The sequence below is a fragment of the Nocardia sp. A7 genome (assembly GCF_046549215.1).
Taxonomy (GTDB): domain Bacteria; phylum Actinomycetota; class Actinomycetes; order Mycobacteriales; family Mycobacteriaceae; genus Nocardia.
Window position 1 is genome coordinate 570,589 of sequence record NZ_JAJPWE010000004.1, and the last position, 56,579, is coordinate 627,167.

Sequence of the window (56,579 nt, forward strand, 5' to 3'; positions counted from 1 at the left end):
GGAAGCCGCGCTGACCGGGCGCCGTTCGGAGACCGAAAATGCCCGCCACGAAGACAACTTCTTGTCGGAGTATGACCTGTGGATGCACGGACGCTACAAGGAACTCCTGTCCGAGTATCTACCATCATTCATATACGCATCAGAAGAGGATGATCCGCAAGTCGTTGGAAGTGACTCGGAACCAGATTTGTGTGTCCTCGTGGACCCGCTGGATACGAGCGAATTGGCTGTTCGCTCCCTGCATGGCTACACCCACATCATGGTCTACTCGCGCTCTCTGAGGCGGCCTATCGTTGCGGTCGTCGGCGATATTTTTCATCATGTTCAGCTGTACGTGGCCGTGCGAGACAGGGATGGTTGTGATCGCGCCTTTATGGTCACTACTAGCGGGGACCGCCACACGCTGAATCGGACCTCGAACGCTCGACTTTCCCAAGCTCTGGTTACGAACTACTTGATGCGCCCGGATGAGCGATTTCGCCCCTTGGCAAAGCAGCAACGTTTCTTCGATGCACTGAGCGCCGTGTCGGAGGGCGGTAAACGAAGAGGGCGCATCGGCGTTGATTTCGGCTCTATCAGCTTGTGTCACGTCGCTGCCGGATTCACTGATGCCACCGTGGAATTCGCCAAGGGATTCGCCGTTTGGGATCTGTCGCCCGGGCATTACATTCTGCATGCGGCTGGGGGCGTGACGATCGATCTTGATGGTGCTCCGATCCCGCTGGATTGTGGACTCAACAGCACGCCCGAGATCAACAAGACGATGAGTACGCGCCGGAAGTTCATCGCGGCCGGCAATCGGGCCCTCGCGGAGGAGATACGCGAAGCCATTCAGCAGTGACATCGGGCGCCCAGTCGGCAGTCCAGTACGGCAGCCTGGTCGATCACGGTGTTGAGTTCAGATGTCATCCTGCTTCGACTGCCCTGCGGCTGTTCAGTCGGCGCCCTTGCCTCTCGATCCGTCCGGCAGGTCGTCCACGGCGCAGCTCGAACCTCGCGCGGCCGGATGCATCCGTACCGTGAGCGATGGCGGATGAACACATATCATTTCGGAAGCTCAAAATCTTTGCGCGCTAACAGTTTTCGATCAGATGAGACGATACATGAGTCGACACCAGTACATTCTTGTGGCGAAATCTCGTCTTTTGAGGTTTCATGTAAGAGGAAGAGTCGCTGATCGGGCCTACTTAAGGCTGGATTATGCACAACGATCAACAGCAAGACTCTCTCGATTCCGCCCGCCGCCCGTGCTGTGCGGGCTACCCACCTGATACGCCGAAGCGGTCCCGGCTGCACCGCGCCATTTCGAACGGACAGGCGCGAGGTGCGATCCAATGACCGGCGAAGAGGTCTGGCTGACCACCGACGAAGTCGCCGCGAGGCTGAAGATTCCGCCAAAGACATTGGCTACGTGGGCATCTGCCAACCGCGGACCACGATTCGCCAAGATCGGTCGGTACCGCCGCTACCTACTGCGTGATGTTCAGCGATGGGAGCAGGCGCAACTCGAGGCCACCCGGCGCGAGCAACCACCGAACACTCCTGCCTGACGGCCAACTGCCGCGCCCACAGGCACACCTCTCCGGATGGGTGTGCCGAATGCGGCTTGTCCCCGGCACCGCCATGCCCGCATTTCCGTTGAAGGGAGGACACCTCGATGCCACGCCAAGCCCTCCCCATCGGCACCTACGGCAAGATCAAATCCACCCGGCAGCGCAACGGCAGCTGGCGAGCAACGACGCGCTACCGCGACGAGGACGGCATCAGCCGGCCCGTCGACCGCTTCGGTGCCACCAAGGGGCAAGCCGAGGACGCACTCCGCCGTGCGCTGGCCGACCGAACGAACTCGCGCGGCAAGCTCATCACCCGCGACACGACACTGACCGAACTTGCTGACCTGTGGCTCGCCGAGAAGGCCGTCCAGGACGGGATCACGCCCCAGTCGCTCGACCTCTACCGTCGCGAGATCGACGTCTCGACCGACAAACGGGCCAGACCCGACGCGATCAAGATTAAATCCGCGTTGGGCGGGCTACGTGTCTGGGAAGCCTCGACATCGCGACTTGATGCCCACATCAAGCGCATCGCGCTCGACGGACATCGGGAGAAGGCGCGGCGCCAGCGCGTCATCCTGTCAGAAATGATGGGCATGGCGGTTCGTCACGACGCGATCGACCGAAACCCCGTCCGCGAGGTGGCAGACCTGCCACGCAAGCACACCAAACCGCGCGCCGCCGATATCGAGGTTCTCTACGAGTTGCGCCAGCACCTCGATGAGTGGGTGAACGGCGCCCCGCTCGACGGGTCGCCCGGGTACACCTACGGTCCCAAACGCAATCAACGAGTCCTCGATGTCGTCGATGTCGAACTCGGGACCGGCCCGCGTCCCGGAGAAGCGTTGGCGTTGATTTGGTCCGATGTCGATCTCGAGGCCATGCCACCGCGAGTCACCTTCTCGGGCACGATCGTTCGCATCAAGGGCAAAGGTCTGATCCGCCAGCCGCGAACGAAATCCGATTCGGGCTATCGCACCGTGTTGATCCCGCCGTTCGTCGTGGAGACTTTGCGCCGGGTGCAAGCCGAAGCCACTCCGAACGAGCTGGATTTGGTCTTCCCGAACCGCAACGGTGGTATCTGGGACCCGAACAACTTCAACCGCCTCTGGAAGCAGGCGAGGGGAGACAAGTTCGCCTGGATCACCGCGAAGACCTTCCGCAAGACCGTCGCCACGATGATCGCGACCGTGCACAGTCCGGAGGATGCGGCCCGCCAACTCGGCCACGCAGGCGATGCGGTGACCCGCCGCCACTACATCGATCAACCGACGCAGGCACCCGACTTCACCGCCACTTTGGAGCGACTGAAACGGTGAAAAGATGTTGTTTTCGTGTAGTGAGGGGTCAGAATAGTCAAAAACCAGGGTCAAACGCGAACGTTTGCCCTGGTAGATGCTCCCCCATCTGGACTCGAACCAGAAACCTGCCGATTAACAGTCGGCTGCTCTGCCAATTGAGCTATAGGGGATTGCCCTGAATGACTGGACTCAGGCGGTCTGCCTTGGCGGGCTGACCGAGATGAAACTTTAGCGCATCGTGTCGCGGGAACCCAAATCGGGGCGCTACCTGGGGACATGCGGTGTGTAACGATGTGCCGTCGGATGGTGGCCGGATCGACATGGGTGGGGCGGCTGGGGCAGGATGGAGCGCGCACACAGACGTGGGAGGAGCTCCAGGAGATGCTGCGGTTGATCATCGGCGTAGCGGCCGGGTATGTGCTCGGTACGAAGGCCGGGCGTGCGCGCTACGAGCAGATCAGTGCGGCGACGCGAGCTGTCACGGGGTCCCCGGTGACGAAGAAGCTGGTGTCGGTGGGTCGGCAGAGGCTGTCGGACAAGTTGAGCACGCAGCAGAAGCTGGAGCCGATGGAGCCGATCGACGAGCGCACCACGGTATTGATTCCACACAACCAGTTGCGTCGCTGAGCCGAATTCGGCTACACCACAGACACTTTCACGCTCTGTCTGAGCATTCGTCGCTAACCTTAGCTGGAACCCGCGGTCGCGAGCGCGACCCTGAAGACCGCTCCGGTGGCCTCGCGGACCTCTGCTTCGCTGACGCCCGGCGCGGTTTCGACCAGGGTCAGGCCGTCTGGGCCGATGTCGAGGACGGCCATGTCGGTGATGATGCGGTGGACGCAGCGCAGGCCGGTCAGGGGGAGGGTGCAGTGGTCGAGGATCTTGGGTTCGCCGGAGCGTGAGCGGTGTTCCATCATCACGATGACCCGTTTCGCGCCGTGGACCAGGTCCATCGCGCCGCCCATGCCCTTGACCATCTTGCCGGGAATCATCCAGTTGGCCAGGTCGCCGTCGGCGCTGACCTGCATCGCGCCGAGTACGGCGACGTCGACGCAGCCGCCGCGGATCATCCCGAACGACTGTGCGGAGTCGAAGTAGGAGGCGCCGGGCAGGACGGTGATCGTTTCCTTGCCCGCGTTGATCAGCTCGGGATCGACCTCGTCCTCGGTCGGGTACGGCCCGACGCCGAGGACGCCGTTCTCCGAGTGCAGCACGACGGTGACGTCATCGGGTAGATAGTTCGGTACCAGGGTCGGCATGCCGATGCCGAGGTTCACGTATTGGCCGTCGCTCAACTCGGCTGCCACCCGGGCGGCCAGTTCCTGTCGTGTCCAGGTCATGCCCGTACCGTCCTGTTCTCGATGCCGACCTCGACCTTGCCGACGTGCACCACTCGCTGCACGTGGATGCCGGGGGTGTGTATTTCGTCCGGGTCCAGTTCGCCCGGCTCCACCAGATGCTCGACTTGGGCGATCGTGATGCGGCCCGCCGTCGCGGCCGGCGGATTGAAATTGCGTGCGCTGCGCCGGTATACGAGGTTGCCGTGCCGGTCGCCTTTCCATGCGTGCACCAGCGCGAAGTCGGTGACGATCGCGTGCTCGAGCACGTAGGGCACCCCGTCGAAGAGGCGCGTCTCCTTCGCGGGACTGGCCAGCGCGATCCCGCCGTCGCCGTCGTAGCGCAGCGGTAGACCGCCGTCGGCGACCTGCGTGCCGACGCCCGCCGGGGTGAAGAAGGCCGGAATGCCCGCACCGCCTGCTCGCATGCGTTCCGCCAGGGTGCCCTGCGGCGTCAGTTCGACCTCGAGTTCGCCCGCGAGGAACTGGCGGGCGAACTCGGCGTTCGACCCGACATAGGAGCTGGTGGTGCGGCGGATCCGGCGGGCCTCCAGCAGTACGCCGAGGCCGACGCCCGTGGTGCCGCAGTTGTTGCTGACCACCTCGAGGTCGGTGGCGCCGTGGGCGAGCACCGCGTCGATCAGTATCTGGGGCACGCCGACCAGGCCGAACCCGCCGACCGCGAACGACGCGCCGTCATGAATATCGGCGACAGCTTCGGCGGCTGTCGCAATGACTTTGTTCATCACACCAGCGATGCTAGACGAAATGTTCGCATCGCGCACCTATGTTCGTATCACGAACACTTGCGGCTGCGAGGGTCGCGGACTTAATGTGTTCGCTATGCGGACGAAAGTGCGCAGAGCGAACGCCCACGCTGAGCTTCGAAGAGGACCGCGGCGACGTAGCCTCGGGCCCGGCCCGGTGCATCGACGTTCGCCGCGGGGCGGACGCCATCGGGTCGACAGGGAGAAGGAGTTGCGGCAGCCATGACAGAACCGTCATCGGATTACGTGCAGTCCCTCGGGCGCGGCCTCGCCGTCATCCGGTCGTTCGACGCCGAGCATCCCCGGCGCACCCTCAGCGAGGTCGCCCACGCCACCGACCTGACCCGCGCCACCGCGCGGCGCTTCCTGCTCACCCTGGTCGAACTCGGGTACATGCGCACCGACGGCAACCAGTTCTGGCTCACGCCAAGGGTTCTCGAACTCGGTTACAGCTTTCTGTCCAGCCTGAGCCTGCCCGACCTGGCAGGCCCGCATCTCGAGGCGCTGGCCGAGAAGGTCCGCGAGTCGACCTCGGTGTCGATCCTCGACGGCACTGACATCGTCTACGTGGCCCGTGTTCCGGTGAGTCGGATCATGACCGTCTCGATCAATATCGGCACCCGATTCCCCGCGTTCGCCACCTCGATGGGGCGGGTCCTGCTCGCCGATCTCAGCACCGACGCGCTCGCCGAATACCTCGCGAAGATCGACCTGACGCCGCTCACCGACGCGACGGTCACCACGAAGCGGCAACTGCGTGCCGAGCTGGCCCAGGTCCGCGCCGACGGGTTCTGCGTCGTCGATCAAGAACTCGAACACGGACTGCGGTCCATGGCCGCGCCCATCCGCGATCAGCACGGCACGGTCGTCGCCGCGGTGAACATCTCCACCCAGGCCGCCCGCTACACGCTGCGCGAGGTCCGCGATTCGCTGATCCCCGCCCTGCTCGCGACCAGCGCCGCGATCGAGCACGACCTGACCCAGATCCGATCCAACACCTGACGCCGACGAGGAAGATCCATGCCCGAAGCTGTTATCTGCGAACCCCTGCGCACCCCGGTCGGCCGATTCGGGGGTGTCTTCAAAGACCTTGCCCCGCAGGAACTCGCCGCGACCGTGATCACCGAACTGATCGCCCGCACCGGACTCGACCCCGCGACCGTCGACGACGTCATCCTCGGTCAGGCCTCACCCAACGGCGACGCGCCCGCGATCGGGCGCGTCGCCGCGCTGGACGCCGGCCTCGGCATCAGCGTGCCGGGCATCCAGGTGGACCGGCGCTGTGGATCGGGCTTGCAGGCCGTGCTGCAGGCGTGCATGCAGGTGCAATCCGGCGGTAGTGATCTGGTCCTGGCCGGTGGCGTGGAATCCATGAGCCGCACCGAGTTCTACGCCTCCGACATCCGCTGGGGCATTCGCGGCGACGGCCCGGTGCTGCACGACCGGCTCGCCCGCGCCCGAGTGACCGCCGGTGGCAAGAACTTTCGCGTCGACGGCGGCATGATCGAAACCGCGGAGAATCTGCGCGCGCAGTTCGGCATCAGCCGCGCGGATCAGGACGCGCTCGCGGTGCAGTCGCATCAGCGTGCCGTCGACGCGCAACAGAACGGCCGCTTCGAAGCGGAAATGGTGACTGTCGCTGTGCCGCAACGCAAACGGGATCCGTCGCTGGTGCGCATCGACGAGCACCCGCGCGCCGACACCGACCTCGACACACTGGCCCGGCTGCGCCCGATCCGGCTCGGCGCCGATCCTGATGCCACCGTCACCGCGGGCAACTCCAGCGGTCAGAACGACGGCGCGGCGGTCTGCATCGTCACCACCCCGCAGCGCGCACAGGCACTCGGCCTGCGCCCGATGGCCCGACTCGCGTCGTGGGCGGTCGCCGGGGTGCCACCGGCCACCATGGGCATCGGACCCGTTCCGGCCACCGAAAAGGCGCTCGCCCGACTGGGTCTCACCCTCGACGAGATGGACCTGATCGAACTCAACGAGGCCTTCGCCGCGCAGACGCTGTCGGTGCTGCGGACCTGGAAAGTCGAACCCGACGATCCGCGCGTCAACCCGAACGGTTCGGGAATCTCCCTCGGGCATCCGGTCGGTGCGACCGGCGCGAGAATCCTGGCCACCCTGCTGCACGAACTGTCCCGCCGCGAAGGTCGCTACGGTCTGGAGACGATGTGCATCGGCGGTGGGCAGGGACTGGCTGCCATCTTCGAACGCGTCTGACGGGTCCGGCGCGCCGTGGCCGTGGCCGGTTCTGGTCAGGCAGATTGCAGGATCCTGGCGACCCACGACCATGGCCGCGTGCGGATGGCGCTAGGCTCGGCGAAACTACCGCTCAGGTAAATCGATACACGGGGGACACCCATGACTGATCCGAACACCGTCGGCGCCGGACCGGTGCCGTTGTTCAGCGCCCAGATTCACACCGACGCGAGTGCGGCGCCCGCCGAGCCGGTCCCCGGCAACAAGTTTCCGACCTTCCTGACCGCGGTCGGAGACGAAGACCCCACCACCTGAGCGAATCCGACCGCCCGCGGGGGGTGCGCCGGGGCGGATAGCCTGGGCGCAGTCACGTGGGCGGTCGTGACGCGAAGGAGCGGTGATGGAGTTCGGGCCCGGAGCGGTCCTGGCGGGATACCGCATCGAACGCAAGCTCGGTGGCGGCGGGATGGGTGCGGTGTATCTGGCCCAGCATCCACGACTCCCGCGCATCGTCGCCGAGGCGCCCGCCGGATTGGACTACGCGCATCGACAGGGACTGTTGCATCACCGACGAGGTGCTGGTCACCGACTTCGGAATCGCTCGAAGATCGCCGCGGTTCCGAACAGTCCGAAGGCGGCGTCGGTCCTGCGGCCCTGGCTCGACGATGTCCTCGCCGGTGACATGAGCGCGTTGATCCGCAAGTGCTGGACCCAACCACCCGCCGAGATCCCCCGGATCTACGGCGACGTCGCACAGATCACCGACGCGGTGCGCCGCCCAGGCGTGCTCGGCCGATTCGGGCCCTTCTGGCAGAACGACCGGATCACAGTGAGCTTGCGGCCCAGCGAGTTACGGTCCGTCTACGGCTGTCCGATCGTCAGCGATCGGTCGGCGACCGGGCTCACCGACGAGCAGGCCCGCTACACCGCCGAACGCTATCTGAGCCGGGTGGTCGGCGATCCCGTGAACCCCTCACCCTCGAGCACGCCGCGAACGGGTTCTGCATCGCTCGCATCCAGTCATAGCTCGGCGACTCTGTCGTCGAGTCGGGCCAATCGTTTGTCGAGCGCGGTGGTGTGCTCGGGGGTGGCGCGGTCGCGCACCCGAAGCAGGGCGTCCCGGAGACCGGTGATGACCATCGGCGAGCGGGCGGCGTAGGTGATGTCGTCGACACCGGTCCGCAGGAATTCCTCCCATTCCGGCAGGTGAACGACAAGCCGTTCGACACCGTCGCCGTCGGTGCGGCGCAGCGGTGCCAGCGGTGCCGCGGCCGCCCATCCGAGCAGATCCTCCAACTCGTCGAGGGCCTGGACGGATGTCGCCGGGTCGTTCACCGCCGCGGACAGCGCACGGAGCGCGATATCGGCCAGCAGCCGAACCGCCAGCAGCGGATCCTGGTCGAAGGTCCGTTCATCACCGACGACGAACCCTCGCAGCACCGTCTCTTCGGACAGTTCCCCGCCGTGCACCGCTGCCACGCGACTGCCGCGATGCAGGGTGGCACCCGGACTCGCGTGCACGACGATGGTCACGTTCGCGGCCTCGGCGGCGTCGATCAGCTCGGCCATCTCGATCCGTTGCAGCACCGCGGGCGGGTGCTTCCAGACAATCGTCGTCTGTGCCGGCGGCAGCACCGGCGCGCCGGGGGCCTGCTCGGCGTACACGGAGTCGAGGATCTTTCGTCCGCGGTCGGCGATCGCGCCGAGGGCCGGCGCCAACTGAACAGCGGCGAACGCCCGCAACAGCAGTGTCCGCAATTGCGCGATCAGCACGAACAGCAGCAGCATCGCGAGGAGCGGCACGAGTGCCGGTACCTCGATACGCCTGCCGATGGCGAGCGCGGCGGTAATGCAGAACACGACCAATCCGAGGGCGAAACCGAAGGTTCGCCAGACGAGCGGGTCGTCGCGGAACAGCATCAAGCGGGGTGTGAACGTGGTGGTCACCCACTGCACCACCAGGAACAGCAGCGAGAAGATGAGTGCCACCGCGCCGAGCAGACCGATCCCGATCGAGAGCAGCGCGTCGGTCACCGGGCCGCTCGCTACGCGTGGTCCCCAGCCGACCTTCGGAACGGCCAGTCCCACGGCGAGTCCGGCGAGCATGAAGGCGAGCTGGGCCAGGCCGGCACGCAGGCGGCGGGGGCGGTGGGCTATTCGGGTGTGCACTCGGCGCGGCCCGCATCGAGGAGGTCGAGCCCCTTGGCTTCGACGGGCGTGTGGTCGGTGACCACGACGCGTCGACCAGCGCGGATCATCGTGAACCAGCCATCGACTCAGCTCCTGTCGGCACGACCAACGCGGACCCTGCGATGGTCACACATCGACCCACGGGCTCGGCTCACCCGAAAAGGGTGACTCCCACGGGCCCGGCGCGCCTGGTCCGACGCGCGAGGTGGGGTGTGGTTACAGTGGCCCGGTGCGACGGTGGCGGGGGGAGAGCGGGTCGGTTCGACCCACCTCAGGGGTAACCCCTGGGAACGTCTTGTCAGTAGGGCTCAGCGTCCGGAGCAAGGGCGCACGCTTCGCGTGCCGCGCAGAACCGCAGACGAAGGATTCTGGTCGCCCCGTCACTGTCGCACTTCGATGAGCCCGGCGATCGAGCCCGAGCTGGCCGGACGGCTGGCACGTTCGTTCGCGCTGTTCGACGACGGGTGGGGGCTCTCGACGCTGGCCGAGGCGTTCGCTGAAGTGATCGAACCTGGTCGGGCACAGGAGATCGCGGGGCGGGTGATCGACCTCATGCCGGTCGAGCCGGTCGATCCGGTGAACACGTTGCGCCGGGTGCTGGTCGACTTGCCGAAGCTGCCGACGACAGTTGTTCGTCTCGATCCCGTGGTGGCTCCGATGAGATTCGGTGCGGTCGAGATCCCGGATCTCGCCGCATTGGGTCTGCTGCTGAATGTGACGCCGACCGAGCTCGAGTGGTTCGCCGATCGGGGTGGCTGGTTGCGGCGGGCATCACAAACGCTGTCGCACTACCGCTATCGGCGGTTGCCGAAGGCTACGGGGGTGCGATTGGTCGAGGCGCCGAAGGTGCGGTTGCGCGAGATCCAGCGACGGATCCTGCGTCGGGTTCTTGCCGGCATCCCCGCTGATCCCGCGTGTCACGGCTTCGAGAAGGACTGCAACGCAACGACATTCGCCGCACCGCATGCCGGATCCGAGGTGGTGATCAGGCAGGATCTGCGCGATTTCTTTCCGACGATCGCAGTGGCGCGGGTGCGCGCGGTGTTCGCGGCTTGCGGCTACTCCGCCGTAGTCGCTCGCGTTCTCGCCGAACTGTGCACCACCGCATCCCCGGTGGTCGAGCTGCGTGGACTCGACTACTCCCAGCGCACCTTGCTCGCGGCCCGGCATCTACCGCAGGGCGCCCCGACTTCGCCACGCCTGGCCAACCTCGTCGCGCGCGGCCTCGACCGCCGCCTGACCGGCTACGCGCACCGCCACGACCTGACCTACACCCGCTACGCCGACGACCTCGCCTTCTCTGGCAAGGCCGACCTCGACACCGCCCGGCTGATCTGGACGGTGACCCGCATCGCCCGGGACGAGGGCTTCACTGTGCATACCGGCAAGACTCTGGTCCGCCGTGCTCACCAGCGCCAGGTGCTGGCCGGTCTCGTCGTCAATGACTCCCCGGCCGCGCCCCGTGACCGCTACGACGCCCTCCGTGCCCTGCTGCACAACTGTGCTCGGACAGGCGCGGCCGCACAGAATCGCCACGAACACAACGACTTCCGTGCCCACGTCTACGGCCTGATCTCCTGGGTCGGCGAGATGAGCCCGCACCGTCGCGACAAACTCCTCGCCATGGCCGACCGCGTCGACTGGACCAGCTGACCGGCGGCTAGTGGTCGACGAGGTCGTCGGCGGAAAGCTGGGCGAGTTCTTCGGCGAGCGCGGTGACGGTGGCGCGGATCTGATCTTCGGTATGGCAGGCCGTGACGAAGAAGCGGAGCCGGGCGAGGTCCTCCGGGACGGCCGGGTAGATGATCGGGTTGACGTTGATCGCGCGACCGAGCAGCGCGGTGGACAGTTTCAGCGTCTTCAGTGAGTCGCCGACGATGCACGGGATGATCGGGGTGTCGAGGCTGTCGCCGGTATCGACGCCTGCCTCGCGGGCAAGGCGTAGAAAGAGTTCCGAGTTGCGGCGCAGGCGGTCGAGCGGCTCGCGGTCGGCCCGCAACAGGCGCATGGCGGCCAGGGATGCGGCGGCGTTCATCGGTGTCATTCCGACGCTGTAGACGAAGCCGGGGGTGGTGTACTTCAGGAATCGCACCAGGTCCGCGCTGCCGGCTACGTAGCCACCGCAGCCCGCGAGCGATTTCGACATCGTGCCGGACCACAGCTCCACGTCGCCGCGGTCGACCCCGAAGTACTCGCCGATGCCACCGCCGGTCGCACCGAGCACCCCGATACTGTGCGCCTCGTCGATCATCAGCAGTGCTCGGTGCTTCTTCTTGACCGCGATGATCGCGGGCAGATCGGGGATGTCACCGTCCTGGCTGTAGACGCCTTCGATGAGGATCAGCACCCGGCGGTACTGGTGGCGGATCTCGGTCAACAACGCGTCGAGGGCGGCGTGGTCGTTGTGCGGGAACGGTCTGCGCGTCGCGCCGGACAGTTGGCAGCCCTGCAGGATGCTGTCGTGCGCCAGGCTGTCGTGAATGACCAGGTCTTGCGGTCCGACGAGATGGCCGATGATCGTCACGTTCGTCGAGTGGCCGCCGACCAGCGCGATCGCGTCCTCGGTACCGAGCAGGGCGGCCAGTTCGGCCTCGAGTTCGCGATGGATCGGCTTCTCGCCGGACAGGAGGCGGCTGGCCGAGACCGAGCTGCCGTAGCGGGCTACGGCGTCTTGAACGGCGGCGACGACCCCGGGGTGGCCCGACATCCCCAGGTAGTTGTAGCTGGAGAAGTTGACCACCTGGGTGCCGCCGATGAACGAGGTATCCCTGGTGACGCCGTCGTTGATCAAGAAGTAGGGATTGGCCAGACCGAGCGCTTCGGCGCCTGCGAGCCGGTCTGCGATGGCGCGCACCTCGGCGAACTCGGCGATCAGATATTCGGGTTCGACAGTGGTCGGCCTGGCTTCGGCTGCGGGGGAGACGGTTTCGGGCGGGTGGGGAAGCGGGTCGACAGACGTGTTCGCCGCGACGGGCGAATCGGTGAGTTGACCACTGAAGTGGGCGATGACGTCGCCCAATGTCGTTGCCCCGGTGATCAGGGTCGGGTCGATGGTCGTGCCGGGGAGTTTGCGTGCCAGGCCGGCGAACAGGTCGGTCAGCATGAGCGAATCGAAACCGAGGCCGTCACCGAGTGTTCGGTCGTCGCGCAGCCGGTCGGCAGGGAACCCGCTCACCCTGGCCAGTTCCGCTCGGACAATACCCGCGACAGCGTCCGGGGCGATATCCTCGCGCGAGGTGTCGAGGTGCGGGCCGTGTGCCTGCGCAGGTGTGGCCAGCAGACTTGCCAGCACGGCGTTCTGTTCACGGAAGAGCGCGATCAGTGGGTCGATCATGGTTGCCTCGGTCTGTGCTCGTGCCGGTGGGGATTTCGGATCGAATGCCGAGGCACCGACTTCGTTGACATCGGGTGGCTCCACCCAGAATCGGTGCGCGAGGGAGAACTCGTACACCGGTAGGCGCCGACGGACGCGCTGCGCGGGTTCGTAGAGTTCGTCCCATTCGGGGTTCAGGCCGTCGCAGTAGAGCGCGGCGACGGTGGCGGCGAGTTCGTCGCCGGTCGCGCTCGGGCCGGGGCTCGGAGACAGGTAGCGTGCGCCGAGTTCGGGATTGATCCGTCGCACCGACGCGGCGAGAACGCGGCGGGGTCCGATCTCGACGAGATGGGTCGGATCCGTGTCGAGCGCGGCGTGCGCGGCGTCGCCGAAACGAACTGTGGCGCGGACGTGTTCGGTCCAGTAATTGGCATCCAGCACCTCACCGGGGTCGAGAAGTCGGCCACGCACCGTCGAGTAGATCGGCAGGGCGGCGGCACGGTAGACGCAGGTACCGGCGACGGCCTCGAACTCGGCCAGCATCGGCGCCATCAGCGGACTGTGGAACGCGTGTGACACGGTGAGCGGCTTCGCGATCACCGAACGGGTACGCAGTGCCGAACGGATGCGGGAGATCGCCTCGGCGTCGCCGGACAGGACAAGATCCTCCGGGCCGTTGACGGCTGCGAGCACCACCGCGGGTTCAGCGGTGAGCAGGTCGGCGATCCGCTCTGTGGTCGAGCGGACGGCCAGCATCGCGCCACCCGCAGGCAGGCGTTGCATCAGCCGACCGCGCGCGGTGACCAGCTTGCAGGCGTCGTCGAGAGCGAAGACGCCAGCCACCGCGGCGGCCGCGAATTCGCCGATGCTGTGCCCGATCAGCCAGGCGGGCCGCACGCCCAGGTCGGCGAGCGTCTTGGCGACGGCGTATTCCATGGCGAAGATCGCCGGTTGGGCGAGCGCGGTGGGGTCGACGTCGGCGTGCTCGTCGAGCAGCAGGTCCCGGACCGAGCGGCCGAGGTGCGGGGCCATGGCGGTATCGACCAGGTCGAGTGCCTGCCGGAACCCGTGGCTCGCCTCGTGCAGCGTGCGCCCCATCCCGGGGAACTGCGATCCCTGACCGGTGAACATCCAGCCGACGCGCACCGGCCGCGCGACACCCTGATGTAGCGCACCGGTGCGCAGTTGCGCTATCGCCTCGTCCCGGTCGTTGGCGACGACGGCGAGCCGGTTGCGGCCCGACGATTTGACCTGATTGCTCGTCCAGCAGAGTTGATCGAAGTTGTGGTGTCGCGACGACCGCAGTGCGTCGGACAGTCGAAGTGCGTTGCGTCGCAACCCGTCCTCGTTGTCCGACGAGATGGTGAGCACCCCCGCCCCTGCCGTCGCGGGCGCCTCGGTGGTGCGCGCGCTCGCGAGCACCATGTGCACATTCGTGCCGCCGAGGCCGAAGCTGCTCACGCCACAGTGCGCGGGTCCGTCGAGGGGCATGAGGTCGGCGAGCAGACGCAGGCCGTGGCGCTCCATCTGCAGGCGCGGATTCTCCTGGTCGGCGAACCGCGACGGCGGGACGACACCGTGATGCAGGCTGAGAACGGCTTTGATGAGTCCGGCGACTCCCGCGGCGCCCTCGGTGTGGCCGAGATTGCCCTTGATGGAACCGATTCCGCAGGACCGCGCCCGATTGCGCGCGTGCAGCTTGCCGAGCGCCTTGACCTCGATCATGTCGCCGAGAACTGTGCCGGTGCCGTGCGCCTCGATGAAGTCGATGTCATCGGGCCGTACGCCGGCGCGCAGATAGGCCTCGCTGATCACCTGCTGTTGGGCCCACCGGTTCGGCGCGGTGATGCCGTTGCTGCGCCCGTCGGAATTGACCGCGCTGCCTTTGATCACCGCGTAGATCGGCAGCCCCGCGGCCTCGGCATCGGCCAGGCGTCGCAGGACGAGCACCGCGACGCCTTCCCCGCGCACGATGCCATCGGCGTTGCCGCTGAACGGTTTACATCGCGCGTCCGGCGCCGACAGACCCGCCTGGGTGTAGAACACACCGACAGCCGGGGTCAGCACGAGATTGACCCCGCCCGCGACGGCCTGGTCGCAATCGCCCGCCGTCAGGGCATTGCACGCGAGATGGACCGCGACCAGCGACGAGGAGCATGCCGTGTCGACCGCGATACTCGGCCCCGCGAGGTCGAACTGATAGGACAGCCGGTTCGCGGTCATGAAGTAGCCGTTGCCGGATCCGTGCTGCGGCGTGATCGCGGCATAGTCGCTCATCTGCAGATTGGCCCACTCGTTGGCCATCACCCCGACGTAAACCCCGGTCCGCGAACCGGATTGCGCGCGGGGATCGAGGGTGGCGTCCTCGAACGCGCGCCAGGTGGCCTGCAGCAGCAGGCGTTGTTGCGGGTCCATCGACTCGGCTTCGTGGGAGGTGATGCCGAAGAATTCGGCGTCGAACGCGTCGGCGTCGTCGATGAATCCGCCGCTGCGGGTGTTGATGGTGCCGGGTGCGCCCGCCGGGTCGTGGAAGTCGTCGGCGTTCCAGCGGCTCGACGGGACTTCGGAGATCGCGTCGCGGCCGTCGATCAGCAGCTGCCACAACTGCGCCGGGTCGGCGGCGCGGGGGAAGCGGCAGTCGAGGCCGACGACAGCGATGTCGGTCATGCCGCGACGGCGATCTCGGCGGTGAGGTAGGTGGCGATGGCCGCGATGGTGGGGTATTCGAAGACCAGCGTCGGGTCGATGTCGAGCAGCCACCGGTCTTCGATCTCGCCGCACAGCGCCACCGCCGAGACCGAGTCCATGCCGAGTTCGGCGAGCGGGATCACCGGGTCCACCTGGTGCGGTGCGCGTTCGGTGTAGTCGGCGACGCGCTCGATGAGCCAGTCCTGGATCGTGGTGGAGTGGGTATCGATGGTGGTGAACATGTTTCGGCTCCTCAGCGGTTCGCGGTCGATGAGCGGCTCAGGGCCGGTTCGAGATCTTCGTGCAGGACGGTCCCGATGCTGCTGTCGAGGAAGGCCTCGCGCATCGAGGCCCGTTGGACCTTGCCGCTGGTGGTGCGGTGCACCGAGCGGCTTTCGATGAGGACGACGCTCGGCGCGGGGACATCGAAACCGCGGGCGACCGCGATCTTGATCGTCGAGGTCAGCTCGGCGAGGGTGGTACCACGCAGCAGCGCTGTCTTGATGCCCTGCACGACGACGAGTCGTTCGCGGTCGCCTGCTTCGACGGAGACGGCGACGCCGGTGGTGAGCGCGGGGTGCAGCTGCTCCACCACTTCCTCGACATCCTGGGGATAGAGGTTTCGGCCGTTGATGATCAGCAGGTCCTTGAACCGCCCGGTGACGAACAGTTCGCCCTCGCGCAGCATGCCGAGGTCGCCGGTGCGCAGGAACGGCCCTTCGTCGCCGAGGTGCGCGTCGAAGGTGTGCCGGGTCTCCTCGGGTCGGTTCCAGTAGCCTGCGGCAACGCTGTCGCCCTGAATCCAGATCTCGCCGACGGTGTTGTCGGCGACCTGCTGCCCGGTGTGCGGGTCGACCACGCGGACGGTGAGACCGCGCGCCGGTTGTCCGCAACCGACCAGCGAGCTGTCGGGCCCCTCGATGACGACCGGCGGTGCGTCGATCGGCCCCGCGGTGACGAGCAGCGTGGCCTCGGCCAGACCGTAGGCGGGCAGCAGTGCGGTCGGGCGCCATCCGGCGGAGGCGAACCGTTCGCGCACCGCGGCGATGGTTCGTTCGCGGACCGGCTCGGCGCCGCACAACGCCACCTCGAGGGTGGACAGGTCGAGGGTGGACAATTGCTCGTCGGTGACGCGCTTGGCGATCAGCTCATAGGCGAAGTTCGGGGCGGAGGTGCAGGTCGCGCCGTACTTGTCGATCGCCTGTAGCCAGCGCACGGGGCGCTTGAGGAAGGTGGTTGGCGACATGAACACCAGGTTCGCGCCGGCGTAGATCGAGGCGAGAAGCGATCCGATCAGGCCCATGTCGTGGAATTGCGGGATCCAGCTGACGCCGGTCGAGGCGTCGTCGATGCCGACCGAGGTGGAGATCGCGGCTTCGTTGTGCAGGAGGTTGCCGTGGGTGACGACGACGCCCTTCGGCGTGCCGGTCGAGCCGGACGTGTACTGCAGGAACGCGATGGTCCCGGTGTCGATATCGGGCATCTGCCAAATGTCGGGGTCACCGTGTTCTTCGTCGGTCGCCGCGACGGCGGCGGTGGTCGCCGCCGCGACCATCGGCTGGAAGTTGGCGGTGGTGAGAACCAATCGGGCACCGGAGTCGGCGATGATGCCCGCGACGCGTCGGGTGCTGCGCTCGTCGTGCGGCAGCGGCGCGGGCACCGCGACGACACCGGCGTAGAGGCAGCCGAGGAAGGCCCGCAGGAAAGCCATACCGTCGAGGTAGAGCAGGACGACGGGTTCGGTCGATTCCGGGCGGTCGGCCAGCCACGCGGCCACAGCCCTGGCGTCGCGATCGAGGTCGCGATAGGTGGCGACCTCCTCGACGAGCTCGCGCCCTGCCTCACGGAGGTAGGTGTAGGTGCGGGTCTGTCCGTAGGCGCGAACCTGCTGCCTGACGTGGTGCACGTAGCTGGGCTGCATGTCGCCGTTCCTTCACAGGGGAGAAAGCCATAGGGGTTGACTATGACTATCCGCTCTCTGTGGCGGTGGGGATAGTGCCCGCAGGTATCACCCAGCGAACCCCGGGGTGTCCGCTGCCCACCCTTGGGTGACAGCCCAACTGTCGACACGCACCCACCGAACGGATGCACAGCTCAGCCGTGGTGAACAGCCGACCGGCCGACCGCGGGCATGCACGCCGCGGCCGGCCGGATCGTGGCCCGTTACCTGACGGCGGCCGGGGCGAACGTCGAGCGCTCGAAGCGGCCGGCCGGGGCGAACTTCGCCAGCAACTCGCCCGCGTCCGCTCCGGTGACCCCGGTGATGTAGGCGGCGGCGTCGGTGGGGGAGTCGATCGGCAGGAACGGCTGTGGACGGTGCAGCAGGCCGACCAGGGCAGAGGCGAACTTCGGGTCGACGGCGGCGGTGGCGAAGAACTGGCCGCCGATGTCGGCGAATTCTGGGTCGCTGAGGAACAGCCGGGTCACCTTGGCGGCGGCGTCGCTGCGGGCGGCGAGGAATGCGGCGTACTGGTCGGTGATCCACTGCTCGTCGAACGGTCCGTCGTGCACGGCGGCGGCCGCGACCAGACGCTGCGCTTGGATCAGCCCGCTCTGCGCGCCCTGGCCCGCGACCGGGTCGTAGGTGACCGCGGTGTCACCGAGGGCGGCTACCAGGTGGCCGCTCGCGGTGCGTCCCACCCCGGCCCGCACGACCGGCCGAACCGCACCCTTGAGCCAGGAGTGCGGGTCTTCGGGGATCACCTGGGTGGCCTGCACCTCCGGCAGATCCCAGTCGATGTAGTCGCGGTAGAGGTCCTTCACGATCCGCAGCGCCGATTCGGCGGAATCGGCTGCGGCGAAACGGGTTTCCCAGTCGCTGCCGGGTCGGGCCCAGCCCAGGAACGCCCAGCTCGGGCCCGCGTCCTTGTGCAGGTACGGACCCCACCACGCCTCGCCCTGTTCGGCGAGAATGGAGAACAGGCTGTGCGCGCCGCCCGCCGGACTGCGGTGCGCGAACACCCCGGAGTCGAAGCCGAGGCCGGTCACGGTGACCGTGAGCAGCGAGCGCTGCGGCTTGTCGTAGACAGTGCGCTCTTCGTCGATCGCGAACAGGTCGGCCAGTCCGCCGCGGCCGGTGGCGACCAGGGTGAGCTCGTTGGCGGCGGCGATGGCGTCGAGGGATTCGACAGTGACCGGTTCGACGACGAAATCGCCGCCACGTGCGATGAAGGTGGTGAGTCGTTCGTCTGCCTTGAGGCGGGTGTCGACGGCGACGCCGACGTAGCCGTCGAAGGCGCCGTCGAAGGCGATCAGTTCGGCGTTCTCCGGTCCGGCGATGCGCACGCTGAGCCCGGTGTGGCGGGGTGCGCGGCCGGTGTAGCTGTCGAGTCCGAGCGCGGCCTCGGCCTGCTGGGTCTCGCCGAATTCCAGGGCGGTGCCGGTGGCGGGTACGTCGTTACGGAGGGAGCGTTGATCTCGGTCGCTGTAGAGGGTGACGGTGAAACCGGCGTCGAGAAGTCCTAGCGCCGCAGTGACGCCGGCTTGGCCGGCGCCGATTACCGCGGCCGAACGAATGGAGCGGGAAACGGGAGTCTGCGATGTCATACCGGAATGGTGCGCTCACGTTCGCTCGATGGTGAGTGTTGCGATCAGCGGGAATCGATCCAAATATGCAGTGCCGCAATGCATATGGAAATTGACCGGCACGCACCGATCGCGCCGGGACGGGGCCGTCCCGGCGCTGATCGTCGGCGGAGACGGTGGCCTACCCGGTGGGTGCCTCCACGGATTCGGGTCGCGACTGCGAGTGCGGCAGCACGGTGGAACGGGGACCGCCCAGGCGATATTCGGCGCCGCGATGTTGTGGCGGGAGCCGATCACCGGCCCCGAACAGGGCGTTGCGCAAGGTGCCCGGCTGGTATTCGGTTCGGTAGACGCCACGTTCGGTCAACACCGGAACAACATGGCGCACAACATCTTCGAATGTCCCCGGCGTGATCGCGTAGGCGAGGTTGAACCCGTCGAGGTCGGTGTCGGCGACCCACTCCTGCAACAGATCGGCGACTGTTTCGCCGGAGCCGGTGAACACCGGGCCCATGCCGCCGATGCCCGCCCAGCGCCCGATATCGCGCACCGTCCACTCGCGGCCGTCGTCGTCGAATTCCTGGAAGGCCGCGACCGCCGACTGGATGGCGTTGCTCTGCACGTCACCGATCGGGTCGTCGAGGTCGTACCGCGACAGGTCGATGCCCATCCAGCCGGACATGAACACCAGCCCGCCTTCGATGCTCGCGTAGGACAGATATTCCTCGCGTTCGGCCCGCGCGGCCTCGTCCGTCTCGCCGGTGATGATGGTGGCCAGCGCGTAGATCCTGGCCGCGTACCGGTCACGTCCTGCCGCCTCGAGCGCGTCGCGCACGCGTGAAACAGTCTGCGCAAGTACTCGTTTCGAAGGACCGGCAATGAAGATCGCCTCGGCGTTCTCGGCCGCGAACCGCACACCGCGCGGTGAGGCGCCCGCCTGATAGATCACCGGCGTCCGCTGCGGCGACGGTTCCGAGACATGGATCCCCGGCACCGTGTAGTGCTTGCCGTAATGGCCGATGTGATGCACCTTCGCCGGATCGGTGTAGATGCCGCGATCGGCGTCGCGCACCACCGCGTCGTTTTCCCACGAACCCTCCCACAGCTTGTAGAGCACCTCGAGGTATTCGTCGGCCCGGTCGTAGCGTTCGTCGTGGTCGAGTTGGTCGTCGGCGCCGAAATTCCTTGCCGCGGAGGGCAAGTACCCGGTCACCACATTCCAGCCGAGCCTGCCGTTGGTGAGATGGTCGAGGGTGGACAGGCGGCGGGCGAACGGAAACGGGTGTTCGAAACCGGTGCCGGTGGTGATCCCGAACCCGAGGTGCTCGGTCACCGCCGCCATCGCCGATACCAGCAGCAGCGGATCGGCGACCGGGGTCTGCGCGCCCTGGCGCAGCGCGGCGATGTCGTTGCCGCCGTATACGTCGTAGGTGCCGAGCACGTCGGCGATGAAGATCCCGTCGAACCGTCCGCGTTCGAGGAGTTTCGCCAGCTCGGTCCAGTAGCTGATGTCGGTGTAGCGGTGCGATTGGTCCTCGGGGTGCCGCCACAGCCCCGGCGACTGGTGGGCGACGCAGTTCATGTCGAAGGCGTTGAACCGGATCGGCCTGCTCATCGCGACGCCGCCGCGGAACGCTCGGTGCTCGCAGTGCTTGCCGTGCCGCGTTCGCCCGCGCTCCACCCGAACGGCAGGTCGGTGCCGTTGAGCAGGTAGTCGCCGACCGCGCGGGCTTTGAAGATGGCGGGATTGTGCACCGAGATGGTGCGGGCGTTGCGCCAATGTCGATCCAGGCGCAGCTGTTCGGACACGATCGAGGCCCCACCGAGGTCGAACAACTGGGTCGTGGCGGCGAGCACGATGTCGATCACCCCGAGTTGTGCTTGAGCGGCGGCCAATTCGGCTGCCACGAGATCCTGCTCGTCCTTCGCCCCGGCGTCGAGTACCCGGTCGAGCACATCCGCCACGGCCAGCACCGCGGCGCGCGCGGTGAACGCCGCGGCCGACAGTTTGCCGATCACCTGCTGGACGAGAGGATCTTCGCGCGGCAGATCGGCGGCGGCATGGGTGTAGGTGCGGGTGCGCGCGCTCACCCATTCCCTGGCATCACGTTCGGCGCGTTCGGCGATTCCCGCGAGCACCGCGAGCTGCACCAATTGCAGGTAGGCCGTGCCGTAGGTGGGGCCGGCGACGCCGTAACCGGGACCGAGAACTCGATCCGAGGCCACGACGACGTCGGTGAACTCGGTGGTGCCGCTCGCGGTGAGTCGCTGCCCGAATCCGTCCCAGTCATCGTGCTGCACAACACCTTCGGCGTCCGCGTCGACCAGCACGCCGAGCCGCTCGCCGTCACTGTCGGCGGCGACGAGGATGTGGTCGGCGAACAGCGATCCGGTGCTGTAGTACTTCACGCCGTTGAGCAGCAGCCGGTCTCCGTCGCGGGTCAGCCGAGTGCGGTACCGGTCGACCGCGCCGATCCCCGGTTCGGTGATCGCGTTGCCGACCAGCGTGCCCGCCGCCACCGCCCGCAACCACCGCTCCCGTTGCGGCCCCGCCTCCGCCAGGAGCTGATCTTCGACGAACGACCAGTGCACCCGCAGAGCCTGCGGCAGGTTCGACTCGGCCGCCGCCAAGTCGATGAGCAGCCGGAACAGCTGTCGCACGCTCACGCCGTACCCACCGAACTCCACCGGCACCCGCAACGCCCCGAACTTGGCCTCCTTCAGCCAGCCGACCTCGTCGAACGGCAGCCGCCGGTCGACTTCCCGGCCGACCGCGCCCGCGGCGATTCGGTCGAAGATCGGGGTGAAGACAGCATCCAGCTCGGAATCGGTGGTCGATGGCGCGGCGGTGGAAGTCATGCATCCACGATCGCGCAAGGCGATGCCTGATTCACGGGTTGCGCGCAGCGCGATCACAACGGATGCGACCGTACTCGATCAAGATCACCAGGCCACCATGGCGGAATTTCGGGGCGAAAAACGTCCATGAGGGCCTGGTGATCGATTGTCCAGTTCAGTGACAACCGACGCGAGGTCAGTGTCCGCGGGTGATCCAGTCCGCGAGGGCGGGTTTCTCGGTGCCGATGGTGGTGGTGTCGCCGTGGCCGGTGTGGACCGTTGTCTCCTCGGGCAGGGTGAGCAATCGGTCCCGGATGGAGTCGATGATCGTGTCGAAGTCGGAGAACGAGCGGCCGGTGGCGCCGGGACCGCCCGCGAAGAGAGTGTCGCCGGTGAACAGGGCCGCGAGGTCGGGGACGTGCAGGGAGACCGAGCCGGGGGAGTGGCCGGGGGTGTGCAGGATGTCGATATCGGTGCCCGCCACCGTGATTCGTGGTGCGTCGGCCAGGGAGCGGTAGTCGGCGGCGGGGTGGGTCATGCGCCAGAGGGGTTCGTCGCCGGGGTGGAGCAGGACGGGAGCGTCGAGGCGCTTGGCGAGTTCCGGGGCGACGGTCACGTGGTCGTTGTGGCCGTGGGTGCACAGAATCGCGGTGACCTGGCGGTCGCCGACCGCGGCGGCGATGGCGTCGGCGTCGTGGGCGGCGTCGACGACGAGCACCTCGGTGTCGTCACCGATGAGCCACACATTGTTGTCGACGTCCCAGGTACCACCGTCGAGCGCGAAAGTTCCTGAGGTGACGATTCTTTCGATGCGGATCACCAGACCACCACCGAACGCAGGACCTTACCGTCGGCCATCGCGGCGAACGCCTGCTCGACCTCGTCGATGCCGATCTTCTCGGTGACGAACCGGTCCAGCGGCAATCTGCCCTGCCGGTAGAGGTCGATGAGCATCGGGAAGTCGCGTTCGGGCAGGCAGTCGCCGTACCACGAGGACTTCAGCGAACCGCCGTGCGAGAACAGATCGATGAGCGGCATCTCCAACTTCATCTCCGGCGTCGGAACACCGACGAGCACCACGGTGCCCGCCAGGTCGCGGCCGTAGAACGCCTGCTGCCAGGTCTCCGGGCGGCCGACCGCGTCGATCACCACATCGGCACCGAAATCATCGGTGAGTTCCTTGATCCGCTCGACCACGTCTTCGCTGGTCGCGTCGATGGTGTGCGTGGCGCCGAAGTCCTTGGCCCAGTCCAGCTTTCGCTGGTCTCGGTCGATCGCGATGATCGTGGCGGCCCCGGCCAGGCGCGCACCGGCGATGGCGGCGTCACCCACGCCACCACAGCCGATCACCGCGACACTGTCACCGCGCGAGACGTTTCCGGTGTTGATGGCGGCGCCGATCCCGGCCATCACGCCACAGCCGAGCAGGCCCGCGACGGCCGGATCGGTCTCGGAATCGACCTTGGTGCACTGCTTTTCGTGCACGAGGGTCTTGTCGGCGAACGCGCCGACGCCGAGGGCCGGGGTGAGCGGGGTGCCGTCGGTGAGCGTCATCGGAACGCTGGCGTTGTGGGTGTCGAAGCAGTACCAGGGGCGCCCGCGCCGACACGCTCGGCACTCGCCGCAGACCGCGCGCCAGTTGAGGACGACGAAGTCACCCTCGGCCACATGGGTCACGGCGGTGCCGACGGACTCGACCACACCGGCCGCTTCGTGGCCGAGCAGGAACGGGAACTCGTCGTTGATCCCGCCCTCGCGATAGTGCAGGTCGGTGTGGCACACCCCGCATGCCTGGACGCGGACGACCACATCGTGCGGTCCCGGATCGGGAATCACGATGTCGACGGTTTCGACCGGCGCATCCTGCGCGCGGGCGATGACTCCGCGGACGGTGTCGGGCATGCGGACCTCCTCATGGTTGACGTGAGCTAGGTCAACGCTAGCGGGCCCACGCGCCTGATCAGTCCGGGATGGGTGGGATGTCCCCTGTCGGAGTGCCGAGTTCTTCCTTCACGTGATGCTCGACGAGCAACGGAACGTAGTCGCGAATGTGCACCTTGCCGAAGGCGTCGTACACGTTGTGCACGATGTCGGCGAGTTCGGCGGGTTCGATGGTCGGGTACCGGATGGTCAACCGCTCGATGACCTCATCGAGCTGTCGGTTCTCGTTAATGGTCATATTCCGGGCTTACCCGCAGATGTCGGAGATCAACGGGGTCGGTGCCTACTTCTCGTCGAAAACCAGATCTGTCGGCGGATGGGTGAGGCGGACCGTCGCGCCGTCGATCACCGTGATCGCGTCGAGGCCGGTGGTGGAGTGACCGGTCGACAGGATGAAGAAGCGGTCGGCCGCCTGGGCGAGAAAGGCGGGGAAGCCGTCCAGCGACAGATCGCCGTCGCTGAGTTCGAGGTAGTCGGCGAGGCGGCGGAACAGTTTCGGGAGCAGGACGACGTCGTCGGTCAGCGAGGTCGGCGTGGTCAGGGCGGCGCCCGCCGTTGTCGCGTCGGTTGGCCAGACACCGAGCCCGGCTCCCGCCGCGGCGATCGAGACGGCGGCGAACTCGTCGCGCAGGGCGGGAAACAGGCTGCGGTAGAACGTGGGATAGGCCAGGCCGGTCGCCAGCTGATGGTGGTTGAGGGTCAGGCGCAGCAGGGCGACGTCGACGAAGGTCTCGCTGCCCGAGTCGCCGGGCGCGGGCCCACGCCCGGCGAACGCGACGCAGCGCCCGTGCAGGTCGGCGCCGCGGGTCAGGATGAAACCGGGCACGTCGGCCTGGTCGGTGCCGGTCACCGTCTCGCTCGCATTGCGCATGACGCCGGTGAAACCCAGCCACGCCAGCAATTCCTCGGCGGCGGCACGCGCCAGCGGCAACGGCTGATGCATGCGGGTGCCGTGCCGGGGCGTGTAGTGCGTTTCGAGCGAATCGATGCCGTCGAGACGTAACTGCGCGGCACCCGAAGCGTTGCGTTTGATCCGGTGCGGACCGCCGACTCGGTCCCACAGGGCGAGGTCGTCGGGCCGGAAGCGCACCGAATCACCATCGGGCTGTGCGCCTTTGGCGACGAAGACTCCGGAGATCAGCAGAAACGGCATCGCGCGTCCTTCGGCTCGACGGTAACCGCCGACTCCGAAAGGGCGAGCGGCATGGATCTCGACCACGCTGTCGAACAGACACCCAGTCTGGGCACATGTTGTCCGGCAAGGCAATACGCGCCGGCGATGGCCCTTCGCTGTTCACCGGGCCTTCACCGTCAACCGTTCATCCGCTAGGTGCCTGCCGGGCCGATTCGTGCGAGCACCGCGTTGACCACCAGGCACGCGCTGTCCACCACATCGAGCAGCGGCTGGCGGTATTCGTCGAGCACCCATTTCTGGGCGATGACCACGATGGCGCCGACCAGGCCGAACAGTACTGTGCGCACGCTGACGGCCGGGTGGGTTTCCAGGTCGACGTGCGGGGTGATCAGGGCCAGACAGATGTCGACCAAGGCGTCGAGAACCCCGTAGTAGGCCCGGTCCACCGCGGGGCTCACGCCGAGGATCTCGAAGAACGCGATCCGGGGAACCCGGGGGTCGTCGTGGATGAGCTGGAAGTACGCGGTGAGGGCGACGCGCACCTGGACGTCGACGTCGGCGTCGGGATCGCGAAGGCCGGTATGGATCGCTTCGATCATCCTGGCGGCTGTCTCGCGATACACCTCGAGCAGCAGATCCTCACTGTCGGAGAAGGATTCGTAGAAGTAGCGTTTGCCGACCCCTGCCGCCGCGCAGATCGTGGTGACCGTGGTGTTGCGGTAGCCGTCGATACCGAAGGCGTCGGTGGCGGCTTCGAGCAGCCGGGCGCGGCGTTCCTGCTGACGTTGCCCCGGTGCGGCGCCGCGGTATCGGCGGCCGTCGTCGAGTTCGGGCGCTGTCACAGTGTCGATTCTGTCAGGTCGCCGCCGCGAGGTGCGCGCTGGCGCTGCCGATTGGTTGCCCAGAACATGTTCTTGCGATCGAACGTGACGCAGGCTACGTTACTTCCCAGTACGGGAACGTCGTGGTTCCCGATGGTGGGAGGGCTCAACCGAAGCATGATCAAACATCGTGGACGGCTGGCTGCGCTGGTCGCGTCCGTCGTCGTGTTGGCGGGCGCTGTCGCGTCCGCGCCGGTCGGACAGGCATCGCCGAACGCGGAGGGGCTCGACGCGCAGTTCGTGGCCACCCACAACGGGCCGCAGCAATACCCCAACGTCTTCATCGAGTGGGACGTGCCGATCACGATGAGTGACGGCACGGTATTGAAAGCCAACGTCTATCACCCGGCCGGGGCGGACGGTCAGCCGATCGCCGAGCCGACACCCACCATCGTCAACATGACGCCCTACACCAAGCTGGTCACCAACCTCGCCGACTCGGCGCTCGCGGTGCCCGGCCTGTCGGACGCGCTGATGCCGGCGCTGCAGAACCTGGACTTCTCGCCGTTCGGCTTCAGCAGCCTCAGCGACATGTTGAAGGCGCTGCCCGGCGGCGCCGCCCGCACGTTCGCCGTCGACCGGAACCTGATCCGCGGCGGCTACACCCAGGTGGTCGTCGACGTGCGCGGCACCGGTTTCTCGCAGGGCACCTGGCAGGTGTTCGGCGAACGCGAACAGCTCGACGGCGTCGAGGTCGTCGACTGGGCGGCGCAGCAGCGCTGGTCCGACGGCAAGATCGGGATGAGCGGCATCTCCTACTCGGGGATCAACCAGCTGCAGACCGCCCAGCGCCATCCCGAAGCGCTCAAGGCGATCTTCCCGATCGTCCCGGGTAACGACCTGATCCGCGATGTCGCCGCCCCCGGCGGCGCGCTCGGCATCGGCTTCATCCCGCTGTGGCTGCTCGCCGTCGACGGCGCGAAACTGTTGCCGGATGTGGTCTCGATCCTCACCGGCAAGTTCGACTGGACCTGGCTGGCCGACCGGATCCGTGACCCGTTCACCTTCTTCAACGTGCTCATCGCCGCCCTGTCCACGCCGACCGTCGAACAGATCCCGCCGGAGATGGCCGCGATTCTCGACGACGAGAGTCCGCTGCGGACCGCCTGGGTCGGCGAGCCCGACCAGGTGCGGGTGCCGACCTTCCTCTACGGCGGCTGGCACGACATCTTCACCTACTCGACCCCGCGCATCTACAACGCCGTCGATGTGCCCGCCGAGCAGAAGAAGCTCATCATGGGCGACGTCTACCACGTGACAGTCAGCTCGGGCCTCGGACAGCCGAATGCGCCCGCGCCGCTGGAATCGTTGCAGCGCGCGTGGTTCGACAAGTGGCTCAAGGGAATCGACAACGGCATCGACCGTTACGACCCGGTCACGCTGTGGCAGCAGGGCAGTGGGCAGTGGACCACCGATGTGGCGTTCCCGCGTCCGGGCATGCAGTACCGGCGGATGTATCTCGACGGTGCGTCGTCGGGGACCGCGCCGGGTGCGCGTCACGACGGCAGCCTGGTCACCGCACCCGGTGCGGCCCAGCGTCTTTCGGTCGATCCGAGCCTGACGACGATCTGTTCGCGCGATGCGGCGCAGGGCACGGCCGGACTGGTCCCGCTGCCGGATATCTGCGCCAAGGACGCCAGGATCAGTGAGGGCGCCGCGCTCACCTTCACCACCGCTCCGGTGACCCAGCCGACCAGGATCTCCGGTGAGATCGCCGCGCACCTCAACACCGTGCTCGACACCACCGACGGCTACTGGACCGTGACGGTGAACGATGTTGCGCCCGACGGCACTTCGACGGTGTGGTCCCAGGGCCAACTGATGGCGTCGCTGCGCGCGATCGACGAAGCCGAGTCGACCCGCTCGCCCAACGGCGACTACACCGACCCCTACCCGATCCTCACCCTCGACACCCGTCAACCGATCGTGCCGGGTGAGCCGACCACCATCGACATCGGCATCCGCGCCACCGACGGCGTGCTCTTGCCAGGGCATCGGCTGCGGGTGGACGTGTTCGCGGGCAACTTCCCCAGCGGAATCCCGTTGCGGCCGTTGCTGAACGAGAGCGGTCTGCGCACCCAACACCTCGAGCTGGATCCGTCCCGTCCGAGCTGGATCAACGTCCCCTTGGACACCGATCCCGGCTGGTAGGCGCCCTGGTCACGGCGGCGCCTGCGCCTGCAGCGCCGCCGTGTCCGGCTTCTCAGATCTGCGAGCGCAACAGCGGCTGGAGTTCGCTGCTGTAGAAATCGAGGAACGCGTCCATGTCCGGGCCCGCGTTCATCAGCACCACGTGATCGAAACCCGCGTCGACAGCCTTGCGCACCGCCTCGACGTAGGGTTTCGGATCATCGCCGCAGACAAAGGATTCGAGCATGTCGTCGACTCGCACGGTGCTCGACGCGGCGTCGAAGTTCGCCGGATTGGGTAGCTCGCTCGCGATCTTCGCGGCGCTGGGGCCGCCCGCCGCCACCGCGATCACCGGCAGCGTGTCCGGTAGATCGAACACCCGCGCGTCCGACAGCTCCAGGAACTCGCCGTAGTAGTTGCGATAGCCACCGCGCCAGAGCAACCGAATGATCTCGAGCGCCTCACGCAACATCCGCTGACGGATCAGCACCGGCGGGAATTCGTGCCCGACGATGTGCTCGTTGAGCCGCTCGCCCGACCCGATGCCCAGGGTGAATCGCCCGTCCGAAATCAGGGCGGTGGTGGCGGCCGCCTGGGCGATGATCGCGGGGTGATATCGGATGATCGGGCAGGTCACGCCGGTGGCCAGCCCGATTTCCTGGGTACGCGCGGCGATCGTGCCAAGGACCGTCCAGGCGAAGGGGGAGTGGCCCTGACTGTCGAGCCTCGGCCGCCAATTTGAATCCGAGCTGCATCGCGAACCTTTCGCAGTGGGGTCAGTCGCTCCACGCTTGCTGAGGCATAGCCTGCTCCTGTTCCGATGCGGAACGGCGGTCTGCGCGCGGTCGGGTCATGAATGATGGCGTCCACCTCAGGTGGGCGCCATCACAGTCTGGACCTGTGAATCAGGCGAGAAAATTGTAGATCATCGTAGCCATCCACTGAATGAAATCGGTGACCATATCGCCCACCTCCTTCCCTGACTGACCAGCTAGCTACCTGTTATGTCCGAAGAATCGGACGGTAAGTTCGCGGCATCATCGCTGGTAGTTGTTCTGATGTCTGACGTATCGCGAATACCCGAACTGCGATAGCAATAACATGGCTACCCGAAATTGATTCTTCTGACCTGGCACACTGTCGTGATGGCCGCACTCCGCAGCATGGCGAAGCGTGGCCAACGATGGATTCGCAGCGCGCCCGGCACCTACCTGTGGCTGACAGCCCTCGCCGTCACCACGGTGATCATCGACCGACTCCCGCCCGACGAAGCCGAACAATGGCTCGGCCACCGCTCGACCAACCTGCACCATCTCGGCGAAGATCCGCTGCGCGTGCTGATCAGCAGCGCGTTCTGGACCGACGGCAGCGGGTGGCTCGCCTACGCGGTGCTGTTCACCGTCTTTCACGCCAACGCCGAACGCTGGCTCGGCACCCTGCGCTGGCTGGTCGTGGTGGTGCTCGCGCATGTGGGCGCCACCTACCTCAGTCAGGGCGTCCTGCTGTGGGCGATCCGCAGCGACGACGCGCCCGAACGGGCGATGTTCATCCTCGATGTGGGCGTCAGTTACGGGCTGGCCGGGGTGGCCGCGGTGCTGGCCTACCGGTTGGTGACGCCGTGGCGGTGGGTCTACGTGCTCGCGGTCCTCGCCGTCGTGGTGCCGCCGATCTTCCTGAACCGCACGTTCACCGACATCGGACATGCCAGTGCCGCCGCCATCGGTTTCGCTTGCTACCCGCTGACCCGAGGCCGTGGGAGCGGGTGGGATCCGGGCGTATCACTGCGTCGGTTCTTCGCCGAACGCTGATTGCTGATGGTTAGCGATCGGGGACTGGCGGCCGTCGAGCGCCTTGCGCTCACTAGGGTGGGCTCGTGATCTTGCTGGCGATAGGTGTGGTTCTGCTCGGTGTTTTCGCGCTGCGCTTCCGTCGGGAGCGGCGCCGATTCAGCAACGCGGTGTTGCTGCTACTCGGAATTCTGTGTGTCGGCGCCGCATTGATCGGCACCGGCGCCGAAGGGGTGGGCCCGGAGACGCTGGTCTTCTTCGCGCTGGCGCTGTCGCCACTGCTCATGCTCGTACTGGCCGGGCTGCTGATGCTCAACGGCGTGGTGATGCTGCGCCGCGAGGGCATGCGACCGGCGAATCTGCTCTCTCCCGCGCTCGGCGTCGCGCTGCTGGTTCCCTACGCGCTGCTGGTGGTGGCGGTGCTCGCCGAGTGGGCGGTGTTCGGGGTGTTGCTGCTCGCGGTGGTGCTCGTCGCGGCCTATCTCGGCTTCGTGCTCGTCGCGTTTCTGCTCTATTCGCTGGTCTACAGCTGGGTGACGAGCACCGACGGCGCCGCCGCGATCGTCGTGCACGGCTCCGGCCTGCTCGGTGACCGGGTCCCGCCGCTGCTGGCGAGCAGGCTCGACCGCGCGATGGGTATCTGGCACGCCGACCGGGCGCACGGCCTCGCGCCGCTGCTGGTCGCCAGCGGTGGCAAGGGGTCCGACGAGAAGGTCGCCGAAAGTACCGCGATGGCCGCCTACCTCGTCGAACACGGCGTGCGCGCCGACGAGATCCTGCGGGAGGACCGCTCCACCACCACCCGCGAGAACCTCCTGTTCAGCCGGGAATTGCTGGCCAGGCAGGGGATCGAGAGACGCATCCTGCTGGTCACGAGCAATTTCCATGTGCTGCGGACCGCGTTGCTCGCCCGCTCGGTCGGCATCGACGCCCAGGCCGTCGGCGCACCGACCGCGCGCTACTACCTGCCCAGCGCCATCCTGCGCGAATACGTCGGGATCCTGGCCGAGCACAAGGTGCTCAACGCCGTGATGTGCGCGCTGCTGGTGGCGGCCCCGATCGCGCTGATGATCTTCGCCGAAGCGAGCTGACACAGTTAGGTGTTACTTCTCGTAATGGATAGTTGTATCCTCGAAACTACCGAGCAGGATGCAACGCCGCATCCTCGAGCACGCCAGTAAAGTGCACGGTTGATCGAGGAGTATCGATGAAGTTACTTCGCTGGAGAACCAACCATCCGGAGGTCGATCCGGGCACGGTCGCGCTGCACGCGCGCAATGTCGCCTTCGATTGGTCGGGCGTCGACCTGCAGTGGATGTCGGACGAACCGATCGCCAGTCATCTGATCAGCGCGCTGAACATGCTGCTGCCCGAGGGCGAGCGCATGTTCATCCAGACCTATCGAGAGGCGTTGCCCTTCGTCAAGGACGAGAAGCTGCGCGAGGACATGCTCGGTTTCATCGGCCAGGAGTCGATGCACGCGCAAACTCACGGCAAGGTGCTCGAGGACGTCTTCACCGCGCACGGCGTTGACGCGAGCCCCTATCTGCGCCAGATGGAATACCTGTTCCGCATCTCGCTCGGACCGCGCGGCGGTGACGATCGCGCCGGCCGCCAGATGCTGGTGGAACGCCTGGCCTTCATCGCCTGCCTCGAACACTTCTTCGCCTGGCTCGGCGACTGGATTCTCAACGCCGATCTGGAGCAGTTCGGTGCCGACCCGCGGATGGTCGATCTGTTCCGCTGGCACGGTGCCGAGGAGGTCGAGCATCGCAATGTCGCCCACGATGTCGCGGAGTATTTCGGGGTCGGTTACGTCCGTCGCTGTGCGTCGATGACGATGGTGTTCCCGATCTTCCTCGTCGTGCTGGTGCGCGGTGCGCGGTTCCTCGTGCAGCAGGATCCACAGCTGCCCGATCGGGGTTATGCACGGCTGCTCACCGGGGTGTTCGGGGCGATGTGGCGGGGCGCGTTGCCCGGCGTTCCGTCCTTGCTGGTGAGTGCGCTGTCGACCTTCCAGCCCGGCTACAGCCCGCAGACCGTCGGCTCGACGGCGCAGGCCATCGCCTACCTGGCCGCCTCGCCCGGTGCCCGCGCGGCGGCATCGTGACCGTGCGCGACATCCCCGCCGACCTCTACGGAAAGTACCGCCACGATCCGGCGATCAAGATCATCGACGCCATCGCGGCCACCCGATTGCGCTGGAGCGCGCTGGTCAACCGTGGTGACCTGCGGTCGCGCGTCGACGATCGCCGCCTACCGGTGGTGGTCACCGAACGTCGGATCGAGGCGCACGACCAGGACGTGGTGAGTCTGCGTCTCGAAGCCCCCGACGGGCGGGTTCTACCCCGCTGGCGCCCCGGCGCGCACCTGGATCTGGAACTGCCGTCGGGCAGGCTGCGACAGTATTCGCTGTGTGGTGATCCCGCCGACGAGCGCGCCTACCGCATCGCTGTGCGCCGCATCCCCGGTGGCGGCGGTGGCTCGCTCGAGGTGCACGACGAACTGCCACTCGGAAGCCGGTTGGTGGTGCGCGGTCCGCGTAATGCCTTCCCGTTCGCCGTGCCGGGTCACGGATCACCGTCGCAGCGACTACATTTCGTCGCCGGTGGCATCGGCATCACGCCGATCCTGCCGATGGCCAGGCTCGCACACCGGCTCGGCGTGCCGTGGACGCTGGTCTACAGCGGGCGCAGTCGCGACACCATCCCGTTCCTGGCCGAGATCGAAACCTTCGGCGCGAATGTCGTCGTCCGCACCGATGACGAACACGGCCTGCCCGCCGCGACGGATCTGCTGCCCGGCGTCGGTCCGGGCACCGCGGTCTACGCGTGCGGCCCGACGCCGATGACCTCGACGATCGTCGCCGCCGTGCGTGAGATGCCCGATGTGGAAATGCATTTCGAGCGGTTCTCCCCGCCGCCGATCATCGACGGCACCCCGTTCGAGATCGAATTCGCGTCCAGCGGTGCGGTTGTCACTGTCGACGCCGACCGCACCGTGCTCGACACGATCCTCGATTCCCGACCCGGTCAGCCCTACTCGTGCAGACAAGGCTTCTGTGGCACCTGCGTGGTCCGGGTTCGCGCAGGCGAACCGGACCATCGCGAGACCACGCTGTCCGAGGCCGACCATGCCGAGGGCGCCATGTTGGCCTGTGTATCCCGTTCCCGCGGTGAGCGATTGGTGCTCGACCTGTGATTTCTCTGCTGGACAAGGAGTCCGAACGATCATGACTAACGACAGCCCGCAGCCTGCCAACCAGCGCACCGTCCGCAGCGGTGATTTCGACATCGCCGTGTTCGAATACGGCGACCCGGCCGCCGACACCATCGTGCTCGTGCACGGCTGGCCCGACACGCATCACCTGTGGGACAGGGTGATTCCGCTGCTCACCGACCGCTTCCACGTGGTCGCCTACGACACCCGCGGGCACGGCGAGTCCACCCGCACCCAGCGCACCGACGACTTCCGCCTCGACGAACTCGCGCGCGATTTCTACGCCGTGCTCGACGTGGTGAGCCCCGACCGTCCCGTGCACGTGCTCGCCCACGACTGGGGCTCGGTGCAGGTGTGGGAGGCCGTGTGCGAGCCGCGGGCAGGCGAGCGCGTCGCCTCGTTCACCTCGGTCTCCGGCCCCAACCTCGACCACCTGTCCAGCTGGGTGCGTGACCGGCTCTCGCGCCCCACCCTGCGCAATGTGTGGCAGCCGATGACCCAGCTCGCCTCCTCGGCCTACACCTTCTTCTTCATGACCCCCGGGCTGCCGCGCGCCACCTTCAACGCCATCGGCACCGAAAAGCTCTGGCAGCGTGCGGTTTCCATCATGAACGACACCCCCGCGGCCAATGTGAAGCTCGGTCCGACCTTCCGCCGCGACATGGTGGACGGGCTGCTCATCTACCGCGCCAACATCGTGGCCCGGATGCTGTCCCCGCGTGAGCGCCGCACCGAGGTGCCGGTGCAGTTGATCGTGGCAGGCCGCGATGTCGCGGTGCGGCCCGCGGGCTTCGACGATGCGGGCAAGTGGACCGACCGGCTGTGGCGGCGCGACGTTCCCGCCGGCCACTGGATGCCGTTCTCGCATCCGGAACTCCTCGCGACCGCGACCACCGAGCTGATCGACGCACTCGACGGCGCGGGGGTCTCGCGGGGACTGGCCAGGGCTGAAGTAGGTCCTGCGCGAAGGGAATTCGAGCACAAGCTGGTCGTCGTCACCGGCGCGGGCAGCGGTATCGGCCGGGAGACCGCGCTGGCTTTCGCGCGACTCGGTGCCGAAGTGGTTGTCTCCGATGTCAACGAGCTCGCCGCCAAAGCCACCGCCGAGCTCGTCGCCGCGGAAGGTGGTGTGGCGCAATCCTATCCGCTGGATGTGTCGAACGAGGACGCGGTGCGTGCCCATGCCGACACCGTGATCGCCGCACACGGCGTACCCGATGTGCTGGTCAACAATGCGGGTGTGGGCCAGGCAGGCGGGTTTCTCGACACGCCGTCGGAGGAATTCGATCGCGTCCTGCGGATCAACCTCGGCGGCGTCGTCAACGGCTGCCGGGCGTTCGGCGCGGCGATGGCAGATCGCGGGCTCGGCGGGCACATCGTGAACCTGTCCAGCATGGCCGCCTACAGTCCGCAGCGCGACATGGCCGCCTACGCCACCAGCAAGTCGGCGGTGTTCATGTTCTCCGACTGCCTGCGTGCCGAACTGGCCGATCGCGGCATCTCGGTATCGACAGTGTGCCCGGGCATCGTGCACACGAATATCGTTGCCACCACTCGTATCTCGGGTGTCTCCGCCGACGAAGAGGCGGCCACGCAGCAGAAATTCGACAAGCTGTACGAGCGCCGCGGTTACACCCCCGACCGGGTGGCGGCGCAGATCGTGAAGGCCGTGCGGACCGGGCGCGACATCGTGCCGGTGACGCCGGAGTCGTGGGTGCAGTACCGGATCAACCGGATCGCGCCAGGCGCGGTGCGCTTCGCCGCACGTCGGATGAAGCTGGTCTGAGCGGGTTACGCCCGGCGCAGTTGCTCCTCCACGGCGGCGACGTGCCGGGCGTCCACGCCCCACGGGTTCTCGACGCCGACCTTTCGGTCCAGGTCCCACAGCACGCACTCTTCGTCCGGTCGCGCGACCAGCGACCAGGCGACCACGGTGCGGCCCAGTTGCTCGACCATGGTGCCGTGATCCTGCGTGCTCTCGCCGACGCCCTCGGGGAAATGGTGCAGGAAACGTCCGTACGCCTGCTCACAGAAGTTCGCGTAGAGCTGGGTGCAGAGGATGAAGCCGTGCCAGGCCTCGTCGACCGCGTGCGAGGGCATACCGATCACCTGGTCGTCGCGAACGGCGGCGCCGCAGCACCGTAACCATTGGCGCAGACCGGCTTCCACGAGGTCGCGGGGTTGCCACGGTGAGGTCTTGAAGATCGCATCGGGGAAGCGCAGGGCGTCGACGGTGCGGTCGACGGTGGGGAGGTCGACTTGCCGTCTGCCGGTCCGCGAGAAAGAGAACGCCACAATTCACTGTAAGGCCACTGGGCGTGGGGGTGCTGTGGGCGGGTTCGGGCATTAGCCTGCGGACATGGTGATGATGCTCGTGCTCGGTTTCGTAGCGGTCGGAATCGGTGTGGTGGTGGTGACCGTCGTGCTGCTGATTCGCAAGTTGAGTCAGCCGCCGGACGTCCGACCGCTGGACCGGCGGTGGGTGGCGGGGTCGGCCGGAATTACCGGTTACGTCGACGGCGCCTCGGGGCAGCCGTGGGATCCGGGCAGTCCTGGCGGCAGCTGCGGTGGGGGGTCGAACAGCGGTTGCGGTGGTGGGAGCAGCTGTGGTGGCGGGAGCAGCAGCAGCTGTAGCGGTGGCAGCAGCAGTAGCTGCAGCGGCAGCAGCAGTAGTTGTGGTGGCGGGAGCAGCAGCAGTTGTGGCGGCGGCGGTTCCTGACCGCGTAGTAGGCGTGCTGTGAGCCATGCCTCAGCGGACTTGACCTGAACTTCGCTTCAGGTTCCATGCTTGACTCGTTCGGTCAACACCACGAAGGAGTCGCGATGCGTGCAGTGCAGGTCAAGGAATTCGGTGGGCCCGAAGTCCTGGAGGTGTTGGAACTCCCCACGCCACAACCGGATTCGGTCGAAGTGGTGGTCGACGTCGAGGTGGCCGACGTGATGTTCCTCGACGCCCGGTTGCGCAGCGGGTGGGGTCAGGACTTCTTCGCGATGAGCCTGCCCTACGTCCCCGGCGGCGCGATCGGCGGTGTGGTCAGCGAGATCGGCGCGGACGTCGATCCCCGCTGGCTCGGCAAGCGCGTTGTCACCCAAACCGCCGCCAGCGGCATCGGCGGCGGCCTGCCCATCGGCGGCTACGCCGAGAAATCCCTCGCCAAGGCCGCCACTCTGACCGAGATCCCCGACGGCCTCACCACCGAGCAGGCCGTCGGTCTCGCCCACGACGGCCGCACTGCCCTGGCCGTCTTCGACGCGGCCGCGGTGCAGCCGGGCTCGTGGGTGCTGATCACCGCCGCCGCGGGCGGACTCGGCACGCTGCTCACCCAGCTGTCGGTCGCCGCGGGCGCGCAAGTTGTCGCCGCGGCTCGTGGTCAGGAAAAGCTCGCGCTCGCAACACGATTGGGTGCCACTGCAGTGGTCGACTACTCCGCCGACGGGTGGGAACAGCGAGCCCGCGAGATCACCGGCGGGGGAGCGGCCGTAGTCTTCGACGGTGCGGGCGGAGAGCTCGGCGGCGCGGCGTTGACAGCCGTTGCCGACAACGGGCAGTTCCTTGGATACGGTTCTGCCGCAGGTGATTTCGCGCAGGGCGACACCGACGCGGCGGTCGCACGCGGTGTCACGGTGCTCGGTCTGTTCGATATCGTCGGCGAGGACGTCGACTGGGTCGGCATCACCGCCCGCGCTCAGTCGGCGGTAGCCGAGGGTGCGCTGGAAGTGGTGATCGGGCAGACCTTCCCCATCGACCAGGTCCGGCAGGCGCACGCCGCGATCGAGAGTCGCTCCGCCGTCGGTCGTACCTTGTTGACGGTCAGCGCGTCATTGTAAAGTATCAAGCGCCGCAACGGAATACACGTTAAGTTATGTTCTGTGCAGGGACTCATAATCATCGCGGTAATCGTCGCGGTCTTGTTGTTGGTATCAGGAGTGATCAAGTTGGCCAGCAACCCAGGGGACAGCATCGAACGTCGCGAACGCGAGCTTCGAGTGCGGGGTGGCCAGCGAGCTGAACGCTCGTAACCCATACCCCCGGGTGCAGCACGACAACGGCGATCAGGACGCGCCTTCTTCGGAAGCGTCGTCCTGATCGCCGTTCCTGTTCAGTCACCCGCCACGACCACCGCGTCAAGTGGTCAACGCCGCACTCCGCCGGGTACCATGCGACTCGCCCGTGGAGACCCCCGCGGCGAGGGGCGGTAGCTCAGTCGGTTAGAGCCGCGGACTCATAATCCGCTGGTCGTGGGTTCGAGCCCCACCCGCCCCACTTTCCCCCTCTGACCTGCGAATCTCTGATCCGCACCAGACGTTTTTATCCAGCACAGTGCATGTGAACCAATGGATTATTGCCGTACTCTGGAGGCCATGGGAGGCCTTGATCTTGACGATATTCGGGAGCTGAAGGACGACTTCACCACGGAGTTGCGCCGGAAGAACCGCAGCAAGCGGACGATCGACGGCTACGCGACCCACATCGACTACCTCGCCGCCTACCTGGTCGAGATGTCCCTGCCGACGGACGCGCCGGCCATCACGCGCGACGTCATCGGCGGCTACATCGAGCACCTGCTGACTCGGCCGAACTCCCGCACGGGCGAGCTGCTTTCACCTCAGTACGCGCGCAGCCAGTACCGCAGCTTGCAGCAGTTCTTCAAGTACCTGTTCGCCGAGGAGATCATCCCCGCGGACCCATTCGATCGGCTGTCGCTACCCGACGCACCCGACAAGATCGTGCCCGTGCCCAACGCGGACTCTCTTCGCACCTTGTTGAACGAGTGCTCTGGACCGAGTTTCGATGACCGCCGGGACAACGCGATCATTAGGCTGTTCGCCGACACTGGCTGCCGCTGCGGCGAGGTGGCGGGGCTCGGGCTAGACGACCTCGACTTCGCGGAGAACACGGTGCTGGTACTCGGTAAGGGCCGCCGCCCCAGGTCGACGCCGTTCGGCGACAAGACCAGGACAGCCATCCGGAAGTACCTTCGCGTTCGCGCCAAGCACCCGAAGGCGGTGAACGGCCAGCCAGCTCTGTGGTTGGGCCGAATGGGTCCGATGACCGACCACGGCATTCGACAGATGCTGGAACGCCGTGCGGCATCGGCAGGGATCGAACACATCCACCCCCACATGCTTCGGCACTGGTTCGCGCACAACTGGCTAGCCAACGGTGGGCAGGAGCAGGATCTGATGATGTTGGCGGGCTGGCGGTCCCGGCAGATGCTCGACCGGTACGGCAAGTCAGTGGCGGATGAGCGCGCAAAGGATGCCCACCGAAGGGCACGGCTAGGCGACCAGCTGTAGCGCCGGGTGGGTGACCGCCTGGGCGTGCTCGCCGGCGGGCGCTGGCGATACCGTGAACCGCATGAATGACGATCTCGTGACATGGGCCGAGCGGGTCGCCCGCGAACAGCTCCACGAGTTGCCTCGCAGACTCGGGCACGTCGAAGGCGTAGCCCGGCGGGCAACTCAGATCGCTTACGCCGTAGACGATCCGGAGCTACTCGTCGCGGCCGCGTGGCTACACGATGTTGGATACGGCCCGCAGATCGCTGTCACCGGGTTCCATCCGGTCGATGGTGCTGAGTTCCTGAGCGCTCACGGGGCGCCGCACAGGCTGTGCGCGCTTGTCGCGAATCATTCGTGTGCCTGCGTCGAAGCGCGCCACCGCGGGGTGTCGTTGCGCTGGGAGGACGAGCAGACCCCGCTGCGTGACGCTCTGTGGTGGGCCGACATGTCGACCACGCCCACTGGCGAGCCGACGGACGTTCAGAGCCGGATCGCGGAGGTACTCGATCGGTACGGCCCCGAGCACGTCGTATCAGCGTCTGTTGCGGAGTCGGCGCCGCAGCTGATTGCTGCTGCCGCACGCACACAAACGGCAGCTCAGCTGGCGGGCATCAGATTGAGCGACGGATAAGTCTTAAGTGGTCCGGCGCTGCTGCGTTTCCGTGCGAATCCCGTTTTCGAGATATATCGGGACCTCGCTACTTATGAGTGCTTCAACTGTCGCGGCCAGCCGTTTAGCAAGCCGTGGAATGGTGAAATTGTGCAATTCCGCCAAGCTGACATAGCGAGCCTCCGACAGTTCTTGGTCCGGAAACTTGAGATTCGCGGCATCTATTCCGTTCAGCTCCGGGCTGATGAACAGGAAAAGTAGCTTATCGCCCTCTTTGTCGTTGGGTGCCCAGTCGACTGCGGCGAGGAGTAATTCGTCGACCGAAAGTCCGATTTCTTCTTGAACTTCTCGTGCGCAGGCATTCTTGGGCGATTCGCCAGGCTCGACATATCCCCCTGGAATGTCCCAGTACTCCTTATAGGTGGGACGAACCATAAGAATGGATTCACCACTCAGCACGACTACGCCGGCCGCAATACGCGGAGTTGCCATCGGTGGACGGGATTCTGCGCTCATACAGGCGACTCTAGTCACCCATCGTCAAACCAGGTTCATTCGGTCGGCGAGCCCTGCAAGCGCCGAGCTCGGCCGGGACTTGCCTGTTCGAACCCAGTTGACAACCAGGTCGCGGGACAAGGCGTGGTGACGGACCTGCTCAGGCGCCCGAGCCTCAGCCGCGAGCAGGATCGCCAATGCCTCATCTCGTCGGCTGCGATTGCTGTGTGCGCGGGCAAGTTCCAACGAGTGGCGGACTTGCCGCTCGGTCGGAAGCGACGAAGCGTCGACCTGCTGGCCGACAACCAGCGCTGTCTCAACATCATCCAGCTCCATCGCGGTAGACACCCGATGAATCTTGACGTTGGTCGGGCCGAACGCCGTCCAGGCGTAGTTCGCGTCGCGACCGAGTTGCACGGCTGCGGATTCCGACTCGCGCAGGTACTCAGCGGTAAGCGCCCTGTCGTCGGATCGAGCGGCCGCCATCGCGCCAGTCAGGAACAGAGTGCCGTACACAGACCGGTACTCGGCAGAAGCGTCGTTGGGCAGGCTTCCAACGTGAGACGCAACTTGGCCGACGAGAGCGGCCGCGTCCTTGTGTCGACCCGTCGACATAGTTACGTGCGTCACCGATCGTGCCAGTGATAGCCAAATCACGGGCTCACCAACACGTTCCGCGATATCGAAACCGCGCTGTGCTGCGACCCATGCGAGGTCGACCTCGCCGACCTTGGTAAGCACCGTCGCCGCGGCGTGATAGGCGCTGGCGAGAAGTCGGAGTGCGCGCTCCGAATCGTCTGCACGCGAATTGCGACGAGCGACATCGAGATCGGTGATCAGGGCGGGCAGGGACGCGCTCACGTACGCGAAGCGCGACGACTGGTAAGCATCCCAGACCGCTTGTAGCCGACCGGCGAGTTGAGGAATCGGCTGGACTTCGGTCGGCTCCTGCCGGCTGAACGGCATGAGCTGTGCATAGCTCGTCAGAGCATCACGCAAGGCCGGGATTGTCGGCTTACCGCCGACATGAGAGTTGTCCACGAGTGTCGGTTCCGCGAGGAGATCGCCGATCGATACGTCCAGTTGCTTCGCGAGATTCTGAATAACGGAGATTCGGTCGAGCTGAATTCTGTTGTTTTCGACCTTATTCAGCCAATCCTCGGTTCGGCCGACCATATCTGCTAGAACTCGCTGCGACAGACCGCGCCGGCGCCGGTACCAAGCCACACGCTCACCGATGGTCATTGAGTCAGTCATCCCGCGCATGAATCAATTGTCCTACCTGCGGCGATGGTGCGCAACCCAGGTACCCCGGATTTTTTTTCCGGGTTGAACCCTCCAGTCGGGCTGACGCTATTCCAGTCAGCGTTTTCCAACCTTTTCCGACCAAAGGAGGTCCCCGGTGGACAACAACCTTCCGTCACCCGCAGAACATCACGCCGTGCCCAGCTACATCAGCCTGAAGAAGGCTGCAGAGCTCGTCGATGTAGGGCCGAAGACCATTCGGAACTGGATCGCAGCAGGACAAATTCAGGGCTACAAGCTCGGGCAAATGTGGCGAGTGGACCGTGGGGAAGTTCTCCAGCTCGCGAAGCCGGTCGCGCCGAGCCACCAGGGCGGTGCGGTATGAGCACCCCTACCGAGCGGAGCCTGCAGGCGCGGATCGCAGCTCACGAGTCGTGGGCGCGTACCAGTGACCGCAGCGAGCGCACTGCGAAGGCTCGCGCCGCGATGGTGAGCAAGTTCGACCGTCTGGTCGATCCCGACGGGCTGCTGAGCCCGGAGGAACGCGCCTATCGCGCTGACCAGGCGCGGAAGGCGCACTACACCCGTCTGGCCCTCAAATCGGCACAGTCGCGTCGCCGAGGCCGTGAGCGCCGTTGCCGGGGCGGTGATCTGTGATGCGCGCCAAGACATTCATGACCGCCGTCGCGCTGTTGTCCGTGGGCTACATGGTCCTGACCGCGCCGGATGTCCTCGGGTTCGTGCTGATGGTCCTCGGCGCGGTGTGGTTTTGGCGCGCGACGAAGCGGGCGGGGGTGCGGCGATGAGCACCGATCACGGCCAGGAGCCGATCCACGATCCGATCGACCTGCTCGACGAACTGGACTCGATCATCCGCGCCCAAGAGGTGCTGCGCCACCGCACGATCGCGCTGCAGGCCCGCTACGCCGCCCTGGAGCCACACGCGGACCGATTCGACCAGCGTGTCGAGGGCTGGCGCCTCGCGGAGCACGGCTCGATCAATGTCAAGCACTCGGCCGTGAGGCTCGGGGATGCGGCAAGAGACATGGCCATGACGTCGAAGTACGGGTTGCATCCCGCCCGCAAGTTGGCGGTGAAGGTTCGTGAGTACCCCGAACAGGCCCGGTCGGTCGAGGCGCCCGCGGTCGATCGGCGGCGGTCGCGATGAGCGGCGGGATGTTCCGGTCGCCCCGCGAGGACCGCAATGCGGTGGGGCGCAGCGCCGGTCAATCGCTAGTGCGACCCGAGTTCGTCGGTGTCGGCGCGGTCTACGCCCCGGTGAACCATCTGCCGCCTGCTCTGCGGCTGATCGTGCTGGCCGTGTGCGTGCTGATCGCGATGGTCGGTTGCTCGATCGCCTGGGTCGATCACCAGGGCAAGCAGCCCTCGCTGAACATCTGCCGCACCGCCGACGAGAACGTGCGCGTCGCGCAGGTCGAACCGTGCCCGGCCAATTCACGGCCGTGACCAGTCATTCGGACCAGGGAAGGAGCGAACATGAAGATCGACCACAAGCAGAAAACGGCCCGATGGGCTGCGTTGGAAGTCGAAGCGCGCGACGAAATCATTGCGGGACTGCGTGATTCGGGCCTGGCCTACCGCGACATCTCCCGTCTGCTCGGTGTCCGAGCCCGTCGTGTCGAGGCCACCCTCGGCGAGATCGACGCCCTGCACAGCCGCGGGCTGAGCCTGACCGAGATCAGTGCACGAGTCGGGTTGCCGCGTAGCACCGTCCACGTCCTGGTCGGCGCCGCGCGTCCACTGTCGACCGGTCGCAAGACCGCGGTGCTCGCGGCGTTGTCGCAGATGCACGGGATGCAGGTCGACACCCTGGGCTGGTTTCTCGGGATGGAACGCAACCATGTCTACGCGCTGGTCGCCGACCTTGTCCGGGCGGGCGAGGTGCACGAGCTCAAGCAGGTCCAGCCGGGCGAGAAGTGGGTGGTGCCGACCCGGATCACTGCTGCCCGGTATCTGGGGTGGCGTCCGCCGGAGTGGCAGCCGCCGTTGATGTTCGCCGAGCACTACCGTGCCGTCGCCCAAGCCCGCGTGATGCTGGTCGGTCCGGACCCGAAGTCCTGGGTATCGGAGCGCACCTTGCGTCACCGCGTCCAGGGCGAGACCCAGCCGGGACCGCGGAAGCCGGCGACCCCGATTTCGAGTGGACGCGAACCGAAACTGGGTCGCCCGCACATCCACGACGGCCGGTTCCTCGGTGTCGTCGAGGGACATCACGGCTGGTGGGCGCTGGAGGTCGAGCTGTCCAAGAAGCAGCCCGAAGCGATGGACATCGCGCTGCGGGGGGCGATCCGGGCAGCGCGGGACAGCGACACCGAACCCATGGTCGGCGTGCTCTACCTGTGCCGCACCGCATCCGTCTACGACAACGTCACCGCCGCTTCGGAGCGGTTGCCCAAGGCCGAGTTCGCCGATCTGGCGCTGGACCTGGTCATCAACGACTTCGACGCTTATTGGTCGCGCTGGCTCAACCGCTACGCCGACCTGCGCGAGGCCAAGAAGGCAGCGAGCCCGAACAGGTTGCGCTCCACCATCATTCATCTCTCCCAGCAGGAAGCATCATGACGTGCACACCTCTCATCACCCCGGCTGACTGCGCGCCGGTCAAGGCGCCGGTCATCGTCACCGCGTCCCCGACAACGACCCCAGCGATCAATCCGGGCGCCCCGATGCCCGAGATCGCCCCGACCGCGCCGCCGGTCGAGGTCGGTGGGCAGAACCTCCCCGATCTGCCGATGCCCGACTTCGCTGCCCTGGCCCACACCGCGGGGACCTCGGCGGTGATCGCGTTCGTCGTGATCGCGATGCTGCTGTTCATCGTCGCGGTCGCTACCGCGTGGCCGTTGGATCCGCACCGGTTGCGCAACTTCGCCGTCGCCTCGCTGCTGTTGCCGATGACGTCTGTCGTCGCTGGCGGCGCCTGGTCGACACCGTGGACCCTGCTGTGGTCGGGCGCCGAAACCTTTACCGCGGGGGATTTCTCCGGGTTGGTGCCGATGCTCGCGGTCGCCGGTCCGGCGGCGATGTTGCTCGCGACGTTGTGGTGGGCGAAGTTCCTGGTCCAGAACGCCAGCGTCGGACAGAAGTCCCTGGCACGGACCGAGCGGATCAAGTCCGCGATGGATGCCCGTCGCAGCCAGGCCGCGGCACGGGCCGCGAAGCTGGGCGCCCCCTACAGCACCGGTGATTCGATCGTGCTCGGTGTGCTGTCCGAGCACGTCAGCGCCGAGCCGGGCGGGTTCTGGCGCAGCCTGACCGCACGGCACATGCAGTGGCTGACCATTCCGCACGCGGATGTGAAGCGGCACATGGGCATCATCGCGACCACCGGTGCGGGCAAGACCACCCTGCTGGAACGGCACTTGGTGTCGATCCTGACCACGGAGTGGAAAGCCTGGCAGCGCTGGCGCGACGTGCCCGGCATGCGCGGCCGTCACCCGCGCCCGTTGATCGTGATGATCGCCTGCAAGGGCGGCGAAGACGACCGGGTACTGGGCGAAACCATCCGTTCCGACGCCCTCGCGATGGGTATCGAGGACGAGCGGATCGCACTGGTCCCCTCGCGAGATCGACTCGATATCTGGAACATGCCCGCCCGCGACCTGCGTGGCGTGCTGATGGACCTCATGGTCGGCGGCGAATCGACCACCAGCGAGGGCCAGCACTTCGACGAGATGCGCAAACGCATCGTCACCCTGGTCGTCGATGCCCCGGTCGGGCCACCGCGGTCCTCGGCGGAGTTCCTGGCTCGCCTGGATGCGCAGACCATCGTCGATGCGTGGGGCGGATCGCCGGATGTGGTGCGCCAGGTCGAAGCGCTGCAGGCGGAGAAAGTCCCGCAGCTCGACGACGCGCTGATCAAGATGAGCAACCTGTTCTCGATGCTCGAAGACCACAACGGAAACGGTGTGTTCGACGGCGGCAAGAACCTCGACGACCTCGACATCCTCTACGTGACCGTGCCGGGCATGGATCCCGACGCCGGGCGCGCCCAAGTCGCGGCGATCATCCGGATGGTCATGCAGCGGGCCGGGCGCACCGCCAAAGACCAGCGGCGCAGCGTCTCGCTGATCATCGACGAACTCTCCGCAGTCGCAACCCAATCCCAGGCGATCGGGTTGGAGAACGTCGCCGAACGTGGCCGCTCCCAAGGTGTCGCGCTGACCTTCGCGGCGCAGTCCCAAGAAGGCGTGGCCCGTGATCAGTGGTCGCTGAACCGGTTGCTCAAGGCCTGCGCCGGCGGGCTGATCCTGGGCTACTCGGAGAACGCCGGTGATGTGTGCAAGCACTTCGGATCGGTCCGGTCGGCGATGCCGTCGCGGCACCTGATCAAAGGCCAGCGCCACGGCGACGAGGGATCGGTGTCCTACGGCGAGAAATGGCTGGTCGACCCCGACCGGGTCCGTCAGATGGCCACCGGCGAAATCGTGCACGCCAAAGCCGGACACGCCTACTACGGCCGCGTGGTCCCGGTCGACCGGACCGAGCTCAAGCCCCTGCCGGGCACCCGCGCCGCCGACACCGCGGCACCGATCGAACCCGAACCCGTCGCCGCGGTCTGACGCCGCGACTCACTCCATTTCGCCCAGAAAGGCCACCACTGTCATGCGCATCATCCGCGGTAACTCCGACAACCCCGACGACCACGAGCACAACCACGACCACGAGCACGGCCGCAAGCAGCAGCCGGCGTCGGAGTCCGACGCGGCCCGCATGGCCGAGGCGCTGGTCGACGAGACCGAGGCGTGGCTCGCCACACAGACCGACATCACCGCGCCCGATCCGGAGCCGAAACCGGTTGCGCGACTGATCAAGTCGTTCAGCGCCGAGCAGGTGCCGTTGGTGCCGGTCGAGGACGAGAACCTGATCCCCGCGCTGCGCCCGCAGCCCGACCAGCCCGCAGCCCCGACCGGGCGCAAGGTGCCGCGCTGGGTGCGCACCGCGGTGCCGGGCTCTGTCGTTGTGGTCACTCTCGCCGTCGTAGCGACCCACGGACAGCCCGACGTCGTGGCTGTCCCGATCGACATCTACGCCGGTTGCTGGGTCGGGTTCCTGTTCTGGAACGCCGCGCACCGTCCGCCGCTGCGCGATGTCGGCGCCGCCACGGTCTCGGCCGCGACCGGACTGCTCGCCGCCGTATGGAGCCTGTTCGCCCACGGCATCCGCGTCCTGGTCACCGGAATCACTCACCGCCGCAGCCACTTCGAATCCGCACGCACCGCCCACTGAACAACCCACCACAAGGAAGGAACCACCTGCCATGCCCGAGAACACGAAGAAGGAACCGATCCTGCCGATCCCGTCCGATCTGGACCAGCGGACCTGGCAAGCCCGCGAGGTACTCGACGCGCTGCGCCACCAGATCCAGAGCCTGCACGAGCACTACGGCGAACTGCACAACTCGCCGGAATCGCTGCGCACCGACGACCTCGGCCAGCCGATGCAACCGAGCGAGGTGACCAGCGCCGCGCAGATGTGGTTGGCCTCGACCGGGCGCGCGCTGTCGGCCGCCGATGACGGGCTGCGTCGCGCCAACTCCTACACCACCCGGCTGTCGCTGACCGATCAAGCCAGCGAGGAACGCGAGGCCCGCGTCCAGGCACGCAAAGACCTCTACAACGGCCGCCGTCCCCGGGCCGAACGCACCCGCTGAACCCACCACAAGAAGGAGAAATTCGAGATGTCCGAAAGACCTGTAGAAGACGAAATCATCGACCAGGCACGCCATTTCGGCCGCGTGCTTATGTCACTCGCCAGCCAGCACGGCCGCGCGGTGTCCTGGTTGGAGCAGCGGCGCATCCGTAAGGAGATCAGCCGAGCGCTGCGCCAGCAGCGCCAGGCCGAGTTCATCGAACGCCAACAGCAGCTGATCAACACCGAGCGAGCCGTTCACCGTTACCGCGCTCACGCCCAGGCCGTCACGATGCGCAGCAACGACCCGCGCGTCTCCCACGACCGCCGCAGCCGCGACCAGGTGGCACTGCGCACCCACGCCACCGACATCGCGCAGACAGTGTTGAAGGGCCGCAGCCTGACCCCGGTCGAGCAGGGCATCGTGTTGGACGGAATCGATTCCGCGACAGCATTTCCCGGCCACGACCCGAAGCGGGCACTGTTCGCCGGCGCGCACCGGGTCAAGGGCATCGACGCCTTGCGCTACCGCGCTACCGTCGCCCGCACCCGCGCCGCGCTGCCCCAGCAGCTCACCGAATTGACCGAAGCACGCCGACGCAACAGCACCAACCGCCGACCGCAGCCAGCAGCGGCGCCGGTACGGGAAGGCACACCGCAGGAACGCGAAGCCGCGATCCAACAGTTGCGCCGGGCCCAGCTCGATTGGGACCTCAACGCCCCGACCGCCGACCAGGCCGACCTGCGGGCCTATGACCGACAGGTCCGCACCGCCACCGCGGGCGCCGCCGAGGTCGGGGTGACGCCCGCGCGGATCAAGTACGAGCGCGCCCACGCGGTCGAAAACAGCAAGTTCACCGCGAGTGTGTACTCGCTGCGCCCGGGCGGGGACCAGGCCCAGGTCATCCAGACCGTGCACCCGACCGGACGTGAGGCCGCCGAGTGGACCCACCGCACCGTCAAATCGACGAACTGGGTGCCCCAGGTCGCTCTCAAAGCTGTCATCCACGAACGCGGCACCGACGCACCCGCTCGTGTCGCCGATGGCACCTACGAGCAGGTCAGCGCCCGCACCGGCGAATGGACGCCGTCGCGCAAACGATCGACCGCAGCGCAGGAGTCTGCGCAGTCGGCGACCCCGGCCGGTGTGGACGAAGACCGGTTGGCTGAGGTCGAAAAGCAGCTCAAGGCCATGGGCCAGGACCGTGACCGGTTGATGTCGAAGGTGTCGATGCTGCAGCGCGGCATGGACGCGGTCACCGCCGACCGTGACGAGATCCGCACCAAGCTCACCTCTGCTGAGGGTCGGATCGAGTCGCTGACCAACCGCAACACCCGCCTGGCCGCCGAGATCGACGAAGTCCGCCGCGACCAGCCCGACATCGAGGACCTACGTGCCGAGCGCGACCAGTACAAGACCCAACGCGACCGGGCCATCGACCGGTTGGCCAAGCAAACCGCAGCAGCGCGCGAACGGCCCGGTGGTCCCGAGCGGGTCGCCGCCCAGGCCAACCAGACCCAGCCCATGAACAGCCCGATCACCAACGGCCACAACGGAATCGAAAGGAGCCGCTGACATGCAACGCGAACATGAAGAAGCGATGCGAGCCGACTTCGCCCAGTACACCCGCCTCGCCCGCAACACCGACCCCGCCGAACTCGATGCCGCGGCGACCGAGCAGAAAGACATCGTGCAGCGGTGGACGACGGGCCCGCACCGACGCCACTGGCGCGAGCTGGAAGAGATCGACCACCAGTACCAGGTCTACCCGCTCGACATGCTGCGCGAGCGTGACCTGCGCCGGCACAACAACCCGACCTATCCCGACTCGACCGTCGATCGCAGTTGGGAGCAGGCCACCGACATCGCATTTCAGCGCACCCCGGGGCTGCGCAAGATCTCGGCGGGCTATGTCTCCCACAACGGCGAAGTGCAGTACGACGGGACCCTCGAACAGCGCGAGTACCCCGAGAGCCGCCGCAACCGCGGCCCGATCGAGCGGGGGCGCTGAAATGGACTACAACGCCGAAGAATCGATGCGCGAGGACTTCGCCCGCGTGGTCGAGCTGAACAAGCAGATCCGTGACGGCGCCGGCCCCGACATCGGCCACAACGTCGACTACGGGCGCGAGATGGCCGCCCGGGAACGCAACGGGTTCGTCAGAGCCTGGTCGTCGGGCCCGCACGCCGAGCACTGGGACACCTTGCGCGGCGCCCATAAGGCGTTCGAGCTGGTCCCGGACGCGATGGTCGGGCTCTACGCCGATATCCAGTCCGGGCGCGACACCCACGGCCTCAACGGTGTCGATCAGCGCAGCGTGGTCCAGGCCGGTGAGCTGCGCGGTCGCGATCGTGTGGTTCTGCGCCTTGCCCTGAGCGAGGCTGTCCGCGAGCGGCGCGGGCCGATCGAGCGGAGCCGGTGATGGACCCGCAGTCCGATACCGCCGGTCAGTCCTGGCAGCGGATCGTCGAGGCCCTGGAACGCCACCATCTCGGCCCGGCGAAAGGACCAGGGACACCACAAGCGTGGAACCGGTACCTGTGCCCGGTCCACGAGGGCGACGGCAAACACCACACCCCGAGTTTGGGTGTGCGCTATGACCCGAAACAGGCCAAGACGATCGTGCGGTGCTTCTCCGGAACACGCTGCGACGACGCCGAGGTGTTGGGGCGGATCGGGCTGCGGGTACGCGACATGTTCGACCGGTTGCCCGAGCGAGCCCGCAACAGCCGCAACCACTCCGGTAACCGGTCGAACAGCACGCAGCCGGCGCGGACACCGCGGCAGGTGTTCAGCCGGGCCGAGCAAGCGATCCTGGCGGCCCGGTTCGAGTTCCCGACCAAACCCGACCTCGGTGTGCAGACCGGGCAACCGGAGACCGAAGCGACCTACGTCTACAAGTGGCCCAACGGGCGCGTCGAAGGCGCGGTGATCCGACGCCGCACCCCGCACGAGCACGGGTACGCCAAGTCGTTCTATCAGCGGCACTGGACCGGAACCGAGTGGGAGAACACCGGTTTCGCACCCCTGCCGTGGCACCTCGACGACGTGCGAGAAGCCCTCGACACCGGGCGCGAACTCTACGTCTGCGAAGGCGAGAAAGACGTCCAACGAGCACGGCAGGCCGGAGAACTCGCCACCTGCAACGCGATGGGCGCGGGCAAGTGGACAGCCGAGCACGCCAAATGGTTGCGCGGCGCTGCCCGCGTGATTGTGGTCGCCGACCGGGACAAGCCCGGCTACCGCCACGCCGGTCAGGTCGCCGAGACCCTGTACGGGCAGGTCGGGGAAGTCCGGGTGCTGCAGGCCCGCGCGGGCAAGGACTTGTCGGACCACTTCGACGCCGGTCACACCCTCGACGAACTCGAACCCGTCCGCTACCTCGACCGCCCTGGCTTTCACCAGCAACACCACACCGAATCGGTCGAGAACCGCGGCCGGGAACCGTCGCCGGTCGACCGCCGACTCAGCCGATAACCCCAACCCCAAGAAGGAGATCCGATCATGACCACCACCGACTTCGGCCAGCGTTTCCGCAAGGCCGCCCGCCCGACACCCGCGTTCGGCAAGAACAGCACTCCCGGCACCACGGTGACCGGATGCATCACCGTCATCGGCGAAGAGTCCAAGCTCAAGTTCGGCGGGGCGCCCGGCGAGGTCGAACTCGACGAGGACGGCCAGCCGGTGATGCAGCTCGTCATCACCGTGTTCACCGGTTCCGGGCCACGGAACCTGTTCGTGTCCTGGCGCATGGAACAGGCCATCGGCCGCGCGCTCGAAGACGCCGGATGCGAGGAATTCCAGATCGGCGCGACCTTGTCGGTCACCTACACCGGACCCGATCCCGAGTACACCAAGGCTCGGATGTTCGCCGCCAGCTACACCCCGGCGAAGACACCCGCCGCGAGCTGACGACCCGAACCCGCCGCGCAACAACCAGATCAGGGCACCGCCGGGGGAGCGCAAACCAACACGTTCGCGCACCCCGGCACCCACCACACGACACCGACGAAGGAGGGCGACAATGACCGCGACAGCAGGCGACACCGCCACCACCCACCCCGCCGAGAAGGCGACAACCAGCCACCAGCAGGCGACTGCAGGCGACAACACCGTCGCCCCCGTCTCGCCCAACCGGATCGACCTCGCCGAAATCACTGCCCTGGCCATGACACTCGTCATCGGCGCCGGCGCGTTCGCCTGGTCGTTCGCCGCCCTTTCCGATCTATCGGTCATGGCCGGAATCACCCCGAAACTGGCCTGGATCGGGCCCGTTTTCGTCGATGGCGCGATCGTGCAGTCCACCGTCGCACTGGTCTCGCTGCAGCGCCGCCAACGCGCCAACATCACCGTCGCTCGATCCACCACCGCGTTCTTCTGGGTCCAGCTCATGGTCGCCGAAGTGATCAGCATCGTCGGAAATGGCCTCCACGCTGCCGAATCAGGACAACGCGCGCTGCCCGCGATCATCGCTGCGTGCGTCGCCGGCGCGGCCCCGCTCGCAGGCTTGGCCGCTACCCACGGACTGACCGCCCTGCTCGAAGTCCCGCGCGAACCGAACCGCACACCCGTGGTCGCCGCACCAGCATCGGAATCAATCGGAATCCTTCCGGGAACTATCGCCGATAGCACGGCGACACCGGGCGACGGGCAGGCGACACCAGGCGACGCCGAGGCGACAGCAGGCGACACCCCGCCAGCGGAGGGCGACACCGAGACGACACCGGGCGAGGTCGACGCGACAGCCCACCGCGACACCCTCATCCTCGCCATGGCCGCCGAGGGCCGATCGACCCGCGAAATCGGTCAGGAAGTCGGGCTGCACCACGGCACCGTCGCCAAGATCCTCGCCCGCCACCGTGAGGCCGAACAGGCCCTCGACACCGACACCGACCCCGGCTTGCGGCTCATCGCAGGCACCCATTGATAGCGAAATGTTAACCATGATTACTCTGACTGACCTGTTCTGCGGTGCGGCAGATCCGGCAGCGGCGCCACCGAGTGATAGCTATGTTGATCAGCCGCGGTGACGGCGTGTGACGGCAGGCCATAGTTGTCACCAGCCGTGGCCGCCGACCACGGCACTTGGTGAGCGTTGCAGGCGATAGTTGTCATCGTCTACAGATTGCCGCTGTCGCCAGGCTGAGGCACGTGGTGTCCTGAAGCCAAGACCTGCGGCGACCAGGCACTTGTGGTCAACTGTGTCTAGCGCCTCCTCGACTTCGGACGGTAACCGTGCGAAACTCTTCGAAAGATTCGAAATCGCTTTCGTAACTTTCGGCAATGAACGGAGCCAGGTCATGACAGCGACAATGGAAGCGCAGACGTTCGAGCCCGTTCCGGAACACGCCCAGGAACTGTCTCCACTGCTGGATTTCCTGACCGCGCATACGGTCCAGGGGCCGCGCGAGACCGTGCGTTATGCGCTGGTCGGGGCGAGTGAGACGGAGAGGATCGAGCTACCGGCCGAAGTACATGCTGCACTTGTACGAGTGGTCGCAGCGATGCAGGCGGGCAAAGCGGTCACTATCGCGCCACGGAGTATGATGCTGACTTCTCAGCAGGCAGCCGATTTGTTGGGTGTGAGCCGGCCGACGGTTATCAAGTTGATCGAGCAGGGCGAACTGCCTGCCGAGCGAGTGGGATCTCGTCACCGTCTGCGCCTGCATGATGTCCTCAGCTATCAGCAAACACGCAAGTTGGGGCAGTACGCGGCAATCGAGGAGAGCTCCGTCGACATCGACGATAACGAAGACCCTAAGGCTGTACAGAGGCGCTTGAAGGAAGTGCGGCGCGCGGTGGCGGCGCGGCGGCGAGCCAAAGTACGGTCGATCACCGACTAGCTGAGAGAATCACTGGGTGTTCGTTGTAGTGCTCGACACCTGCGTGCTGTGGCCCAGCCGGCAGCGAGATTTTCTGCTGTCGCTGGCGGTGGAAGGGCTGTATCGACCGCTCTGGTCTGATGCGATCCTCGACGAGCTCGAAGAACACGAAGACCTCAAGCTAGTCGAGCGCGAGATTTGTCCGCCCGTTGAGGCAAAGAGGCGAGCTCAGCGTCTTGTTCGGACCCTGCGAGAGAATTTCGACGATGCCCTCGTGGAGAATTGGGAGCCTTACGAGGGCACCTTCGATCTTTCCGATCCCGACGACGAGCACGTACTCGCGGCCGCAGTGGTCGGTGGTGCTGGGGCGATCGTGACCACCAACGTCAAGGACTTCCCGGAAGGGAAGGTGCCCAGGCATATTCAGGTGGTCGAGCCTGCGCAGTTCGCAGCGGACACGGTGTCGACCTCGCCCGAAGTGGCGCTACGCGCGGTGCAATGCATGAGCGACCGACTGCGGAATCCCCCTCAATCGGTCGATGAACTGCTGGAAACTTTCGAATCGAAGTACGGCATGACCGAAGCTGTCGAGCTGATTCGAGAGGTTCGTTGAGGGTCGGCGGTTGCCGGGGACTGCGAGCGAGCGGGGGCGCCTCGGCTTGATCGGGCGCGGTCCGCGGCGGCGCGGACGTCCTGTGGCGTTGTCCTCTCGCGGATCGCGGCAGATGGAGCCGCGGAGGAGGTTACCTGTCGGCACAGATCGCTACGCTTTGCCGGAAAGCGCAGTGCTGTGGATGATCTGGAGGGGAAACATGCTCACGTGGTCTTGCAAGTCAGTAGGCGATGACCGTGACTGGCACAGCAATGACGGCTACGCAGACATCCATGGCGTCCAGTACGTCTACACCAACACCGTCGGCAACTACCGCAAAGTCAAGGTTGGCGACACCGTCGTCGTCCACGATCGCGAGGTCGTACACGGGGTCTCTGTGATCGACGATATCAACGTTGAGCACGACGTCACGGTTCAGATCAAACGGTGCCCGCACTGCGAGAAGGCGTCGGTCGAGCGCCGCGCAGTGCAGCGGCCGGAGTTCCGCTGCAGCAAGTGCAGGGAAGAGTTCCCCGCACCACTGGTTGTCGACGAGCCCCGAACCTTCTACACCGCGCGGATCGCGCGGAACTGGCGTGACATCGACGGCGCTCTGACGACCGCAGAGTTGCTGACAGCACTAGAAAACGGCGACCGGCAGAGCTCGATTCGTCCGCTTTCGCCCCAGGTGGTCAACAAGTTGTTGGCCGGGATCAGCCTCCCGTCGCCGACTTCGTACACATCTCCGGCCGTCGCGGCGCCGGCGACGAATAGTGACTCGGGAACGATCCCTGGTGGAGTGAGCTTCCGGAAGACTCCGGTGCGCAAAAACCAGGACAAGTTCCGGCGGCGGCTGCTGCAACGGGATGGCATCCGGTGCGCCGTCACCGGCGAAGTACCGGCGCGCGTCTTGGAGGCTGCGCATCTGCGTGGGTACGCCACACATAAGACTCACGAGGTCAGCGAAGGTCTGCTGCTGCGACGGGACATTCACGCGCTGTTCGACGACTACCTGCTCGCCATCCATCCGACCGAGCTGAAGGTTGTCGTCGCGCCCCTGCTCGCGGACTATCCGATGTACCAGGCTCTTCACGGTGCATCGGTCGATGCATCAGCGGTAAGTGTCGATGCTCTGTGGGAACGCTACGACCTGTTTCTCAATCGCTGGGCTCCTAGCTAGATGCCATCCCTCACGAGGCTGGTTCCACCGTCCGGATTTCGAGGGACAGCCGCTCGACAAAGGAGGACTGCATGCAACTGAACCAGTTCGGCGCGATGTGCATCGACTGTCACCGGGGTGTGGCCAAGGACGGGGGATTCATCTACGGGCCGGGTGCGAGTAACCGCGTCCTGTGCCTGAACTGCGCGTACCTCGAATGCGGAAGATCCCGCGGACTTCTCGCGCCGATAACTGTCGCACCAACGGACTGAATCTGTTCGTGGCCCCGGTAGATCGTCGCCGGTGGTGCTGTCAGTGCTCGCAGTCGGTGTGCAGCGGTGGGCAGTACATGGTCGTTCCGCAGGTGAGGCAGGTGTGTGTGCGATGGTGGCCGCCGATTCTCAGGCACGGGACCGCACGGATGAGCGACCGTCTGGGTCCGAGCCGGTGCCCGTTTGGACAGAATCGGGGAGCGGGTTCCGTCCAGCGCTTAGGCGTAGGTAGAGCTGAATTGACTCGCACATATGTTCGATTATTCACAACGATGTGCGAGTCTCACGTCAGGGCCCCCTGGTGGCGGTTGGTCGCCGAGGGTGGCGGGTAGGTGCCATACTCGAATGTATGTTCGAGTATTGGCCGCAGATCTTCGACCCACCTCTCTGGCGGGATCTGGGGGAACATCCGGTGCCCGTCTGGGTTGACGTCGGCCAGATCGTCGCTGCGGTGCAGTACCCGACTTTCAGCATGGCCGAATTGCCGCTACGGGTGAGCAGGGGGGGACTCGATCTGTCCGGCCGAGTGCCTGGCTGGGTCCACGCCTGGGTGCGGACCAACCGCGGTGCGTGGATCGCACGGGTCTCGTGCAGTGTTCCGACTGCGAACAAACAAGGTCGTCTCGATGTTGAGCAGTGGTGCTCGCCCAAGGCTCTGTCGCCGCGCTGAGGTCAAACAGCGGACAGTCAGAACGCCGGGGGAACCGCCTGTCGCGGCCGCGCGTCGAACCAGGCATGGGAATGGACTCTGTCGACCGCGACGCGCTCACCGATGCAGGCCTCGATCCAGATGACCCGAAGGTTTGGGCGGACCAGCAATGGGTGAGCGATCTGCTCGTCTGCTGCGGGCTTTCACTACGTATGTGATCGCGCGGGCATGAGTCGGGTCGACGACGTCTGGATGAGTCAAGCCGAACCATGCAAGGTCCGCCGGAGCCGGCGGCGAACCGTTGCATGGCCAAAGCCGTTGGACTTGTCCGGGACTTGTCCGGGACTCGTCTGGGATCTATCCGGGACTCGTCCGGGACTTACTGAGTCCCGGACAAGTCCCGGACGATCCTTACCGAAACCCCAGCTGAGCTGGGCTGTTTTGCGCCGCCTTCCTCCCTCCCTGGATATCACTCTCTCGCTTCGCTGAGAGAGTGATATCCAGGGAGGGAGGAAAACAACACAAAACAAAGAAGAAGAGAAGAAGAAAGGAAGAAGAAGTGTGAGTAAGAAGAGAGGGAGAGAGGACCACAAAAGAAGGGCAGGGTTGGGAGCGTGGCTGGGTTGGCAGAGCGCCCGTTGCGTTCTCGACGTAGTCGGGTAGCGGGTTGCGTCAGATGGGCGGCTGCGATCGGCGACGTGGGTCGGTAGGTCTGGTCGCGTGCGGATGCTCGGTGCGGCTACGTACGCGAGTTCGGCACAGAGATCCGAACCGCAATGCGGACCAGGCAGCGATCCGCATCGAGTGACCACAAAAGAAGGGCGGCGGCTTCCTGACTCGCCCGAGGTGACGGATGTGAACGCGGTTGTCGACCGTCGCGCGGCTATTGGCGCGGCTCGCGAGGCTGCCTATCGCTCAGGGAGCAGAACTACCGTTGTCGAGGTCCCCGCGTTCGTGGAGCAGGATCCCGAGGCTGGTCATCGCGTCGGTGTTGCCGTCTTCGGCGGCGCGGCGGTACCAGGTTTCGGCTTCTTCGAGGTCCCCGCGTTCGTGGAGCAGGATCCCGAGGTTGGTCATCGCGTCGGTGTTGCCGTCTTCGGCGGCGCGGCGGTACCAGGTTTCGGCTTCTTCGAGGTCCCCGCGTTCGTGGAGCAGGATCCCGAGGTTTGTGATTGAGGTGGTGTTGCCGTCGGTGGCGGCGTGGCGCCAACAGGTTTCGGCTTCGTCGAGGTCCCCGCGCTCTTGGAGCAGGATCCCGAGGTTGGTCATCGCGGTGGTCTCGCCGTCTTCGGCGGCGCGACGGTACCAGGTTTCGGCTTCGTCGAGGTCCCCGCGTTCGTGGAGCAGGATCCCGAGGTTGGTCATCGCGTCGGTGTTGCCGTCTTCGGCGGCGCGGCGCCAACAGGTTTCGGCTTCGTCGAGGTCCCCGCGTTCGTGGAGCACGGTCCCGAGGTTGGTCATCGCGTTGGTCTCACCGTCTTCGGCGGCGCGGCGGAGCCAGGTTTCGGCTTCTTCGAGGTCCCCCCGCTGTCGAAGCAGGATCCCGAGGACGGTTATGGCGTTGGTCTCGCCGTCCTTGGCGGCGCGGCGGAGCCAGGTTTCGGCTTCTTCGAGGTCCCCCCGTAGTTGGAGCAGGATCCCGAGGGCGGTCATCGCATTGGTGTGGCCGTCGGCGGCGGCGTGGCGGTACCAGGTTTCGGCTTCTTCGAGATCCCCGCGGTACTGGAGCACGGTCCCGAGTTTGGCCATTGCGGTGGTGTTGCCGGCGGCGGCGGCGCAATGCCACCAGGTTTCGGCTTCTTCGAGATCCCCGCGGTAGTGGAGCACGGTCCCGAGGTTGGTCATCGCGGGGGTGTGGCCTTGGTCGGCGGCTTTCTGCCATAGATCTGTCGCGAGTTTGTGGTTATTTCGGAAGTAGGCACCGTTTCCGACCTCGAAGAGTATGGCGGCGGTGGCGTCGCGGGTCGCGTCGGTCCAGAAGCCGTCCG

Annotated in this window: 53 protein-coding genes, 2 tRNA genes and 1 pseudogene (2 of these 56 only partly in view); 36 read left to right on the forward strand and 20 right to left on the reverse strand. The window is 66.4% G+C overall.

All coding sequences use genetic code 11. The features are described 5' to 3' along the window. The 3 genes from ACLJPD_RS24590 to ACLJPD_RS24600 all read left to right on the forward strand — a co-directional run. On the forward strand, positions 1 to 841 hold the 3' portion of the coding sequence (locus tag ACLJPD_RS24590; RefSeq protein ID WP_410875140.1) for an inositol monophosphatase family protein. 86 nt of this gene lie to the left of the window's left edge; 841 of the gene's 927 nt are visible here — the last part of the coding sequence; its start codon lies off the left edge, out of view; its stop codon occupies positions 839 to 841. Positions 842 to 1,334: 493 nt separating this feature from the next. Then, complete coding sequence (locus ACLJPD_RS24595) at positions 1,335 to 1,550, forward strand: helix-turn-helix domain-containing protein (RefSeq protein ID WP_410875141.1); 216 nt, start codon at positions 1,335 to 1,337, stop codon at positions 1,548 to 1,550. Between the two features lie 107 nt (positions 1,551 to 1,657). After that, entirely contained in the window at positions 1,658 to 2,872 is a 1,215-nt protein-coding gene (locus ACLJPD_RS24600) for a tyrosine-type recombinase/integrase (protein ID WP_410875142.1), read from the forward strand. Positions 2,873 to 2,951: 79 nt separating this feature from the next. Here ACLJPD_RS24600 and ACLJPD_RS24605 read toward each other — a convergent pair. Continuing rightward, a tRNA-Asn gene (locus ACLJPD_RS24605) sits at positions 2,952 to 3,024 on the reverse strand. A 211-nt stretch (positions 3,025 to 3,235) separates the two neighbouring features. Between ACLJPD_RS24605 and ACLJPD_RS24610 the strand changes: the two genes are divergently transcribed. Then, positions 3,236 to 3,481, forward strand: a complete 246-nt coding sequence (locus ACLJPD_RS24610; protein WP_266298859.1) for a hypothetical protein — start codon at positions 3,236 to 3,238, stop codon at positions 3,479 to 3,481. 59 nt (positions 3,482 to 3,540) lie between these two features. Here ACLJPD_RS24610 and ACLJPD_RS24615 read toward each other — a convergent pair whose 3' ends face one another. Together ACLJPD_RS24615 and ACLJPD_RS24620 are read right to left on the reverse strand one after the other, a co-directional pair. After that, entirely contained in the window at positions 3,541 to 4,194 is a 654-nt protein-coding gene (locus ACLJPD_RS24615; protein WP_410875143.1) for a CoA transferase subunit B, read from the reverse strand. Then, entirely contained in the window at positions 4,191 to 4,937 is a 747-nt protein-coding gene (locus ACLJPD_RS24620; protein WP_410875144.1) for a CoA transferase subunit A, read from the reverse strand. Before ACLJPD_RS24620 ends, ACLJPD_RS24615 begins: the two co-directional genes overlap by 4 nt. A gap of 243 nt (positions 4,938 to 5,180) precedes the next feature. Between ACLJPD_RS24620 and ACLJPD_RS24625 the strand changes: the two genes are divergently transcribed. The 3 genes from ACLJPD_RS24625 (at position 5,181) to ACLJPD_RS24635 (ending at position 7,481) form a co-directional block, all read left to right on the forward strand. Further along, on the forward strand, positions 5,181 to 5,960 hold the full coding sequence (locus tag ACLJPD_RS24625) for an IclR family transcriptional regulator C-terminal domain-containing protein (protein WP_410875145.1): 780 nt from the start codon (positions 5,181 to 5,183) through the stop codon (positions 5,958 to 5,960). 18 nt (positions 5,961 to 5,978) lie between these two features. Continuing rightward, positions 5,979 to 7,187, forward strand: coding sequence for an acetyl-CoA C-acetyltransferase (locus ACLJPD_RS24630; protein WP_410875146.1), 1,209 nt, complete (start codon positions 5,979 to 5,981; stop codon positions 7,185 to 7,187). A 141-nt stretch (positions 7,188 to 7,328) separates the two neighbouring features. Beyond that, positions 7,329 to 7,481 carry a hypothetical protein gene (locus ACLJPD_RS24635; RefSeq protein WP_410875147.1) on the forward strand — a complete coding sequence of 51 codons (153 nt, stop codon included), beginning with the start codon at positions 7,329 to 7,331 and terminating at the stop codon, positions 7,479 to 7,481. A gap of 705 nt (positions 7,482 to 8,186) precedes the next feature. Here the strand turns inward: ACLJPD_RS24635 and ACLJPD_RS24640 are convergent. After that, positions 8,187 to 9,335: a DUF2254 family protein gene (locus ACLJPD_RS24640; protein ID WP_410875148.1), complete on the reverse strand. Its 1,149-nt coding sequence runs from the start codon at positions 9,333 to 9,335 to the stop codon at positions 8,187 to 8,189. A gap of 417 nt (positions 9,336 to 9,752) precedes the next feature. Between ACLJPD_RS24640 and ACLJPD_RS24645 the strand changes: the two genes are divergently transcribed. Beyond that, on the forward strand, positions 9,753 to 11,009 hold the full coding sequence (locus tag ACLJPD_RS24645) for a reverse transcriptase family protein (RefSeq protein WP_410875149.1): 1,257 nt from the start codon (positions 9,753 to 9,755) through the stop codon (positions 11,007 to 11,009). A gap of 7 nt (positions 11,010 to 11,016) precedes the next feature. Here ACLJPD_RS24645 and ACLJPD_RS24650 read toward each other — a convergent pair whose 3' ends face one another. The 11 genes from ACLJPD_RS24650 to ACLJPD_RS24700 all read right to left on the reverse strand — a co-directional run bounded on the left by ACLJPD_RS24650 (position 11,017) and on the right by ACLJPD_RS24700 (position 25,638). Further along, positions 11,017 to 15,336: a type I polyketide synthase gene (locus tag ACLJPD_RS24650; RefSeq protein WP_410875150.1), complete on the reverse strand. Its 4,320-nt coding sequence runs from the start codon at positions 15,334 to 15,336 to the stop codon at positions 11,017 to 11,019. Further along, positions 15,333 to 15,599 carry an acyl carrier protein gene (locus ACLJPD_RS24655; protein WP_410875151.1) on the reverse strand — a complete coding sequence of 89 codons (267 nt, stop codon included), beginning with the start codon at positions 15,597 to 15,599 and terminating at the stop codon, positions 15,333 to 15,335. The genes ACLJPD_RS24650 and ACLJPD_RS24655 overlap by 4 nt, the downstream gene beginning before the upstream one ends. Positions 15,600 to 15,610: 11 nt before the next feature. Next, positions 15,611 to 17,278 (reverse strand): fatty acyl-AMP ligase, encoded by a 1,668-nt coding sequence (locus ACLJPD_RS24660; RefSeq protein WP_410875152.1) that lies wholly within the window; start codon positions 17,276 to 17,278, stop codon positions 15,611 to 15,613. Between the two features lie 242 nt (positions 17,279 to 17,520). After that, complete coding sequence (locus ACLJPD_RS24665; RefSeq protein ID WP_410875153.1) at positions 17,521 to 18,903, reverse strand: styrene monooxygenase/indole monooxygenase family protein; 1,383 nt, start codon at positions 18,901 to 18,903, stop codon at positions 17,521 to 17,523. 160 nt (positions 18,904 to 19,063) lie between these two features. Continuing rightward, a complete protein-coding gene (locus ACLJPD_RS24670; RefSeq protein ID WP_410875154.1) occupies positions 19,064 to 20,497 on the reverse strand; it encodes an LLM class flavin-dependent oxidoreductase in 1,434 nt (477 codons plus the stop codon). Beyond that, entirely contained in the window at positions 20,494 to 21,741 is a 1,248-nt protein-coding gene (locus tag ACLJPD_RS24675) for an acyl-CoA dehydrogenase family protein (RefSeq protein WP_410875155.1), read from the reverse strand. The genes ACLJPD_RS24670 and ACLJPD_RS24675 overlap by 4 nt, the downstream gene beginning before the upstream one ends. A gap of 175 nt (positions 21,742 to 21,916) precedes the next feature. Then, on the reverse strand, positions 21,917 to 22,543 hold the full coding sequence (locus tag ACLJPD_RS24680) for an MBL fold metallo-hydrolase (RefSeq protein ID WP_410875433.1): 627 nt from the start codon (positions 22,541 to 22,543) through the stop codon (positions 21,917 to 21,919). Beyond that, on the reverse strand, positions 22,537 to 23,622 hold the full coding sequence (locus tag ACLJPD_RS24685; RefSeq protein WP_410875156.1) for an S-(hydroxymethyl)mycothiol dehydrogenase: 1,086 nt from the start codon (positions 23,620 to 23,622) through the stop codon (positions 22,537 to 22,539). The genes ACLJPD_RS24680 and ACLJPD_RS24685 overlap by 7 nt, the downstream gene beginning before the upstream one ends. Before the next feature lie 58 nt (positions 23,623 to 23,680). Further along, a complete protein-coding gene (locus ACLJPD_RS24690; RefSeq protein WP_410875157.1) occupies positions 23,681 to 23,899 on the reverse strand; it encodes a three-helix bundle dimerization domain-containing protein in 219 nt (72 codons plus the stop codon). Positions 23,900 to 23,944: 45 nt separating this feature from the next. Further along, positions 23,945 to 24,814, reverse strand: a complete 870-nt coding sequence (locus tag ACLJPD_RS24695; RefSeq protein ID WP_410875158.1) for a hypothetical protein — start codon at positions 24,812 to 24,814, stop codon at positions 23,945 to 23,947. A 173-nt stretch (positions 24,815 to 24,987) separates the two neighbouring features. Continuing rightward, positions 24,988 to 25,638 (reverse strand): TetR/AcrR family transcriptional regulator, encoded by a 651-nt coding sequence (locus ACLJPD_RS24700; protein WP_410875159.1) that lies wholly within the window; start codon positions 25,636 to 25,638, stop codon positions 24,988 to 24,990. Between the two features lie 156 nt (positions 25,639 to 25,794). Between ACLJPD_RS24700 and ACLJPD_RS24705 the strand changes: the two genes are divergently transcribed. Then, the gene (locus tag ACLJPD_RS24705) at positions 25,795 to 27,828 is read left to right on the forward strand and encodes a CocE/NonD family hydrolase (RefSeq protein ID WP_410875160.1); all 2,034 of its coding nucleotides are present in this window, start codon (positions 25,795 to 25,797) and stop codon (positions 27,826 to 27,828) included. A 52-nt stretch (positions 27,829 to 27,880) separates the two neighbouring features. Here the strand turns inward: ACLJPD_RS24705 and ACLJPD_RS24710 are convergent. Continuing rightward, a pseudogene (locus ACLJPD_RS24710) lies at positions 27,881 to 28,546 on the reverse strand (TIGR03557 family F420-dependent LLM class oxidoreductase); the annotation flags it as partial. 406 nt (positions 28,547 to 28,952) lie between these two features. Here ACLJPD_RS24710 and ACLJPD_RS24715 point away from each other — a divergent pair. The 5 genes from ACLJPD_RS24715 to ACLJPD_RS24735 all read left to right on the forward strand — a co-directional run bounded on the left by ACLJPD_RS24715 (position 28,953) and on the right by ACLJPD_RS24735 (position 34,599). Then, positions 28,953 to 29,615: a rhomboid-like protein gene (locus ACLJPD_RS24715; RefSeq protein ID WP_410875162.1), complete on the forward strand. Its 663-nt coding sequence runs from the start codon at positions 28,953 to 28,955 to the stop codon at positions 29,613 to 29,615. A 65-nt stretch (positions 29,616 to 29,680) separates the two neighbouring features. Further along, positions 29,681 to 30,685 carry a YdcF family protein gene (locus tag ACLJPD_RS24720; protein ID WP_410875164.1) on the forward strand — a complete coding sequence of 335 codons (1,005 nt, stop codon included), beginning with the start codon at positions 29,681 to 29,683 and terminating at the stop codon, positions 30,683 to 30,685. 116 nt (positions 30,686 to 30,801) lie between these two features. After that, entirely contained in the window at positions 30,802 to 31,704 is a 903-nt protein-coding gene (locus ACLJPD_RS24725; RefSeq protein WP_410875166.1) for a metal-dependent hydrolase, read from the forward strand. Continuing rightward, entirely contained in the window at positions 31,701 to 32,795 is a 1,095-nt protein-coding gene (locus ACLJPD_RS24730) for a PDR/VanB family oxidoreductase (protein ID WP_410875168.1), read from the forward strand. The genes ACLJPD_RS24725 and ACLJPD_RS24730 overlap by 4 nt, the downstream gene beginning before the upstream one ends. 31 nt (positions 32,796 to 32,826) lie before the next feature. Beyond that, on the forward strand, positions 32,827 to 34,599 hold the full coding sequence (locus ACLJPD_RS24735; RefSeq protein ID WP_410875170.1) for an SDR family oxidoreductase: 1,773 nt from the start codon (positions 32,827 to 32,829) through the stop codon (positions 34,597 to 34,599). A gap of 5 nt (positions 34,600 to 34,604) precedes the next feature. Here ACLJPD_RS24735 and ACLJPD_RS24740 read toward each other — a convergent pair whose 3' ends face one another. Continuing rightward, entirely contained in the window at positions 34,605 to 35,108 is a 504-nt protein-coding gene (locus tag ACLJPD_RS24740; RefSeq protein WP_410875172.1) for a hypothetical protein, read from the reverse strand. A gap of 528 nt (positions 35,109 to 35,636) precedes the next feature. Here ACLJPD_RS24740 and ACLJPD_RS24745 point away from each other — a divergent pair. The 4 genes from ACLJPD_RS24745 to ACLJPD_RS24760 all read left to right on the forward strand — a co-directional run bounded on the left by ACLJPD_RS24745 (position 35,637) and on the right by ACLJPD_RS24760 (position 38,727). Continuing rightward, a complete protein-coding gene (locus ACLJPD_RS24745) occupies positions 35,637 to 36,641 on the forward strand; it encodes a zinc-binding dehydrogenase (protein ID WP_410875173.1) in 1,005 nt (334 codons plus the stop codon). Between the two features lie 362 nt (positions 36,642 to 37,003). Further along, positions 37,004 to 37,077 (forward strand) — tRNA-Ile (locus tag ACLJPD_RS24750). 71 nt (positions 37,078 to 37,148) lie between these two features. Beyond that, positions 37,149 to 38,111: a tyrosine-type recombinase/integrase gene (locus ACLJPD_RS24755; protein WP_410875174.1), complete on the forward strand. Its 963-nt coding sequence runs from the start codon at positions 37,149 to 37,151 to the stop codon at positions 38,109 to 38,111. A gap of 61 nt (positions 38,112 to 38,172) precedes the next feature. Further along, positions 38,173 to 38,727 carry an HD domain-containing protein gene (locus ACLJPD_RS24760; protein WP_410875176.1) on the forward strand — a complete coding sequence of 185 codons (555 nt, stop codon included), beginning with the start codon at positions 38,173 to 38,175 and terminating at the stop codon, positions 38,725 to 38,727. A 3-nt stretch (positions 38,728 to 38,730) separates the two neighbouring features. Here ACLJPD_RS24760 and ACLJPD_RS24765 read toward each other — a convergent pair whose 3' ends face one another. Continuing rightward, positions 38,731 to 39,222 (reverse strand): NUDIX domain-containing protein, encoded by a 492-nt coding sequence (locus tag ACLJPD_RS24765; protein WP_410875178.1) that lies wholly within the window; start codon positions 39,220 to 39,222, stop codon positions 38,731 to 38,733. A 24-nt stretch (positions 39,223 to 39,246) separates the two neighbouring features. Further along, complete coding sequence (locus ACLJPD_RS24770) at positions 39,247 to 40,446, reverse strand: helix-turn-helix domain-containing protein (RefSeq protein ID WP_410875180.1); 1,200 nt, start codon at positions 40,444 to 40,446, stop codon at positions 39,247 to 39,249. Between the two features lie 157 nt (positions 40,447 to 40,603). Between ACLJPD_RS24770 and ACLJPD_RS24775 the strand changes: the two genes are divergently transcribed. The 18 genes from ACLJPD_RS24775 (at position 40,604) to ACLJPD_RS24860 (ending at position 53,691) form a co-directional block, all read left to right on the forward strand. Next, complete coding sequence (locus tag ACLJPD_RS24775; RefSeq protein WP_410875182.1) at positions 40,604 to 40,831, forward strand: helix-turn-helix domain-containing protein; 228 nt, start codon at positions 40,604 to 40,606, stop codon at positions 40,829 to 40,831. Beyond that, entirely contained in the window at positions 40,828 to 41,103 is a 276-nt protein-coding gene (locus ACLJPD_RS24780; protein ID WP_410875184.1) for a hypothetical protein, read from the forward strand. Before ACLJPD_RS24775 ends, ACLJPD_RS24780 begins: the two co-directional genes overlap by 4 nt. Beyond that, on the forward strand, positions 41,103 to 41,252 hold the full coding sequence (locus tag ACLJPD_RS24785) for a hypothetical protein (RefSeq protein ID WP_410875185.1): 150 nt from the start codon (positions 41,103 to 41,105) through the stop codon (positions 41,250 to 41,252). Before ACLJPD_RS24780 ends, ACLJPD_RS24785 begins: the two co-directional genes overlap by 1 nt. After that, complete coding sequence (locus tag ACLJPD_RS24790; protein ID WP_410875187.1) at positions 41,249 to 41,614, forward strand: hypothetical protein; 366 nt, start codon at positions 41,249 to 41,251, stop codon at positions 41,612 to 41,614. The genes ACLJPD_RS24785 and ACLJPD_RS24790 overlap by 4 nt, the downstream gene beginning before the upstream one ends. A gap of 8 nt (positions 41,615 to 41,622) precedes the next feature. Beyond that, positions 41,623 to 41,913 (forward strand): hypothetical protein, encoded by a 291-nt coding sequence (locus tag ACLJPD_RS24795; protein WP_410875189.1) that lies wholly within the window; start codon positions 41,623 to 41,625, stop codon positions 41,911 to 41,913. Positions 41,914 to 41,943: 30 nt separating this feature from the next. Next, positions 41,944 to 43,029, forward strand: a complete 1,086-nt coding sequence (locus ACLJPD_RS24800) for a helix-turn-helix domain-containing protein (protein ID WP_410875191.1) — start codon at positions 41,944 to 41,946, stop codon at positions 43,027 to 43,029. Continuing rightward, positions 43,026 to 45,026, forward strand: coding sequence for a hypothetical protein (locus tag ACLJPD_RS24805; protein WP_410875192.1), 2,001 nt, complete (start codon positions 43,026 to 43,028; stop codon positions 45,024 to 45,026). The genes ACLJPD_RS24800 and ACLJPD_RS24805 overlap by 4 nt, the downstream gene beginning before the upstream one ends. A gap of 43 nt (positions 45,027 to 45,069) precedes the next feature. Beyond that, positions 45,070 to 45,693 (forward strand): hypothetical protein, encoded by a 624-nt coding sequence (locus tag ACLJPD_RS24810; protein WP_410875194.1) that lies wholly within the window; start codon positions 45,070 to 45,072, stop codon positions 45,691 to 45,693. Positions 45,694 to 45,724: 31 nt separating this feature from the next. Continuing rightward, entirely contained in the window at positions 45,725 to 46,117 is a 393-nt protein-coding gene (locus tag ACLJPD_RS24815) for a hypothetical protein (RefSeq protein ID WP_410875195.1), read from the forward strand. Between the two features lie 27 nt (positions 46,118 to 46,144). After that, entirely contained in the window at positions 46,145 to 47,671 is a 1,527-nt protein-coding gene (locus tag ACLJPD_RS24820; protein ID WP_410875196.1) for a hypothetical protein, read from the forward strand. A 1-nt stretch (position 47,672) separates the two neighbouring features. Then, entirely contained in the window at positions 47,673 to 48,107 is a 435-nt protein-coding gene (locus ACLJPD_RS24825; RefSeq protein WP_410875197.1) for a hypothetical protein, read from the forward strand. A gap of 1 nt (position 48,108) precedes the next feature. Continuing rightward, complete coding sequence (locus ACLJPD_RS24830; RefSeq protein WP_410875199.1) at positions 48,109 to 48,519, forward strand: hypothetical protein; 411 nt, start codon at positions 48,109 to 48,111, stop codon at positions 48,517 to 48,519. Then, entirely contained in the window at positions 48,519 to 49,574 is a 1,056-nt protein-coding gene (locus ACLJPD_RS24835) for a toprim domain-containing protein (RefSeq protein ID WP_410875200.1), read from the forward strand. Before ACLJPD_RS24830 ends, ACLJPD_RS24835 begins: the two co-directional genes overlap by 1 nt. 27 nt (positions 49,575 to 49,601) lie before the next feature. Then, positions 49,602 to 50,009: a hypothetical protein gene (locus tag ACLJPD_RS24840; RefSeq protein ID WP_410875202.1), complete on the forward strand. Its 408-nt coding sequence runs from the start codon at positions 49,602 to 49,604 to the stop codon at positions 50,007 to 50,009. Positions 50,010 to 50,121: 112 nt separating this feature from the next. Then, complete coding sequence (locus ACLJPD_RS24845) at positions 50,122 to 51,024, forward strand: DUF2637 domain-containing protein (protein WP_410875204.1); 903 nt, start codon at positions 50,122 to 50,124, stop codon at positions 51,022 to 51,024. A gap of 373 nt (positions 51,025 to 51,397) precedes the next feature. Beyond that, positions 51,398 to 51,940 (forward strand): helix-turn-helix domain-containing protein, encoded by a 543-nt coding sequence (locus ACLJPD_RS24850; RefSeq protein ID WP_410875206.1) that lies wholly within the window; start codon positions 51,398 to 51,400, stop codon positions 51,938 to 51,940. Between the two features lie 16 nt (positions 51,941 to 51,956). After that, on the forward strand, positions 51,957 to 52,532 hold the full coding sequence (locus ACLJPD_RS24855) for a PIN domain-containing protein (protein WP_410875208.1): 576 nt from the start codon (positions 51,957 to 51,959) through the stop codon (positions 52,530 to 52,532). Between the two features lie 181 nt (positions 52,533 to 52,713). After that, positions 52,714 to 53,691 (forward strand): HNH endonuclease, encoded by a 978-nt coding sequence (locus tag ACLJPD_RS24860; RefSeq protein WP_410875434.1) that lies wholly within the window; start codon positions 52,714 to 52,716, stop codon positions 53,689 to 53,691. A gap of 1,815 nt (positions 53,692 to 55,506) precedes the next feature. Here the strand turns inward: ACLJPD_RS24860 and ACLJPD_RS24865 are convergent. Beyond that, positions 55,507 to 56,579 carry the 3' portion of a tetratricopeptide repeat protein gene (locus tag ACLJPD_RS24865; RefSeq protein WP_410875209.1) on the reverse strand. 1,009 nt of this gene lie beyond the right edge of the window, so only the last 1,073 of its 2,082 coding nucleotides appear in the window; its start codon lies beyond the right edge, outside the window — the gene reads right to left on this strand; its stop codon occupies positions 55,507 to 55,509.

Bases quoted from the DNA above. Each gene is read 5' to 3' on its own strand.
- ACLJPD_RS24695 (WP_410875158.1), bottom strand. From the start codon at position 24,814: ATGCCGTTTCTGCTGATCTCCGGAGTCTTCGTCGCCAAAGGCGCACAG.
- ACLJPD_RS24625 (WP_410875145.1), top strand. From the start codon at position 5,181: ATGACAGAACCGTCATCGGATTACGTGCAGTCCCTCGGGCGCGGCCTC.
- ACLJPD_RS24665 (WP_410875153.1), bottom strand. From the start codon at position 18,903: ATGACATCGCAGACTCCCGTTTCCCGCTCCATTCGTTCGGCCGCGGTA.
- ACLJPD_RS24745 (WP_410875173.1), top strand. From the start codon at position 35,637: ATGCGTGCAGTGCAGGTCAAGGAATTCGGTGGGCCCGAAGTCCTGGAG.
- ACLJPD_RS24820 (WP_410875196.1), top strand. From the start codon at position 46,145: ATGTCCGAAAGACCTGTAGAAGACGAAATCATCGACCAGGCACGCCAT.
- ACLJPD_RS24760 (WP_410875176.1), top strand. From the start codon at position 38,173: ATGAATGACGATCTCGTGACATGGGCCGAGCGGGTCGCCCGCGAACAG.
- ACLJPD_RS24735 (WP_410875170.1), top strand. From the start codon at position 32,827: ATGACTAACGACAGCCCGCAGCCTGCCAACCAGCGCACCGTCCGCAGC.
- ACLJPD_RS24825 (WP_410875197.1), top strand. From the start codon at position 47,673: ATGCAACGCGAACATGAAGAAGCGATGCGAGCCGACTTCGCCCAGTAC.
- ACLJPD_RS24670 (WP_410875154.1), bottom strand. From the start codon at position 20,497: ATGAGCAGGCCGATCCGGTTCAACGCCTTCGACATGAACTGCGTCGCC.
- ACLJPD_RS24705 (WP_410875160.1), top strand. From the start codon at position 25,795: ATGATCAAACATCGTGGACGGCTGGCTGCGCTGGTCGCGTCCGTCGTC.
- ACLJPD_RS24770 (WP_410875180.1), bottom strand. From the start codon at position 40,446: ATGACCATCGGTGAGCGTGTGGCTTGGTACCGGCGCCGGCGCGGTCTG.
- ACLJPD_RS24725 (WP_410875166.1), top strand. From the start codon at position 30,802: ATGAAGTTACTTCGCTGGAGAACCAACCATCCGGAGGTCGATCCGGGC.
- ACLJPD_RS24600 (WP_410875142.1), top strand. From the start codon at position 1,658: ATGCCACGCCAAGCCCTCCCCATCGGCACCTACGGCAAGATCAAATCC.
- ACLJPD_RS24845 (WP_410875204.1), top strand. From the start codon at position 50,122: ATGACCGCGACAGCAGGCGACACCGCCACCACCCACCCCGCCGAGAAG.
- ACLJPD_RS24690 (WP_410875157.1), bottom strand. From the start codon at position 23,899: ATGACCATTAACGAGAACCGACAGCTCGATGAGGTCATCGAGCGGTTG.
- ACLJPD_RS24795 (WP_410875189.1), top strand. From the start codon at position 41,623: ATGTTCCGGTCGCCCCGCGAGGACCGCAATGCGGTGGGGCGCAGCGCC.
- ACLJPD_RS24635 (WP_410875147.1), top strand. From the start codon at position 7,329: ATGACTGATCCGAACACCGTCGGCGCCGGACCGGTGCCGTTGTTCAGC.
- ACLJPD_RS24805 (WP_410875192.1), top strand. From the start codon at position 43,026: ATGACGTGCACACCTCTCATCACCCCGGCTGACTGCGCGCCGGTCAAG.
- ACLJPD_RS24685 (WP_410875156.1), bottom strand. From the start codon at position 23,622: ATGCCCGACACCGTCCGCGGAGTCATCGCCCGCGCGCAGGATGCGCCG.
- ACLJPD_RS24860 (WP_410875434.1), top strand. From the start codon at position 52,714: ATGATCTGGAGGGGAAACATGCTCACGTGGTCTTGCAAGTCAGTAGGC.
- ACLJPD_RS24655 (WP_410875151.1), bottom strand. From the start codon at position 15,599: ATGTTCACCACCATCGATACCCACTCCACCACGATCCAGGACTGGCTC.
- ACLJPD_RS24660 (WP_410875152.1), bottom strand. From the start codon at position 17,278: ATGCAGCCCAGCTACGTGCACCACGTCAGGCAGCAGGTTCGCGCCTAC.
- ACLJPD_RS24790 (WP_410875187.1), top strand. From the start codon at position 41,249: ATGAGCACCGATCACGGCCAGGAGCCGATCCACGATCCGATCGACCTG.
- ACLJPD_RS24620 (WP_410875144.1), bottom strand. From the start codon at position 4,937: ATGAACAAAGTCATTGCGACAGCCGCCGAAGCTGTCGCCGATATTCAT.
- ACLJPD_RS24850 (WP_410875206.1), top strand. From the start codon at position 51,398: ATGACAGCGACAATGGAAGCGCAGACGTTCGAGCCCGTTCCGGAACAC.
- ACLJPD_RS24650 (WP_410875150.1), bottom strand. From the start codon at position 15,336: ATGACCGACATCGCTGTCGTCGGCCTCGACTGCCGCTTCCCCCGCGCC.
- ACLJPD_RS24810 (WP_410875194.1), top strand. From the start codon at position 45,070: ATGCGCATCATCCGCGGTAACTCCGACAACCCCGACGACCACGAGCAC.
- ACLJPD_RS24610 (WP_266298859.1), top strand. From the start codon at position 3,236: ATGCTGCGGTTGATCATCGGCGTAGCGGCCGGGTATGTGCTCGGTACG.
- ACLJPD_RS24765 (WP_410875178.1), bottom strand. From the start codon at position 39,222: ATGAGCGCAGAATCCCGTCCACCGATGGCAACTCCGCGTATTGCGGCC.
- ACLJPD_RS24830 (WP_410875199.1), top strand. From the start codon at position 48,109: ATGGACTACAACGCCGAAGAATCGATGCGCGAGGACTTCGCCCGCGTG.
- ACLJPD_RS24630 (WP_410875146.1), top strand. From the start codon at position 5,979: ATGCCCGAAGCTGTTATCTGCGAACCCCTGCGCACCCCGGTCGGCCGA.
- ACLJPD_RS24755 (WP_410875174.1), top strand. From the start codon at position 37,149: ATGGATTATTGCCGTACTCTGGAGGCCATGGGAGGCCTTGATCTTGAC.
- ACLJPD_RS24675 (WP_410875155.1), bottom strand. From the start codon at position 21,741: ATGACTTCCACCGCCGCGCCATCGACCACCGATTCCGAGCTGGATGCT.
- ACLJPD_RS24835 (WP_410875200.1), top strand. From the start codon at position 48,519: ATGGACCCGCAGTCCGATACCGCCGGTCAGTCCTGGCAGCGGATCGTC.
- ACLJPD_RS24715 (WP_410875162.1), top strand. From the start codon at position 28,953: ATGGCCGCACTCCGCAGCATGGCGAAGCGTGGCCAACGATGGATTCGC.
- ACLJPD_RS24785 (WP_410875185.1), top strand. From the start codon at position 41,103: ATGCGCGCCAAGACATTCATGACCGCCGTCGCGCTGTTGTCCGTGGGC.
- ACLJPD_RS24645 (WP_410875149.1), top strand. From the start codon at position 9,753: ATGAGCCCGGCGATCGAGCCCGAGCTGGCCGGACGGCTGGCACGTTCG.
- ACLJPD_RS24780 (WP_410875184.1), top strand. From the start codon at position 40,828: ATGAGCACCCCTACCGAGCGGAGCCTGCAGGCGCGGATCGCAGCTCAC.
- ACLJPD_RS24815 (WP_410875195.1), top strand. From the start codon at position 45,725: ATGCCCGAGAACACGAAGAAGGAACCGATCCTGCCGATCCCGTCCGAT.
- ACLJPD_RS24595 (WP_410875141.1), top strand. From the start codon at position 1,335: ATGACCGGCGAAGAGGTCTGGCTGACCACCGACGAAGTCGCCGCGAGG.
- ACLJPD_RS24840 (WP_410875202.1), top strand. From the start codon at position 49,602: ATGACCACCACCGACTTCGGCCAGCGTTTCCGCAAGGCCGCCCGCCCG.
- ACLJPD_RS24615 (WP_410875143.1), bottom strand. From the start codon at position 4,194: ATGACCTGGACACGACAGGAACTGGCCGCCCGGGTGGCAGCCGAGTTG.
- ACLJPD_RS24800 (WP_410875191.1), top strand. From the start codon at position 41,944: ATGAAGATCGACCACAAGCAGAAAACGGCCCGATGGGCTGCGTTGGAA.